We start from the raw sequence: 57,671 nt of genomic DNA, 5'->3' as shown, positions 1-57,671 counted from the left end.
CGCGCCGAGCCGGGTGAGCTGGCGCTGGTAGTCCCACACGCCGGCGTTGGCGACGAGCGTGTCGAGCTTGCCGAACCGCTCCACGGTCTCGGCGACGGCGGCGTGCATCCGGTCGGAGTCGCGCACGTCGGCCGTCACGGTGTGGACGCGGCTGGGGTCGGCGGCGGAGCGTACGACGTCCTCGAGCTGGTCCGCGTCGCGGCCGAGTACGGTGACCGACGCGCCCTCGGCGAGGAAGCGCTCGGCCACCGCGCGGCCGATGCCCGATCCGCCGCCGGTGATCAGCGCGGCGTACCCCTCGAGCCAGCCGCCGCTCACGACTGCTTCACCAGGAAGTTGCCGACGAGCTCCTCGAACTCGGGCTGCCGCTCCAGCTGGACCCAGTGGCCGCACCGGCCGAAGACGTGCAGCTGTACGTCACGGATCTGCTTGAGCATCAGCTGGGCGCCGTCGAGGGTGATCGTGCGGTCGTCGCGGCCCCAGAGCAGCAGCGTGGGCGCCTTGATCTTGTGCAGGTCCCGCCACAGCGGGTCCATGCCGCCGCGCTTGGCGAACGCCGCGTTGTAGCGGTGGTAGAAGGCGATGTGGCTCTCGTCGAGGGACGCCTCGTAGCGGGCCTTGACGACGTCCTCACCGAACTGCTTGTGGTCGAAGACCATGGTGCGGATGAACGCGGCCATCTTCTTCTCGGTCGGGCCGCCGCCGTTGTAGTAGCGGAACATCTCCTTCTGCCCCTCGGTGGGGGTGGGGCCGAACGGCAGCCAGCCGCCGCCGGGGGCCATCAGCACCAGCCGGGTGACGCGCTCCGGGCGCGCCTGCGCCATGGCGATGGCGGCCGCTCCGCCGAGGCTGTTGCCGAGGAGGTGGAAGGTGTCGATGCCCAGGGAGTCGAGCGCCTGGAAGAGGGCGTCCACCGCGATCTCGGTGATGGACCGATCCTGCAGGTCTTCCTCGGTGGGTCGGTAACTGCCGCCGAAACCGGGCTGGTCGGGCAGGACGACCCGGAAGTGCCGGGCGAGGGCGGGGAGGTTCTGGTGGTAGTTGCTGACGCCGGACGCACCCGGTCCGCCGCCGTGCAGCATCACCAGCACGGGCCCTTCGCCGGTTTCGGCCACGGCGATCTCGCCCAGCGAGGTGGGCACGCGGTGGTGCTTGAGTTCGAGGTCGGTCACGACAGTTCCCATCGGAAAGAAAGCTGGAAGCGAGGCGAGGTCAGACGAAGGCGGGACGAGATCAGAAGAACGTCGAGATGTTCTTCGCCTGCAGGATGTTCTGGTCGAGGAGGATGGTCCGCCGGGCGACACGAAGGCCGTCGCCGACGCGGCGCAGGACGTCCGTACGGCTGCCCGCGAACACGTTCTCCTCGCGCTCGAGGCGGTTGCGGTAGACCAGGAACGCGGAGCGCACCTGGAGGTCGGCCTCGGTGAACTCCGGGTGCTCGGCCGGGTCCATGTGCCGGACCATCACGTTCGTCACCAGGTGGCGGGTCCTGGACGGCGGGTCCTCGGCCCAGGCCATGCCCGAGTCGAAGCGGCGGATGCGCCAGGCCAGGCTCTCCTTGGTCTCGTCGTAGAACGCGGCCTCGCCGCGTGCCGCGACGGACAGTGCCTGCTGGCGGCGGAGCCGGTTGGTGCGGGTCGGCATCCAGTAGTCCAGGTCGTCGGCCAGCAGGTCGAGCCAGTCGGCGTAGCGGCCGTCGTCGAGGAGGGCGGCCTCCTCGTAGTAGAACTGCTCGACTTCGAAGTGCGTGTCGCGGTCGGCGCGCGTCCCTGCGCGGCTCGGCTCGGTGGCAGTGCTCACGGTGTCATTCGATCCCTTCTCCGCGGTCATTCGTACTCGGTGTGCCGTAGAGCGGCACGTCACCCGCGCAACAGGCTGCGCAGGTTCACGGAGGGGTCGGCAAGCCTCCCGGCGTCGGCCGCGATGCCCCGGTCGATCATCCGGCGGGCCGCGCGTACGGCGGCGGAGTCGTCGACCGCGGCGGCTGCGACGACCAGCCCGTCGCGCAGACCGAATACGGAGAAGGCCGGGTCGTCGAAGGAGCCGCGCACCACGGTCTGCTCGGCGGCGTCCATGTGCCCGACGGCCTCGACGTGGCGTCCGTGCCGGTCCGTCCAGAACCAGGATGCCGCCGACGCCGGTGCGGAGGTGCCGAGGATCGTCGCGGCCGCGCGGGCCCCGTCGTGCTGGGCGGCCTCCCAGTGCTCGGTACGCGGCAGGAGGACTCCGCCGTCGCGGGTCCGGGCGGGGTCGCCCACCGCGAGTACGGCCGGGTTGGACGTGACCTGGCCGGTGTCGACGACGATGCCGCGGTCCACCTCGAGGCCGGCCAGCGCGGCGAGCTCGGTGTTCGGCACCATGCCGACCCCGAGGACGACGACGTCGAAGGCCTGCGGCCCGGTCGCTCCGGCCAGGCGGACCTCGATGGCGTCGCCGCGATCGGTGAACGACTCCACGGCGGCCTGGGCGGTCGTGACCCCGTTGCGGCTGTGCAGCTCGTGCAGCCAGGTGGCCAGCTCGGGGCCGAGCGCCACCGCGAGGGGCGTGGCCACCGGGTCGACCAGGGTGACCTCGCAGCCGAGGTGAAGGGCCGTGGAGGCGACCTCGGCCCCGATCAGGCCGGCGCCGACGACCAGGACGCGGGCGCCCGGGACGAGTGCCGTGCGCAGCCGGTCGGCGTCGGCGGCGGTGCGCAACACGTGGACGCGGTCGCTGTCGATGCCGGGGATGGGCGGACGTGCCGCGCCTCCTCCGGTGGCGAGGACCACGCGGTCGGCGGGCAGCAGGGTGCCGTCCGCGAGCTCGACCTTGCCGTCCTGTGTGCGGAGCGTGCTGACGGTGGCCTGGTTGACGAGGCGGATGCGCTGGTCGTCGTACCACTGCGGGGACTGCAGGGCGATCTGCTTGATGTCCTTGGTACCGGCCAGGAAGTCCTTCGACAGCGGCGGCCGGTCGTAGGGGAACTCGCCGGCGTCGACGAGGGTGAGGTCGCCGTCGAAACCGCCGGCCCGCAGGGCGCCGGCCGTGCTGACACCGGCGATGCCGCCGCCCACGATCACCACGCGTTCGGTCACGGGGTCACTCCCGGGAAGAGGTAGACGTCGCCGTCGCGGACCTCGACGCGGTGCGGGCAGGCGTTCTTCGTGGCGGGCAGGCCCTGGACCTCGCCGCTCTTCAGGCAGAACTTGCTGGAGTGCAGCGGGCACTCGACGAACCCGTCCTCCACCCAGCCCTCGGCGAGCGAGGCGTCCTCGTGTGTGCAGGTGTCGTCCAGCGCCCACACGGTGTCGTCGGTGTCGCGCAGCAGGGCGATGTCGTCCTCGGTGCCGGTGATCGCCTTGTCGATGGCGATGCCCTCGCCCTGGGGGATGTCGTCCAGGGCCGCGACGCGGATGCCGTCACTCATTTGTTCTCCTCTTGCCCAGCCTCGGGGCAGGCCTCGTGCCGGTTCTCTTGCCGGGCCTCGTGCCAGGCGGGGGTGTTCATCAGTTCGCGCCAGCGCCCGTAGAAGGCCCTGCCTGCTGCGTCGCTGTACAGCTCGCTGGTCTTGCCGGGGTGGCGGCCGTCCTCACGTTCGGTGCCCATGCCCATCTGGTAGTTGAGGGCGACGCCGTTGGTGATGAAGCCGTTCGAGATCGCCTGGACCTCGCTCCAGTTCTCGCCGTCGTCCTGCTCGAAGATGCCGCTGGGTCCGAAGGTCCGCAGGTTGTACAGGCGCTGCGCCTCGCGGACCTCCTCGGGCATCGACTTGTCGACGATGGTCCAGGCCCACACCTCCATCTTGTCCGGGCCCTTGGGGTGCCAGATGCGGATGGAGCCGTTGACCGGCAGATAGGAGAAGTTGGGGAAGACCGTGGCGTGCCCGTTCGTGAGGGGTCCCTCGACGCGGGCCTCGCCGAGCCGTGCACGGAGGGCGTCGTAGTCCATCCACTTGTGCACGGTCTGGGCGTCGAAGCGGTTCTTCGGGTGGACGGGGAAGCCCGCGCCGTTGCCGTTCGTGTCGGAGTACTGGCGGCCGGTGCGGTGCACGACCTCGTCCTTCGGCTTCTTGCCGGACGGCGAGAGGACCATGAGCGCCGAGGCGTGGCTCATGTTCACGTGGTACCAGTCGGTGGCGAACTGCTCGGCCGCCAGCTTCCAGTTGCCCTCCAGGACCCACTTGTGGACGCCGCCGACGACGACGGTGCCTTCCTCGTCGTGGTCCAGCATGGCGTCCATGTACCAGGCCATGTCGCCGAGCGACTCGCGCAGCGGCACCGGCTCCGGGTTCCAGGTGCCGAAGATCAGCCCGTGGTAGGTCTCCACGTGCGGCACCTCGACCAGGCCCCACTGCCCCGCCTCGAAGGAGTCCGGGTAGCCGTCCTTGTTGGGCACGCTCACCAGCGAGCCGTCCAGGTTGTAGGACCAGCCGTGGTAGGTGCAGGTGAAGTTGCGCGTGGTGCCGAAGTCGGCACGGCAGACGCGGGCGCCCCGGTGCCTGCACGAGTTCAGGTAGGCGCGGATCCGCCGGTCGCGGTCGAGGGTGACGATGACCGGGTCCTCACCCATGTACGTGGTGAAGAAGTCGCCGGGCTTGTGGAACTGGTCGGTGTGCGCGAGGAAGAGCCAGCTCGGCGCGAACACACGACGGAGTTCCTGCCGGTAGAGGTCCTCGTCGGTGAAGATGACGCGATCCAGCAGCCCGCCCTCGGTGTCGACGAGCCCAGAGACGTCGATGTTCCGTGCCAAGTCTGCCGGGCGCCGCAGGGCCCCGCGTGGGGCCGTGGTGGCCACGCCCTGGGGTTCGATCGTCGAGGTCATGGGCTCAGGAAACAGCCGCAGGTCAGGGGGATCCAGCCAGCGTGCCGCACGGCGGCACACGGGCTGTCGGAGGACGGGTTTCGCGGGAGAGCGTGGGCGCATGCTTGCTGCCACCGCCGTCTCCCAGAGCGCTACCGACCCGCTGGCGGGGCTCGTCCTGAGCGACGTGCCCCCGCCCGAGCCCCGGCCCGGATGGTCGCTCGTCCGTGTCGCCTCGTCCTCCCTCAACATGCACGACGTATGGACGCTGCGTGGCGTCGGGCACCCGCCGGAGCGGCTGCCCATCATCCTCGGGTGCGACGCCGCGGGCTACGACGAGGACGGCAACGAGGTTCTCGTCCACCCGGTCATCGCGGATCCGGACGCCGGCATGGGCGACGAGACGCTCGACCCGAACCGCGCCCTGCTCTCGGAGCAGCACAACGGCGCCTTCGCCGAATACCTGTCCGTCCCCACCCGCAACCTCATCCCCAAGCCGTCGTGGCTCTCCTTCGACGAGGCCGCGTGCCTGCCCGTCGCCTGGGGCACCGCGTACCGCATGCTCTTCACGCAGGCGAAGATCCAGGCGGGTGACCGGGTCCTCGTCCAGGGTGCGGGCGGCGGCGTGGCCTCGGCCGCCATCAAGCTGGCCGCGGCCGCGGGAGCGGTCGTCTACGCCACCAGCCGCAGCGAGGAGAAGCGGGCACAGGCCGAGTCCTGGGGAGCGCGCAGGGCCGTGCCGACCGGCGAGCGGCTGCCCGAGCGGGTGGACGTCGTCATCGAGACCGTCGGTGAGGCGACCTGGTCGCACTCGCTGAAGTCGCTCCGCCCCGGCGGCACGGTCGTGATCGCGGGCGCCACCAGCGGTATGAACCCGCCCGCCGACCTGGGCCGGATCTTCTACCGCCAGCAGCGTGTCCTCGGCTCGACCGGCTGCACCCGCAGCGAGCTGGTGTCCCTGCTGAGCCTCATGGACGCCACCGGTGTGCGTCCGGTGATCGACCGCACCCTGCCGCTGGCCGAGATCCACAAGGGCTTCCAGCTCATGATCGACGGGCGGCTCACCGGAAAGCTCGTCATCCATCCGTCCGCCCCGGACGCGCGCGACGAGGTGTCGGACGCGTCCTCCGTTCACCCGACTCACCCATCTCACCCGTCCCACTCGGATCAGTGAGGAGCACCGCCATGACCGCTGCCGCAGTGGGCCTGTCCCACTCCCCCCTCATCGGCAAGAACGACCCGGCCCCCGAGGTCCTCGCGGCTGTCGAGAACGCCGTCGACAAGGCGCGCGCCTTCATCCGCGCCTTCGATCCGGAGCTCGTCGTCCTCTACGCCCCGGACCACTACAACGGCTTCTTCTACAAGGAGATGCCGCCGTTCTGCCTGGCCACGGAAGCGAACGCCGTCGGCGACTTCGGCTCGGCAGCCGGCCCGCTGTCCGTCGACACGAAGGCAGCCCAGGCCATCGCGCGCGGGGTGCTCGACCGTGGCATCGATCTGACCGTGTCGGCGCGGATGACCGTCGACCACGGGTTCGTGCAGCCGCTCGAGGTGCTGTTCGGCGGGATCGACAACGTGCCGGTGGTGCCCGTCTTCGTCAACGGCGTCGCCACGCCGCTCGGACCGATGAGCCGTATCCGCGCTCTCGGGACCGCGATCGGCGAGGCCGCGGCGGAGCTGGACCGGCGGGTGCTGTTCCTGGGCTCCGGCGGCCTGTCCCACGACCCGCCCGTGCCCGTCCTCGACGGTGCTCCTCCGCGCGTCGCCGACGCCCTGATCGAAGGGCATCCGCCCACCCCGGAGCAGCGGGCCAAGGGCGAGGAGCGGGTGGTCCAGGCCGGCCGTGACTATGCGGCGGGCTCGACCAGGATGATCCCCATCAACCCGGTCTGGGACAACCAGGTCCTCGACACGCTGGAAAGCGGCCGTCTGCCGGAGGTGGACGACTGGAGCGTGGAGTGGATGGGCGCAGAGGGCGGCGGCTCGGCGCACGAGGTGCGCACCTGGATCGCCGCGTTCGCGTCGCTCGCGGCGTCCGGCCCCTACCGGATGACGTCTCGCTTCTACGAGGCGATCCCCGAGTGGATCGCGGGCTTCGCGGTGGCAACGGCGGAACGCGAGACGAGCCGCTGAGGCACTGACTCACTCACCTCCCCGCTGTGCGGCGGCAACTTGCCGTCGCACAGCGGGGTTTTTGCTGTGCTGGGCAGAACGAAGTGCCGACCGATACCGCCTCGTGGCCTGGACCCGCGACGCACCCTCGCCGCCCACCCGCTTTGTTGATACGTCATGACAAAGCTGTTGACATCCCCTGTGGGCGGCTCCATAGTACGTGCCACTAGAGCGCGCTAATAAAGCGCTCTAGCGAAGGAAGGCAGGCGGTCCATACCCGTGGCCGCCCCGGACACGGCTCGCCGCACAAGGCATCCAAAGCACCGTTCATCCACGTCGCCGGGCTGGGCGCGCCCACCTCGTCGTGACCGAGGCTCTTCACACCCCGCAGGCTGCGGCCCGGCCGCACCATCCGCAGATCTGCCTCTACTCGCCCTACCTGAAACCCACCACGACCAGCACAGCGAGGTTCAAGGGACATGCACAGACACCACCGAGCCGCCACCCTGACCGTCACCGTCCTCGTCGGCACCCTGCTCGCCGCCGGCTGCTCCAGCAGCTCCGGTGGGAAGAAGTCCGAGGAAAGCGGTGCGGACGCCTCGGCGGGCAAGGCCACCACCCCCCGCATGACCGTCGCCATGGTCACCCACGCGGCCCCCGGCGACACCTTCTGGGACCTCATCCGCAAGGGCGCCCAGGCCGCCGCCGCCAAGGACAACATCAAGCTCGTCTACTCCAGCGACCCGAGCGCCGGCAACCAGGCCAACCTGGTGCAGAACGCCATCGACCAGAAGGTCGACGGCATCGCGCTCACCGCGGCCAAGCCGGACGCGATGACGGAGGTCGTGGCCAAGGCCAAGGCGGCCGGCATCCCGGTCGTCGGCTTCAACTCCGGCCTGGACGACTGGAAGAAGCTCGGCATGCTCGAGTACTTCGGCCAGGACGAGAACATCGCGGGCCAGGCCTTCGGCCAGCGGCTCAACAAGATCGGCGCCAAGCACGCCGTCTGCGTCGTCCAGGAGCAGGGGCAGGTCGCTCTGGAGGCCCGTTGCGCGGGCCTGAAGAAGGGGTTCGACGGCAAGACGGACACCCTCTACGTCAACGGCACGGACATGCCGTCCGTGAAGTCGACGATCACGGCGAAGCTCAAGCAGGACAGTTCCATCGATCAGGTCGTCACTCTCGGCGCACCGTTCGCCCTGACCGCCGTGCAGTCGGTGTCGGACGCCGGCAGCAAGGCCAAGGTCGCGACCTTCGACCTGAACAAGGACCTGGTCAAGGCGGTCCAGGACGGCGACGTCGAGTTCGCGGTCGACCAGCAGCCGTACCTGCAGGGCTACCTCGCCGTCGACTCCCTGTGGCTGTACAAGACGAACGGAAACTTCAGCGGCGGCAGCACGGCTCCAGTGCTCACGGGGCCGGCCTTCGTGACCAAGGACAACGTCGACGACATAGCCAAGTTCGCCGCGAAGGGGACGCGCTGACCGTAAGGGGCGGCATCGGTATCGGTTTCCGTACCGGTACCGGAGCGGCATCGGTGTGATCAATCGGCCGGCATGACGCCCGTCATGCCGGCCGAGCTTTTCCGCGCCACCCGAGGTCTCTTCCGAGGCCTCAGTACGACCCCTCCGGGGCAGGCCCGCTGGTGTCCCGTACCACCAGCTTCGGGTCCAGCACCGCCTCGCGCGGCTCCAGCCCCTCGTTCTCCAGCCGCTCCACGGCGAACCGCACCGCGTGCTCCGCCATCAGGGCCGCGTCCTGGCGGACGGTCGTCAGGCCCATCGGCATCAGGTGCGAGAAGTGGCTGTCGTCGTATCCGATGACGGACATGTCGCGCGGAACGTCGACGCCCGCCCGCGTCAGGGTCATCAACAGGCCCCACGCACACCGGTCGTTGCCCGCGAGGACCGCCGTCGGCAGGGGGCGCCCCTGGTCGCGTTCCGCCAGGAGCAGACGGCCCGCCTCGATGCCCGACTCCTCAGTGTGGTCGCCGGGGATCACCCGCAGCTCGGCCTCCAGCCCGTGGCGGCGCATCGCGGCCCGGTAGGCGCGCCGCCGCTCGGCGGAGCCGGGACCCCGGCCGCCGTCGATGTGCACGATCCGGCGGTGCCCCAGTTCGACGAGATACTCCATGGCCTGCCGTACGCCCTTGCCCTCGGCCGAGTGCACGAAGTCGACGTGGGCATGGGGCACCCGGCGGCTGACCGAGACGGTGACCGTGCGGCGTCCGAGCTCGTTCAGGTACCCGGGCTCCGCTTCGGGGCCGAGCAGGATCACCGCCTCGCAGCGATGGCTCAGCAGCGCCTCGACGGCCTTGCTCTCGCTGCGGCCCTGGGCGGCCGCGGAGAGCAGGACGTCGTAGCCCAGCCGTTCGGCCTCGGGGTAGATGCCCGCGACGAGGTCCGTGTGGAAGGTCTGGTGCACGGTGAACATCACGCCCAGCGTGCGGCTGTGACCACGAGCCAGCAGCCGGGCCGCGCCGTCGGGGCGGTAGCCGATCTCGTCCGCGATGCGCAGGACCCGCTCGCGGGTCGCACCACTCGCCCCCGGCTGGCCGCGGAAGATGATCGAGACGAGCGCCCTGGACACGCCCGCCTTCGCGGCGACATCCGCCATCGTGGGCCGCTGCTTGCCCGATGCATCCACCTGTGAACCACCCTTCGACGCCGCCCACCCTACGGGTGGTCTCGAAATCTCCCAGCAACAAGCTATTGACATGACATTTGGACAGGCATCATCGTACTCGCCTAGAGCGCTCCAGTAGAGCGCGACAGACGATTCCCCCGTCCCTGACCTCCCAGATCACGGCGGTGAGTGGTTGAGCTCCCCGCCCTCCCAGGCCCCTCGAAGGGATCCACCGTGACCGTACGCGTAGGTGTCATCGGCACCGGAATGATCGGCCAGGACCACATACGGCGCCTCACCGACGTCATCACGGGGGCACGGGTCACCGCTGTGACGGACATCGACGAAGCACGCGCGTCCGAGGTGGCCGCCCGCGTCGGCGCCGTCACGTATCCGACCGGCGCCGAGCTGATCGACTCGCCCGACGTGGACGCCGTCCTCGTCACCTCCTGGGGCCCCACCCACGCCGAGCACGTGCTGAACGCCGTCGCGGCCGGCAAGCCGGTGTTCTGCGAGAAGCCCCTCGCGACGACCGCCGAGGACTGTCTGGGCATCGTCGAGGCCGAGCGGGCCCACGGCCGCCGCCTGGTCCAGGTCGGCTTCATGCGCCGCTTCGACATCGGCTACCGCCAGATGAAGGAGGTCCTCGCCTCCGGCTCCATCGGCGCCCCGCTGATCGTGCACTGCGCCCACCGCAACCCGACCGTGCCGGAGTCCTACACCTCCGCGATGGCCGCGCAGGACACGGCCGTGCACGAGATCGACGTACTGCGCTGGCTGCTCGACGACGAGATCGTCTCGGCCCAGGTGATCACCCCCCGCGCCACGAGCAAGCGGTTCGAGCACCTCAAGGACCCGCAGATCATGCTCTTCGAGACCGCGAACGGGGTGCGCATCGACCTGGAGGTCTTCGTCAACTGCCAGTACGGCTACGACATCCAGTGCGAGGCCGTGGCCGAGGAGGGCCTCGTACGACTGCCCGACCCGGCCGCCGTCGGCGTCCGTACCGCAGGACAGCACCACACCACCGTCCTGCAGGACTGGAAGGGCCGTTTCGTGGACGCCTTCGACACCGAGTTCCGCGAGTGGGTCGACGCGGTCGACGCGGGCAGTGAGCCCACCGGCCCGACCGCCTGGGACGGCTACGCCGCCACCGTCATCACCGACGCCGCCGTCCGCTCCCTGGAGTCCGACGGCTCCGTCGTCACCGTCGACATGAAGCCCCGCCCTGCGTTCTACGGAGGCACCGCGTGAAGATCGCCCTCGACCCGTACATGTTCCGCGCACTGCCCATCGACGAGATGGTGCGCACCGTAGCCGAGCTCGGCTACGAGTACATCGAGTTGTCACCGCGGGACGACTTCATGCCGTTCTTCCTGCACCCCCGGGCGGACGACGAGCGGATCACCGCTCTGAAGAACTCCCTGCGCACACACGGCGTCCAGCTCTCCTCCGTCCTGCCCCTGTACAAGTGGTCGTCCCCCGACGAGAGCGAGCGGCAGGCCGCCGTCCGCTACTGGAAGCGGATGATCGAGATCACCGCCGACCTCGAATGCCCGCTGATGAACTCCGAGTTCAACGGCCGCCCCGAGCGCGCCGCCGAGAGCGAGGCAGCCTTCTGGCGCTCCCTGGAGGAACTGCTGCCGATCTTCGAACGCGAAGGCATCGCCCTCAACCTCGAGGCCCACCCGGACGACTTCTGCGAGGAGAACACCCCCGCCGTCGACCTCGTCCGCGCGATCAACAAGCCCTGGGTGAACTACCTCTACTGCGCCCCGCACTCCTTCCACCTCTCCGGCACAGACCCGACAGCCGACATCGCCGCGATGATGCGCTACGCAGGCGACAAGCTCCAGCACGTACACATCGCGGACTCCTTCAACCACAAGGGCTCGTCCGGCCTGCGCTACATCCTCAACCCGCCCGGCACCCCCGCCCGCATCCACCAGCACCTCGACATCGGCCAGGGCGAAGTCGACTGGAACGCCTTCTTCACCACCCTGCGCGAACTGAACTTCGACGGCATCGCCACCGCCTGCGTCTTCGCCTGGGAGGAACGCGCACACGAGTCCTCGGCATACATGCTGGACCGCATCACCAAGGAACTCGCCGCGTAGAGCGGCGGGCACGGTCCGGTGAGCGCGGCGCCGTGCCGGCCTGCAGATCGTCCTCGTCGGCAGGACTCCCAGACGTCCTCTCAGATGTCCACGCGCAGGTGCCGGGGGCCCCGGAGTGTGGCGCTGATCCGGTACGGGGGCGGGTCCTCGGCCAGCCGAGGGCTGCCGAGGCGGCGGATCAGCGCTCCCAGGGCGATCTGCGCCTCCACCCGGGCGAGCGCGGCGCCGTAGCAGATGTGGACGCCGCCGCCGAAACCCAGGTGCGCGTTGTCCGGCCGGGCGGGATCGAACCGGTCGGGGTCGCGGAAGCGTCTGGGGTCGCGGTTGCCGGAGGCCAGGGCCAGCACCAGACGTACGCCCTTGGGGATGGTGGTGCCCGCGATGTCCACGTCGACGAGCGGGGTGCGGATCGGCACAAGGTGCACCGGGGGCTCGTAGCGGAGGAGTTCCTCCACCACCCTCGGCATCAGGGCGGGGTCGTGGCGCAGCCGTTCCAGCTGGTCCGGGTGGCGCAGGAGGGTGAGCACGCCGTTGGTGATCAGATTGACGGTGGTCTCGTGCCCCGCGAGGAGCAGGATCGCCGCGTTGACGGCCAGCTCTTCACGGGTGAGGCGCTGGGCCGGATCCGGCTCGTTGACGAACGAGGACAGCATGTCGTCGGCCGGCTTGCCGTCGCGCTGCCCGGCGAGGTCTGCCAGGTACTCGCCCATCGCCTCGCGGGCCTCCTTGGACGCCCGCACGCGTGCGGTGCGGTCCTCGCCGGGCACCACGTCGGCGCCCTCGATCATCTTGGTGGACCATTCGCGGAAGAGCGGCTCGTCCTCGCGCGGCACGCCCAGCAGCCGGCAGATGACGGTGACGGGGAGCGGATAGGCGAAGTCGTCGACCACGTCGATCTGTTTGCGGTCTCCGAACGCGTCGATCAGCTCCTCGCTGATCTTGGCGATCTCACTCCGCATGGCGTCGACCCGGCCCGGGCTGTGCGGGGGGCCGAACGGCCGCGTCAGGATGGACCGCAGCCGGTGGTGCTCGGGGTCGTCGAGGACGATGAAGGCGGGTGGATGACTCTCCTCCTCGGCCACGCGGTAGCGCTCGCTGAGGTTGCGCTGGTCGGAGCTGATGCGCGGGTCGTGGAGCAGCGCGTCGATCTCGTGGAACGTGCCGACCAGGAAGCTGCCGTCCGTCTGCCGCGCCACGCCCCCCGCCTCGTGGAGCTCCGTGTACAGCGGATACGGGTCGGGGCGGTTGGCGTAGTCGTTGATGCGTTGCAGCAGGGTGTCCGCGCTCATACGGGGCTCCTCGTCGGCGGGAGGGACGGTTGGTCAGCCGGCGACCCTGATCAGCCTGCGGTCCGGCAGGTGACCGGTGAGGGCGACGGTGGGCCCGTGGGAGAGCACGCTCGGGTCCGGCACGTCGGAGGGCACCGGCACGGCGGCCGCGGCCGGCCGGTCGGCGGCGCCGGGCTCGGGCGGGAACGGGGCGGCCGTCTCGATCAGGTGCTCGTAGTGCTGCAGCCACTTCGCCATGTCGACCGTGACCGCCGCGGTGACACGGCCCCGGTAGCCGTACACCGCCACCAGCCGACCCGACTCGAGCGAGCCCTGCGCGATGACCACCTGGTCGGAGAAGGTGGGCACGCCGACGGACTTGATGTTCAGCCCGAACTGGCTCGACCAGAAGGACGGGACCGCCAGATGCGGGCGCCGGCGCGGCCCCGGGTTGACCATGTTGTGGGCCGCCACCTCGGCCTGCGCGACCGCGTTGCCCCAGTGCTCCAGGGAGAGCATCTGGTACTCGAAGAGCGGATGCGGGAAGCGGGCCACGTCGCCTGCCACGAAGACATCGTCGGTGACGATCCCGTACATGTCGAAGGCGCGGCACCCCGCGTCGCAGGCGACCCCGCGCGGTCCCGCGGCAAGGCCGGAGTCCGCCAGCCACTCGGTGTTGCGGACCGCCCCGAGGGCGACGACGCAGATGTCGGCCTCGACGTGGCTGCCGTCGGACAGGTCGGCGCCGGTGAACCGGCCCTCCCCGTTTCCGCGCAGCGCGGTGACCGTCACGCCGCAGCGCAGGTCCACGCCGTGGGCGCGCTGCAGCGCCGCCGCGAGCTTGCCGAACGTCCCGCCCAGCGCACCCACGAGCGGTGCCGGGCCCCGTTCGGCGACCGTCACCTCGATGCCCCGCTCCCGGCAGGCGGAGGCGATTTCCGAGCCGGTGAATCCGGCTCCGATCACCAGGACGCGGCGAGGTCCGGCGGCGAGGCGTTCGGCAAGACGCCCGGCGTCGTCGCTCGTGCGCACCATGAACACCCCGTCGAGCGCCGCCTCCTCCGGATCCGGCCAGGGCCGGGCCCGGGTCCCGGTGGCGATCAGCAGCCGGTCGTACGGCAGCGACTCGCCGTCGGCCAGCAGCAGCCGCTTCTCGAGCGGTTCGAGCCCAGTGGCGGCTACCCCGAGCCGCCACTCCGCATCCGGGTCACGGCGCATCGGCAGCCCGGTGGCGGTCGCCGCCGCCTTGCCGAGCAGGACCTGCTTGGACAGCGGTGGCCTGTCGTACGGGGGATGGGGCTCGTCACCGACCACGGTCAGCGAGCCGGTGAAGCCCTCCTCGCGCAGCGTCTCGGCGGCGCGCAGCCCGGCGAGCGACGCCCCGACGACAATGATCCGGCCGTCACGAACGTCACGAACGATCCGGCCGTCACGCGGCTCAGCGGACAACGGCACTCGCCCCCTCACCGACCAGGATGGCCTGCACCGGACAGGCCGCCGCGGCCTGCTGGACACGCTCGAGCCGGTCCTCGGAGACCTCCGGGTCGTAGAGCAACGCTTCCTCGCCATGCAGCTCGAACACGTCCGGAGCGAGGAAGACGCACTGCGCATAGCCCTGACAGCGATTGAGATCCACGACGATCCGCATGTCGAGCCACTCCTCACATCGCGCAGCCGTCCGCAGACGATTCTGCGTTCGGTCGGCGAGCGGCGGCAGCCGGATTAGCCCGTCCGGGGCTTCACGCGGAGTGACGCCGGGCCGCTGTGCGGCGGACGCCGGGATCGCAGATGTACACCAGCGCTCTCACACGACTGGGTTGTCGCTACACACACTTTGGGGGGGCGCCATGAGAGTCGTCTGGATCGTATTCGCTGTCCTGCTCGTCTGCCTCACCATCGGCGCCCTCATCAGCGTGGCCAAGGACACCGACGTGCAATCCGTCATCAGCGACCTGGCAGCCGGCGTATTCCTCGGCTGGGGCGCGGTCGCCTGCTGGCAACGCGCCCGAGCCTGAGACCGTCGGCGTTCAGAGATCAGATCGGCGGCGGCGACGTAAGCGTCCTGGGCCGCTGGACGACACCGGCCGGGGCCGGCGGCGGGATTCGAACCCGCGTTGCTCTCTTGACAGGAGAAGTAGCCGCAACCTGCGCACCTGAACAGGCTTCACCGTAACGGCGAACGGCCGCCGGAGCACTCCATTATCCGGCTCGCTCCTGTGCCCGCATCCACAGGACCAGGTGCCAGTCCTGGTCGTTGGCGAGTGGGTCGGCGGTGTGCGCGGCCCTGCCGTCGACGGTCGAGGGCATGACGAACGCGCAGGTGGCGGAGCCGTCCTCACGGTAGTTGGCCATGTTGGCGCGCAGGATCACGTCGGCGATGCGGTCGGTGTGTGCGGTGCGCAGCGTGGCCGGCAGGCCCAGGAGGGTCGCGGCGGTCAGGGTGCTCCAGTAGTGGGGGAAGACGTCCCCCCACAGCCGGTCGGCGCCGAACCAGAAGCCGTCCCAGTGCCGGATGGCGACGCCGTGCAGCCGGGCGTGCGGCTGCGGGCCGCCGAAGGCCAGCAGCCAGGGCAGCCGTTCGGCGATCGCGTCGCGGAAGACGGGGTCGCCGGTCAGGGTGTGGGCGTCGCTGAGGAGGTCCAGCAGAGGCGCGACGATGGACTGCTCATAGTTGACCTCGTGTGGCGGCAACTGCTTGCCCATCCGTACGAACTTCCGGGCGCTGTCGACCAGTTGGCCCCGCAGAGCTTGAGCGCGGTCGGTCTGTCCGGTGGCGTCCAGGCTGCCACTGATGGCCAGCGTCACCGGGGAGAGGTTGATGGACAGGTGCATGGCGCCGCCGAGTTCGAAGCTGCGCTCGATGATGCCGGCGGCGCGGTCGAGGTCCTCTTCGTGGCCGTGGGCGCGGTACCGGTCGTGGAAGAACTGCGCCAGCCACGGGGTGTCGTACAGCCGGACCTGGTGTTCCTGGGAGCCGCGTCGCGGGGCGTTGCTCTCGTCGAGCAGATAGCGGCAGGCGAACCGGGACCAGCCGTCGAGCAGGGGGTCGATCTCGCCCGGGTCCGCCCAGCCGCGTGCAGCGGCGGCCTGGAGCAGCAGCGGTATGGCAATCCGCTCGGATCCGTCCGTCCAGTCCTGCCAGCCGTTGGTCGACTGGGTCAGGCCGGTCCGGGTGTCCACCGGCACGAAGGCGTGGGCGAGCAGACCAGGACGCTCCCGGGCCCGCTGGTGCCGCGTGATGTAGGCGACCCGGCGCCGGACGACCTCCTCCAGCGGCAGGTGGAACAGGACCTCGGTACGGGCGCCGTCCCCGATGTCCAGCGTGAAACTGCCATGGCGGGAAGCCTGCACGCGGTACCGGCCGTCCGCCTCACGTTCCACCTTCACACCGGCATCCGGGCTGCTCACCGATGACGCCTCGATGACGATCGGCTCGCCGAGTTCGGCGGCATAGGCGGAGAACACGGCAGGCGGCCTGGTCGCGGCGGTGAAGTCCTCGACCGACGCGTACCAGGCCAGCTCCCACTCCACGGTCGTGGACTCCCCCGGCCCCAGGTGCAGCACCGGCTGGCCGCCGAACGCCTGCGGGTTGCGTGCCTGGTCGGTGACCAACAGGACGAGGTGCCCGCGGACATGGGAGTTCGACCTCTGGTTGCGCGACTCCACCGAGTACGCCCGCAGGGCCCCCTCCCGCACGATCAGCCCCAGACACCGGCCTTCCCCGGACATCGGCTGCGCGAGCGCCCAGGCCCACGTGCCTCCGGTGAACAGGTGGGCATGCACCGCCCGGTCGAGGGATGCCTCGGCCGTGTCGTACAGGTCGGCGAACGGTGTCTGAATGCCCAGCCCCGTGATCGTGAGCGGCTCCTGTGCGCTGTTCACGACCGTGTACCGCTCGCGCAGCACGTCCTCGTGCACCGAGCGCCGCACCTCCACGCGGACCCCCGGGAGCACCGGGTGCACCGCCTCTGTGCCCCCGTCCGCGACGCGCAGTTCGGCGGGCGTGTGCCAGCGGGCGCCGCCCCGGTCCGTGACGAGGTGCCCCGAACCCCACTGGTGCTCCACCGAGTGCCACGCGGTGACATCGGTGTCGAGCAGGAACCGGCGGGCTCGGTCCTGCTCGTCCACGAACTGCACCGGGGCACCCGTGCCCGGGTCGAGCACCGCCCGGCCGGACCCGAAGAAGAGGGCATCCGGAACTTGAACACCAGCGGGTTGCAATGGAGTTGACCTTTCTATGGGTGGGACGGGTCCCTGGGAGATCAGTGTTCGCTGTGGGGGTCGTCACGCAGGACCGCGGCGCCGAACGGTGGCAGGCGCAAGTGGCCGGTGGCGGCTGCGGAGGTGTCGGGGTCCAGGAGGTCGACAGGCCTCGACGGAGTGGGGCCGAGGTCGACGGTTACCGCGTCGGTGGTGTGGTTGAGCAGGAAGAGGTGTTCGGTGCCGTCGGCGGCACGGCGGCGGACGGCTTCGACACCTTCCGGGGTGTCCATGACGGGTGTGACTCCGGCACCGGTGACGCAGTCCAGGACGAGGCGGCGCATGGTCTCCTGGTCCGGTGAGGTGCCGAGGTAGGTGGCGGTGCCGGTGCCGAAGTGGTGACGGGTGGCGGCGGGTTGCCCCTTCAGTTCGCCGTCGGTGTAGGTGACCAGTGGCTCGGCGCCGGCCGGTTCGATGACGTCCTGCCAGTCGGTGGCGGTGCCGGTGTGTCCGGCGTGCTGCAGCCCGTGGGTGGCGCCGGGCTGGAGGGGGTTGAACTCGTCGATGTCGATGCCGAGCAGGTCGCGGAAGGCGCCGGGATGGCCACCGGGCCGTACCCGGTCGTACTCGTCGACGATGCCCGAGAAGTACGACATCAGCAGGTGCCCGCCGGCGCGCACGTAGCCGGTGATGTTGTCGGCGGCCGTGTCGTCCACCAGGTAGAGGTTGGGCACGATCACCAGGCGGTAGGCGCTGAGATCGGCGTGCGGGTGGACGAAGTCGACGGGGACGTTGGCGCCCCACAGCGGCCGGTAGTGGTCGAGGACCCGGGCGGTGAAGTGCATGTCGCTGGACGGGTGGTCGGGTCCCTCCAGCGCCCACCAGTTGTCGTAGTCCCACACCATGGCCACCTCGGCCCGGTCGCAGGCCCCGCCCGTCAACTCCGCGAGCCGCGACACGTCCCGACCCAGGGCGACGACCTCGCGCCAGGTTCGGGTACGGGTGCCGCCGTGCGGGACCATGGCCGAGTGGAACCGCTCGGCGCCGGCCCGCGAGGCGCGCCACTGGAAGAACATCACCGAGTCCGCGCCCCGGGCCACCGCCTGCAGGGAGCGCACCCGCAACTGCCCGGCCGGGCGGGGGGAGTTGCGTCCGCCGGTGAGGTTGTTGCCGGTGGCCGACTCCAGCATCAGCCATGGCTTTCCGCCGCGCAGTGACCGCATGAGGTCGAAGTTGTACGCGGCCAGCAACTGCCCTTCCGGGTCCCAGGGCTTGGCGTAGATGTCGATGGAGGCGATGTCTTCCTCGGCGGCCCACTGCCAGTAGTCCAGGTTCTTGAAGGACCCCATGAAGTTGGTGGTGATGGGCAGGTCGGGGGTGTGACGGCGGACGATGTCGCGTTCGGCGGTGAAGCACTCCAGCGCGGCGGCGTCGGAGAACCGGTGGAAGTCCAGTAGCTGGCCGGGGTTGGGGCCCGATATCAGCCGCGAGCGGGGGGCGGGGGTGCCGACGTGGTCGAAGGAGTCGTAGCGCTGGCCCCAGAAGGCCGTGCCCCAGGCGTCGTTGAGGGCGTCGATGGTGCCGTAGCGGTCGGCGAGCCAGCGGCGGAAGTGCGCCACGGAGACCGGGCAGTGGCAGCCGTAGCCGATGTACTCGTTGCCGATGTGCCACATGGCCAGTGCGGGGTGGGTGGCGTAGCGCCCGGCGAGCCGTTCGGTGATGCGGGCCGCGTAGTGCCGGAAGACCGGGGAGGACTGGCAGTAGTGGCAGCGGGCGCCGAAGGCGACCCTGCGGCCCTCGCCGTCCACGGGCAGCGTCTCGGGATGCTCGTGGGCCAGCCACGACGGGGGCGCGGCGGTGGGCGTGGCCAGGTCGGCACTCACGCCCGCCTCGGCCAGGAGGTCCATGACCTCGTCCAGCCAGCCGAACTCGAACACACCGGGCCGAGGCTCCAGAAGGCCCCACGAGAACACGCCCACGGTGACCAAGTTGACCCCGGCCGCACGCATCAGCCGGACGTCCTCGCGCCAGGTGGCGGCCGGCCACTGCTCGGGGTTGTAGTCACCGCCGTACGCCAGACCTTGCAGGCGTTGCCGCAGGCCGGCCAGGCGCTCGTCGGCGGAATCGGGACGGGACACGGGTACTCCTTCAGGTCTTCCGGGTTGGTTCGTATGTCGGGTGCGAGTCACGGCCACGGTGAAGGTGCAGGTTTCAGCGGCGCGATCAGTACGGGGATGGCCGACGCGAGCCCTGCGAGCGTGCGTTGGGGCGGGAGCGCTGAACAGCGTTGCCCTCGCCCCTGGGCTCGTCAATCCCCTGCGCGTATTTTTCTGTGTGAATGTGTGCGACTTCCAGTAAGAAGGGTTTGTATCTGGGGGATTCCGGGGGTCCGCCCAGTGGCGGCCGTGTGGTCTCAGCGCTTCGCAACTTCGGCGAAGCCTCGCTGCAGAGGGCAGGGATAGCAGTTCGACGACCTGCGCGACCCGTCCGTCCCAGATCGATCAGGACTCAAAAGCCTTGTGTGATCGATCACTCGCCTTCTAGAGTCTGATGGCGACACATTCCGAGGAGTTTCAGCTATGCCGTCTCCTTCTAACGCCTGCTGGTGCGTTCGCACTCGGCCAAGGCCGGTGGTATCCCGCCACATAGACTGATCGGCGACCGATCGGGACGGGGCGCGAGACGGGCATGCGAGGGGATGCGCACATGGTGGAGAAGCCGTCGGCGCGCCCGCGCGCCACAGGAAAACCCCCGACGATCTACGAGGTCGCCCGGCTTGCCGGGGTGTCGCACCAGACCGTGTCCCGCTTCCTGCACAAGGACCCGACGATGCGGCCGGACACGGCACGCAGGGTTGCCAAGGCCGTCGCAGAACTGGGCTACCGGCCCAACCTCGCGGCCCGGACGATGCGCACCCGCCGGTCGAACCGGATCGCCGTCATCATCCCCACCTCCGCGGATCGCTTTCCGGTGAGCGTCCTCAGCGGTGCCGCCGCGGCCGCGCACGAGGCCGGTTACCTGCTCGACGTGGTCGGCCTCGAAGGCGACGCCGCCGCCCGCGCCGCCCGGCTGGAGGCGCTCCTGCAGCCGGAGAGCACCGACGGCATCCTGTCCTTCACGACGCTGGGAGAGCGCGCCGACGGTCTGGCACTCGCGGACTTCCCTGTGCCGATCGTCGTCGACGGCGTGTACGACGACCACCTGCGCTCGTTCGGTGCGTACGCCGACGCGTCGATGGCCGCCGACCTCCTGCGCCATCTGGCCGACCGCGGCCACCGCCGCTTCGTTCACGTCGCCGGCCACCCCGAGTGGGCCTCGGCACAGGCCCGGCAGGCGGTGTACGAGGCGACGATCGCGGACCTCGGGCTCGAGTCGTGTGGGGTGGTCGGGGGCGACTGGACCCCGCAGTCAGGCTGGAAGGCGGCGACGGAGGTCATCGCGGGCTCCGGGGCGACGGCCGTCTTCGCGGCCTCCGACCAGGTGGCGTTCGGCGTCATCCTGGGTCTGCAGAGTCTGGGCGTCAAAGTGCCGCGCGACGTCAGCGTGTTCGGCTGGGACGACGATCAGCTGGGCCGCTGCTTCCGGCCGACCCTCACCACCGTCGCCGTGGACCGCGAACGCCAGGGGCGGGAGGCCGTGCGCCGGCTGCTGGCTCTGCTGCACGGCGAGCCCCCTGTCAGACCGCTGGCGGCGGCCGAACTCAACCGCATCATCCTGCGCGACTCCACGGGGCCGGCTCCCAGACGCATCATCTGAGCAGCGTCTGTCGAATCGTGACCGGCATGGTGTCGTGGCGGCGTCAGGCGCACGGCCGCTCGCGGCCCGCACCTGACTCCACCGCCGGGGCCTGCCCGGACGGGCGACCTCGCCCTGTCCGGGAAGACCGGCTCTCCTCGGAAGAACCCGACGCCGCGGCCCCAGCTGCCCGGTGACGACCCGGCTGCGGCGGGCGGCGCCCGTCACGCGACGGCGGGAACCGGGCCGACGTCAGAAACGTCCGTTCCGGCTCTCCGTGCCGTCGTCACCGGGGGCCGTGGCCACCACGGCGTACAGGTCATGGACCGTGTCGCGGGTGCCCTGGTCGTGGTTGTACCCGAACTGGAAGACGTAGTTTCCGGGGTCGATCGTGACGCCCTCATTGAGCGTCACGACGTAGTCCGCTCCTCCGTCCGACGCCCTCCCGGTGTGTACCGTGACCTTGTTGCCGAGCGAAGTCCAGACGCCGGTGTTCGCCACGCCGCCGGTCTGGGCTATGTGCACGACGACTTTGAGCGCGGTGAGCTTCTTGATGGTCGTGACGGAGACCTGGCTCTGGCTCCAGTACTGGTTCGGGGACTTCACAGAGGTCTGGACGGAGAGATAACTGCTCTGCGCGGCCACCGAGGACTTGACGGTCGCCCGCTGGGGTGAGGTCTGGGCCGCGTTCGCTCCCCCGGCTGCGTGATCGCTGCCGGCCTGGCCGGCCGCCGCGCCCACGGAATGCCCGGTCACGGCCTTCTTGCCGGGGTGTGCCGGGGCGTGGCTCGACGGGGTCTTCGTCGGGGTCGGCGTTGCACTCGGGGTGCCCGCCACGCCGATGCCCTTGTCGGGACCCAGGATCGGCTCCGGATCCTCCTTGGCCGTCGCTGCGGACGGATGTGAGCCGAGCCCCTCGGCCGCCCCTACGGCCGCGAGCAGACCGCCGACCGCGACAGCTACGCCGAGAAGCCACTTCGAGACGGCGTGACCGCCGGCGGCACCAGTCCGCAAGGGAGCCGGCGTCGCATGCGCACCGCGCCGCTGCTCGGCGACAGCCGCCTGCCACACTTCGGCGTCGGACTCCTCACGGTCAGCCTCCGCGTGGCCCTCCACGTCGTCTGCGCCCTCATCGCTGACGGCGGCCGCCCGCACGGTCGGGCTTGCCGGGTCCTCGGAAGGCTCGGCCTGCGCAGACTCGGGCTGCCCGCTGCTCTCGTTCTGACCGTCGTCCTGCGGCTTCTGACCGTCGCCATGCGACGTGGCCCACGGCAGGGGTTGATCCCACACGGCGCCGGCCTGCTGTCCGGACTCGGCTCCGGCATCGGCGTCCGGCACGGATTGCACCGGCGCCGCGGGCGCGGCAGGCGCAGCCTGCGCTTGGGACTGTCCGGCAGAGCCGTCCGTCCCGCTGGACTGCCCGGGGGCGTCGTCTCCTGGTCTCATTTTGAGCGTTGTTCCCTTCGTCGTTCCGCGTCGGTATCGCTGCCGGTTCCGGCAGTGCGTTGGTCACGGCTGATCAGCGCGAGGAACCGTTCGACACTGGCCTCGGTGGTCTCCGCTCCGGCCCGCTGGTCATCGGTCTCCTCAAGCACCGGTACTTCGGACACCGAGCCCTCCGAACCATCCCCGGTGGGCTCCAGTTCCTCGATGGCACCGCTGAGGTGAGTGGTCGTGGCGAACCCGTCGGCGGGCGGCTCCTGCTCCTGCTCCGCCGTGACCGTCTGCGGCTCGGTTCCCCCGGCCTCTGCGGCGACCGGTTCGGCTGTCTCCTCGGGGGTCTCGGCAAGGACGTCCAGCAGGGCGGGCGAGTCCGCGAGGGCGATGGGCAGCATGAAGTACAGGCCGCCGGGAGCCTGGACGAGCAGCTTCCCGTGCGGGCCGGAGAGGACGACCTCGACGTCGGCCTTGTAGTAGCGGAACGGCCGGACGGTGACCATGTTGCGCTCCATGATCTCCTCGGACTCCGCGGCCCGTTCTCCGGACGTCTGGCCCTCGAAACGGAGAGGCAGCGATTCCCGCAGCGTCGTTCCGTCGGCCTCCTCGCCGACGACGGGGCCGATCGCGGCGAACCACGCGCTGGTTGCGCCGCTGAGGTGCTCCTGCGTCTCGCGCCCCTGGTTGAAGTGGCGCGACAGGATCTCCACGTCGGACTCCGGCAACGCGGTGACGCGGGTGATCCGCATGCCTGCGGTCACCTGCTCGCCGCCGACCAGCACCTGGTACTCGTGCCGCAGCAGCCGCTCCATGCTGAGCCGCATCTGCACCTCGTTGGTGAGGTGGTCGTACAGCATGCCGAAGAGCGTGGTGCCGTCCGGCCGCCAGGACTCCGGCGCCGCCGGCTGGGGACGCGAGGTGGTCGGCGCCGCGGGCAGGACGGCCCAGCGGTTGATCTCGGTTGCGGCAGGCAGCGCCCAGGGATGCCCGTGCTCGGACATCAGGTCCACCAGCGCGTCGTTCAACGGCTGTTCCTCGGTCTCCCACACCGGCGGGTCGGCTTCCTGGGCAGGGTCGGCGATCTGCTGTGGCGCCTGGCCCGGCCGGACGAGGTGCGCGGGAATGACGACCCGTACCCAGCCGTCGACGACGCCGTCCTCGGGCAGCCGCGGGAACCGGGCGAGGAACGACGGGTGCTGCCTGAGGCGGGCCGCCGCGCGACGCCGACGGCCCATCAGGCTCGAGACGGCGAGCGTCACGCCGTGGAAGGCACGGACGGGTGCGGCGAGCACCTCGGGCTGCTGCTGGGTGATGGCCATCTCGATCTTGAGCCGCTGCCGCAGCTGGAACTCGACCGAGGGGTTGCGGGTCTGCCCCCAGTAGACGTCCAGGCTCTCTTCGTGCACCTCGTGTTCTGTGCTCGCCTCCCTGGACCAGCCGGCCACTGCCTGGAGTCCGCCGACCGTCGAGGTGCCGGCCCGGCCGTGCAGTTCGCCATGGGCCTCGGCCTCGGTCGAGCGGGACGTGCTGGCCGTCTTCTCGGTGATCGCCTTGCCCCGCAGCATCATGGTCATCTCGGGCCGGTCGTGCTGCGACATCGGCTCCAGGGTCTCGGCGGTGACCTTGGTCCACAGGTTGGCACCGAAGGCCGACCCGATCGGCAGCCACCGCGTGACCCCGGTGGTGTTCAGCAGGGTGAACTGGTCGAGCAGGGCCGCGGGCGAGTAGGAAGCCTCGATGGCGCTCAGCAGCAGGCTCGACTGGTGGCCGGAACCGTCGGAGCCGGCCACCAGCAGGCCCCGCTCGGTCAGCCACTGCTTCATCTTCTCCAGCACGCCGTCGGCCTTCAGCACCTCCGGGTGGGTCCCTCCGGCCAGCAGTGCCGGGTCGAAGTGACCGGTCGGCGGCTGCGGTTCGACGCGGTTCACGCCGTCCGGTACCGGCAGGTCCAGGTCGAAGATGCGCCGCTCGGGGACCACGAACTCCAGGCCGTGCTTGACCTCCAGCATCAGATCGTCGCTGGTCGTGCCGGATGCGCTGCGGGTCAGCGGGTCGGTCAGGTGGGGCTTGCGCCACCGGTCGAGGGTGATCTGGAACACCGCGTGGGCTCGGTAGGTGTGCTTGGGTCCGCCGTACGTGCCGCGCGTGATGCCGACCGGCCCGACGGCGGTGCCGTCGCCGGTCTCCCACCCCCATTCGAACCCGCCGCCGAGCGTGCCGCCGATCTGGACGGTCAGCTCGTGGTGCTGTGCGGCCGAGGACTGCTGCTCACCGGTCGAGAGCCGCTCCACGCCGGTCGCGGCCGAATCGTCGCCCTCCTCCCCGTCGTGGCCGAGGTGCAGAACCGGACCCAATCGGCCCGCCACGCCAAGGGCACGGGTGCGCTCGCCGGTGCGCTCGTAGTTGGCGGTCCCGCTGGTGTTCTGCCACAGCTGGAAGCCGGCGCCGCTGTGTGCCCGCACGTGGTGCGGGTCGACGGCGACGATCCGCAGCCGCAGGGCCTGGTGCCACCCGTCGGGCCCGTCGGGCAGGTCCGCCAGCCGTCCCTGGTCACTGGTCAGCGACGGGAAGTGCGCCACGAGTTCGTTGGGTGAGAACAGCTTCTTGATCTCCGCGGGCCAGTTCGCCGGGTCCGCCAGCCATGTGTCCGGATGGCCGTTGGCCTTCCGGTACATCTCCGCCGCCGCACGCACCACCTCGGGCGGGGCGACGATCGACCGGTACACGGCGGCGGTGCCATGGCCGGCGAAGTCCACCTGCCGGTCCTGGGCCGGCAGCGACTCCAGCGGCTCCATCTGGTAGGCCTCGCGCAGCACGTCCTCCGGGATCTTCTCCGTCGGCACGTGCAGGTGCGGCACGGCCACCCGGGCCACGACCTCGTCCGGCTTGTCGATCCACCACTGCTGCTCCGGGTGACCGTCCGTGCGTACGGACAGCTCGTAGACGACGTCGTAGACGTGCTCGTCGGCCTTGCCGCCCATGTCGGCACGCTGGGTGGACTTCGCCGCACCGGAGAACTGGTGCCCGGTACCGCTTCCGATGCCGCCGGTCAGACCCGCCTGCCCGAGTTGGAGCCGCACGGCCTTGGTCAGCTTGACCCGGCCGCGTGCACCCAGGAAGCCCCGCAGGCTCCAGCTGTTCTTCCGCTCTCCGGAGATGGTGGCACCCTGCCCGGAGCGGACGTTGAGCGACATGGGCCGCGCCTCGTCGCCGGTGACGCCGCCGACGCGCTCCCGCAGCCGGGCGGTCACCGACACGTGGTACGTCCGGCCGCCCAGCCGCACGGAGTGCTCGACGCCCGACATCAGCTGCGCCAGGTCGGTCTCCAGGGACGGCCGCCCGAAAGAGGTCAGCAGCTCCTTGTCCGCACCCGCCCAGTTCACCCGGGGGCGGCCCATCTTGAGGAAGGGCAGGCGGCGGGTGAACTTGAGCCGACGGCCGGTCAGCTGCTGGTGCGTCAGGCCGATGACGGTCCGGATCTGGTCGTGGACCAGTTCGGCGCCGGGCAGCCCGAGCAGGGTGCCGAAGCCAACGCCCCTGCGCGCTGCCAGGGCCAGCGGCTCGCGCTCGTGCGGATCCGGCAACTGCGCGTCCAGCCGCTCCGGGCGCTGGTACGCCGTGTCCGACAGGCCGACGCCCAGCTCGGCCGCCTCGGCGAGCAGCGACCGCACGTACGGCCGTGCCTCCACCGGGCCGTCCGGCTCCCGCGGCTGCCGCAGCAGCGGGGCGTCCTGACCGAGCACGCGGCGCTCGAAGTCGGCGGCCTCATGGCTGGGGACGCCGAGTTCGGCCGGCACGATACGGGTGACCGGCTCGATCCGGTGTGTGGTGGAGCGCACCTCGATGGTGACGTTCAGCCAGCTGCGGTACCGCGCATGGTCGTCGGTGGTCAGGACAATGGTGTGGGTGGCGGTCGACACGGCCAGGCCGTGACCGGTGCCGCGCTTGACCTCGCCGGTGAGCGCGAAGAACTCCGCCGGTCCCACCGTGATCCGCCCGCCCAGCGAGAAGCCGTTGCGCGCGCCCTGCTTCCGGTGCACGACCTGCGTGCTGGCGGAGTCCTCTCGGACAGGGAATTTGGTGGTGTCGCCCAGGTACTCCAGGCCCTCGATCGTCGCGCTGATCGCCACATGGCCCTGGAAGGACCGGCCGAGGCCCGTGGAGAGGGACACCGGGTCCGTCACCAGTTCGTTGGCCAGCAGGTACCTGCTCCGGTTGATGGCGGACCGCTCGTTCAGCTGGACGAGGGTCCGGTCCATCAGGGCCCGTACGACGTCGGCGGGCAGTCCTGCGGTGTGCAGCCGGCGCTCGAACTCGGTGGCCAGCGGGATCAGGTCGATCGCGTTGACGACGGTCCGCGCCCGGTGACGCCCGGCACCCTGCTGCTCGCCGTCGCGCGGAGGTACGTCGTGGGTGACGTGCCGCAGAGCGCTGGTGGCGGTCAGGGACTTGGGGAGCTGCACGGTGAAGCGGGCGGGCGTGACCAGGTCGTGGGGTCGCTCCTCGCCGTCGACGAAGATCCGAAGCTGCAGGCCCGCGCGGAACGGAGTGCTCTGCTGCATCCAGACCTTCCGGTCGAAGACCACGGTGCGGTTCGTCTGCGTCTCGCCGGTGCGGTGCGCCTCGACGCTCAGCACCGGTGCCGGTGTCACCGACGCCACGGTCCTCGCGCCGGTGGAGACAGCCGCCAGCAGGGTCGTCCCGCCGCCCCAGCCCTGCTCCCACGCCGACTTGTGTGTGGTGGCCAGGCTGCCCCAGTTGAGGGTGTACTGCTCGACCGCGGACGCACCCGGCGGCAACGGCTTGACGTTGCGCAGCACCGGCCGCAGCCACACCACACGACCGCCCGCGGTGAGCAGCAGCCCGCGCTGGAGGGCCGTCTCCCAGAAGTCCAGTCGCCGCTCCCGTTCGGCAGCGGATGTGCCGGCGGTGTGCCCGCCCGCCCGCAGCGCCTCGGGTACCGACCCGTCCCGGAGCAGCGTGCGCAGGCCCTCGCGGATGCCCGTCTCCAGCTCGGCACTGTCGCCGTCACGCCGTACCACGTACGCGATGTTGTTGGCCCACTGCCGGATCAGCGCCTCGTCCCAGGCGTCGACGGCGGTGATGTTCAGCTCGCCGTGCGCGTCCACGCCGTCCTGGCCCATGTACCAGGGGACTTCGGCGTGCGGAGGCTGCGGCTGCGGCTCGGCGGGAGTTGTGGAGGAGTCCGTCCGCTCGCTCACCTGCATGGCGTCGGCGGGAGTCGAGGGGACTTCCGGCTGCTGCTCACCCACCTGCGCGGCGTCGGCGGGCACCTCGGCCTGCTCGATCTCATCGGCCTGGGACGACGAGCCCCGCGGCGCCTCGACGGTCTCGATCAGCGTGCCCTCGGCGCCGAAGAAGTGCGTTGCCCCGGTGCGCAGGTTACTGATGCCGAACTGGCGTCGGGTGCTCGCCCCGGTCTCGTCGCCCGCCCAGGCGACGGCGTGGTGCTCACCGACCTGCGTCGTGTCCGCCCATGCGAAATCGAGTTCCCCGTTCAGCTGGCGGGTGACCTGGATCGGCTGTCCCGCCAGCTCCGGCGGTACCTCGTGCAGGTAGATCTGGTACGAGGCCACTTCACCTCGGCGCCCGAACACGGTCTCCAGGCCCGTGGCCTCGTGCACCACCGGGCGCAGCCCGTCCGGATCGGCGGGCAGCACCGTGAACCCGTTCACGGAGTGCCCCGCCGCGTCCGCGACAGGCCCGGCCTCCTCCAGCGCCCGCCGCGCGTCCGCCCACAACGCCTCGTGGGCCTTGGCCCGCAGTTCGTCGAGCCCCTCGGAATCCACCGACGGGTCCATCTGCATGCGCAGCAGGAAGTCCGTGGCATCGCGCGAGATCAGCGGCACCAGCCACGAAACCGGCTCACCGCCCGTGCGGGTCGGCCGCGCCTTCGGCAGCGACTCGTTGAAGATCCGGGCCAGCTCCGGGTCGAACTCCACACCGACCGTGCCCACGTGGCTCTGCGGCTTCACCCGGGGCGCCCGCTGCGCGGCCAGCCCCTCGTTCAGCCTGCGCAGCCACGCCCGCCACGGCGCCTCAGGGGCCTGCCGCACCGGCACCAGGACCCCGTCCGTACCGAACCGGAGCACATCGTCGGTCACCCGGTCGGTGAGGACGTACGCGTCCGAGGTCGACTCCAGGCTGTGGGACGCGACGACCCACGGGTCGTCGGCGACCAGCTCCGCGACCCAGCCCCTGGGCGCGCTCTCGGAGACCGGGACCCGGCGCTTGCGGATCAGCGCACCCGCGAGGTGATCGGGCAGACCCTCGCCCGACAGCGACACCTCGACGTCCCGGGGCACACCGTTCCCGTCGAAGCGCCACCCCAGGTCGTCGCCGGGCGTGCTGACCCACACCTCGGTCAGTGCGCCCGACGCGTCGCGGACCTCTCCCAGCTCGTACTGGTCCGCCCCCACGACGGACCGCTCGGGACCGTCCTCACCGGCGGCGAACCGCAGGAAGTCCTCCGTCCCCGCCAACCGCACATCCAACGCCTGCGGCAACCGGTCCGCGCCGAACTGCCAGCGCACCTCGTCGTTCGCATCGGACGCGGTGTACCCGCCGTCCGACCGCGAAGCCACCTTCCAGCCCGGAACCTGCCTCAGGTCCGCGTCCACGACCTCCGGGAGAGCCGGCAGACCCAGAAGCTCGTACCGGGCGACCACCTCCGGCGACGGCACCACCAACCGGAACTCGGGAACCGCGGGCAGCCCCTCGGGGACGGGCAGCAGTCCCGGCCGCCACCGCGCCCGCTGCCCGCTGCCGGGCTCCGCCTGCGCCTCGTCCGTGGCGTCCCCGGACGACTCCTGCTCGGCGAGCTGCTCCTGCCGCGACTCCTCCTCCGTGATGTCGCCGGACGCCTCCTGCTCAGCGGGCTGCTCCGCCGGCACATCGGCCGACGGTGCCTCAACAGCACCCATCGGCGCCTTCCCACGTCCCGAGACGCTGCCGGACGACTGGCCGAGCTGCGGCAGCACGTGACGAACCAGAACGCCTCTGATGTCGAAGCGCCACTCCGCCACAGCGCCCTCGTACGGACCCGCCAGCGGGACGGTGACGGTCAGGCCGTCCGGGAACCGGGCCAGCCGCCCGCCCTCGACCGGAACGCCCTCACGGTCCAGGAGCTCCAGCGGACCCTCGATGCCCACCGACTCCCGCAACCGCACCACATGGTCGACGCCCGGCAGCTCCAGCTCCCGGTACTCGAATCGGACACGGGAATCCAGGTACAGAGTGCCCTCGGCTCCCTGGACGACGAACCCGCCGTCCTCACGCGGCAGCACCGTCAGATCCGGCACCACCTCACCCGCGGCATCCACCAACTCCAGCCGCGAGGACGCCGGGGACGTCTCGGTCGCCGCGGTGTCGGTCCGCCGCAGCCGGTACCCGGCAAGCGGCGCGGCGCCGTGCAGCGGCTCCTCCACCACCCGCACCGCCGGGTCGGCGGCGGGTTGCGGCGGCTGCTCCGCGAAATCGCTCTCGTGCTCCTCGTGTTCCTCCTGCTCCGGCTGTTCCTCCTGCTCCTCCTGCACGGTCGGGAGCGCGCGCTGCGACGGAGTCCGCCCGCCGCTGAGGCCGTCCTGCGCGTTCCCGGTGTGCGGGCCGGTGTCGTCACCGGGCGCCTGCAGGCCCAGTCGGGCCAGCCCCTCCTGGTCGACCACCACCAGGATGGGCTCGTCCGGCCCGGTGGTGATCGGCGCCCGCCATTCCGCGGGGACGGGACGACGCCGCGCGGGGAAGAGCTTCTTCTCCCGGTAGGCGGGAGTGACCGTCCACTGCGGCGTCAGCCGCACCAGGTAGCGGGGGCCGGTATCGCCTTCCGCTTCGGCCTGCGAATCCTTGCGGGTCGTGTCCCCTGCCACGGACGTCGGTTCCCCATACGTCAGCCAAGTGCTGTACACGTCCGCAACCAGCACGAAGGGCCGGTTCGCCGAGGTGTGGCTCCCGGCGTGGATCGACGGCTCGCGGAGGTCGGTGAACCACATCGGGCCCGCTTCACCCGCGCTCGTCCAGGTCGTCCCGGCCTTCGAGGTGTCGGCGGCGGTCCTGGTCAGGGAGGAGCCGCGGAGCACCCGGACCACCTCGCGCGCCACCAGGTCGGCCCTGACCGTCACGTGCGCCAGCGCGTCCCCGGCGACCTCGATCACATAGCCCTTCGGCGACATCGCCTCCGGCAGCTTCGACCGCAGCAGCTCGGAACCCGTCTGGGCCTGCAGCTCGAAGCCCGCATGCGGACGCAGCACCGGCCGCCCTTCCCGGCCGCCGAAGGCGATGTCGTTCAGCACCGCGTGGAGCCCCGGCGCGTCGAACGGACGCACCAGCGCCTTCGTGGGCAGGCCCACCGGCAGCCCGGCACTCTGCTGCCACTCCGCCATCGAACCCTGGACCGGCGCCTCGGCCGACGGACCCGCCTCGTCCGCCGGGGGCAGCACCTCCTCCGCGGGCACCGTGGAGCGCGCCGCACCGGGCAGCGTGAACTGCGCGGTCCACGAGCCGCCGAACGAGCGGCCGCCCAACTTGGGCATCCAGTCAGGCAGACGCTTGCTGTAGGTCCCCGGACTTGCGTGCGGGTACACGTCCATCGTCACCATCAGGTCGTGGAGGAACTGCACACCCTCCCCGGAGCCGGAGCTGGTGAGCGACTCGGCGACCTCCTTCGACACCTCCCACTTCGTGGTCCAGGAGTGGACACCGCCGATTCCAGCCATGAGCAACGCGGCCGGACGCTTCGCCACGCCCGGATTGGCGACGGCGTACAGGCCCCACAGAGCGGACCAGCCGGACTCGGTCGTGTCGGCCGCGCGCTCGGTCGTCTCCAGGCCGCCCCGCGTGGTGTGGCGGGAGAGCGTGGCGTGGTAGCGCCCCTCGCCCAGCCGTGCCCGCAGCACCACCAGCTGTTCCACCTTGCCGAAGGCCGTGTCGCCCGCCAGGAACACCGGCCGCCCGCCGTTCAGCATCTCCTCGATCACCGTGCTGAAGCCGGACGCCGGCAGCGTCGGGCCCAGCACGTCGTGCACCAGCCGGTCGTTGATCCGGTCGAACTTCGCCACCCGCGCCGGCTCGGCCTGCGACCGCACCGGCCGCCCCAGCACGCGGTACGCGAGGTCCAGCCAGCTTCGCGACGTCCGCCCGTTCTCCACCGACCATTCGTCCAGTCGGCGTGCGATCTGCTGGACCAGCTCTCCACCGGCCTCCAGCCGGTACAGCTCGACACGTCCGCTGCCCCGGCCCACGTTGGCAGGCGCCCGCACCGCCGGCACATCCTGCACCTCGGCCGACGCCGGCGACTCCTCCACCTGCGTGTCCGCAGTCGGCTCCGGCTCGGTGTCCAGGCCGGCGTCGGCCGCCGCCTCGACGTACCGCTCGGCGTCGTCCGCCACCAGCTTGTCGATGTCCGACTCGGTCAGCTCACCGATCCGGTGGATCTCACTTGCCGGCACCCACAGGGTGACCGCGTCGGGCACCAGCACCCAGGACGACCGCTCCTCCGCCGGCGTCCGGTGGATCAGCGTCGAAAGGTCCTGCCAGGCCTGGCCCTTGGTCGTGCCCGCCTCGTAGGTCGCGTCGAAGCTCACCAGGTAGCCGCGCTCGACCCACTCGTCGGCGGACACGTCCTTCGCGGCACGTACGGCGGACGTGCCCTGTGTCTCGGCATAGGTCAGTGCGCCGCCGGCTTCGGCGCCGACGTAGGTGTGGAGGTCGGTGAGCGGGGTCAGGATGCCGCCGCCGAGCTTGCCCCTGAGGCCCCATCCCTGCTGGACGTCCGACGTCCGCTCGGCCTCGCCGAAGCGCGTGCCGCCGAACTTGTGCTCCTCGTCGACCGCCACGATCCGCGGGTCGCCGAGCCGAGCCGACAGGTCCACGCGCGCGAACAGCTCGCGGCTGCCCGCGAGTCCCGCCCGGTTGTGGCTCTTCAGGCGGACGGTGTCCTTGAAGCCCACCGTCCGCTCGAACCCGGCCATCCGGGCCGCCGGACTGGTGAAATTCTCCAGGACGTCCAGCGAGGCGTTGCGCTCGTTGATCTCGTCCGGCTTCCGCTCCAGCCAGTTCTTGCCCTGGTGCTGGTCGAACGCGGCCGGGGCGCTGCCCATCAGCGGCCGGCGGTACAGCTCCCGCCAGCTCGTCCCGCGCGGTGCGGCCAGCATCCTGGCCACCGTGCTCTGCAGCCCCGGCACCGGCTTCAGCGAGTCCAGCTGGTAACCGGCCGGCAGGTGTCCCTCGCGCTGGTCCGGCGGCGGCGCGTCCCCTTCCTGCCACACCGGGGCGGACGGTTCGGCCTGCACCTGCGACGGCTCCGCCAGGGGCACCACGGCACGCCCGGGCACCGCCACCTCGACCCGGCCGGGAATCGTCGCAGCCGCGTAGCCCGCGGCCCCGTTCGCCTCGCGCCACCGCGCCACCTCGCCCGGCACCGACCAGCGGCCACCCACCCGGACCTCGAAGTCGACCGGGAAGTCGAAGCGATGGATTCCCGTGCCGCCGCCCAGCGACCGCTCGGACCCCAGCCGCTGCATCACCTTGTGGGTGACGACCTGGTTGGACTTGTACGCCAGTCCGGTCCCGAGGTACTCGACGTCCTCGTCCGGGACGATGAAGCCGGCGCCCGCCACGCCGACGGAGTTGTCCTGGCGCTTGGTGACCGCGGTGTTCTGGGCATGGCTCGCGGCGATGGAACCGGTCAGCGTCACCTGCGTGCCGTCGCCCAGGTACCGGCCGTCCGCAGACCTCAGCATGCCGCGGACGAAGACGTCCGGGGCGCCGCTGCGCCACGCGCTGAGCGGGAACCGCACACCGTCCCCGCCGATCGCCAACTCCCGCGCGTGCTCCCGCAGGAAGGCGCGCAACTCCGTCGCCGCGTCCGGCAGCCGAGCGGCGTCGAGCAGTCCCTCCGCGTCGAGACGGTGCAGCACCCGGCCGGCGATCTCCTCCACCGTCTCGTCCGGGAGCCGGTACGCGGCGTCCAGCCGGTCCGCCACGGTGAACCGGCTCACCCCCGCCGGCTCCCGGACGGAAGGCTGCGGCGCGGCGGCCTCCTCCGTCTCGTTGGTGGCATCGGTGGGCACGACGCTCCGGGTGTCACCCGTCGGCGCCGCCGCGTCACGCTCCCGCGTCCACACCGTCGCCACACCGCCGTCCACCCGCTCCGCCTCGCCATCCGGGCCTCCCACACGGACGACGACGGTGAACTCCACCCGGCGCTTGCGGATCGGCCCCTTGTACGTCTCCGCTTCGGCGTGCGCACGCGTGTCGGAGACATCAGTGACGTTCTTGGTCAGTCCGTAGCCCAGGACGACCGGGCCGAGAACGCCGGTCGTGTGGGTGGTGTTGCCCACTCCCAGGGTGAGGCCGCCACCCCAGCGCCGGGTCACGCCCTGCCCCGAGGTGCTCTCCTCGCTGATCTCGTGGGTACGGGTGACGGTGCCCTCCGCCTCCGGTAGGTCCCGCACGACGACGTCCTTGGCGATGGCCACCGCGACCTGGGTCCTGCCCCATCGGCCCTTGAACGGGAAGGACTTGCGGACCACCTGACCGCTGAACAGCCCCGGCGCATGCTCGGGAAGCCGGTCCAGCCAGGCACGCAGTTCCCGCGCCACGGGATCGTTCACCTGGAACGCATTGCCCAGCGCACCCTCCACGGCCTGGAAGACGCCGGAGCCGACGCCGCTGAACTCGGCGTGCAGCACCTCCTCGGTACGCCGCTGCTCGGTGCCCTGCGCGGAGGTGTCCTGAGCGGCAGTGTCCTCGGCCGGCTTGGGCCAGGCGAGCGTCACCGGTACGTGGACGATGTCCTCGCGAGTCCTGGCCTTGCTCCAGGGCCAGCGGCCGGGCTTGCGCACTGAGACGCGGTACGTCACCGTGTGCCCGGCCCTCGTGACCGGCACCCCGGTCTCGACAACCTCCGTCTTCACGCCCCGCTTGGTCTTCGCGGACAGGTTCGTGTCCCGGGCGTTGATCAACCCGGCGATCTTTCCGGCGATCTGCAGGAACGGCAGGGGGATGCGGGCCGCCCGCGGCTCGAGGAACGGTGGCTGGCGCGTGACCGAGGAACTGCGGTCCTCCGCCGCGTGGGTCCGGCTGACCGCGAAGTCGCTGGTGCCGGACGTCACCCCGTGCGGCGTGCCAAGGCCCACGGCCTCCACCACCACCTGCGGCCCGCCGTTGGCACGGGCACTGAAGTCGACGCTGTACCCACCGTCCAGGGTGCGGTGGAAGTTCTCCTGGAGCTGCTCGTCCGAGAAGGCGTTGTCGATCAGGGTGTAGGTAGCGCGGTCGGCGGCGGCCCGCCCGACCATGCGGACGATCGCGGTGCGCACGTCGAAGCCGTCGATCTCGCCGGTCACCTTCGGCCGGTCCGCCCGCGCGCGCCGCACCATGTCCGCGGGGTCGAGTGGGGTGTCGCTCTGGCCGAGCACAGCCTTCAGGTCGGCCTCGGCGAACAGTTCGGTCAGCGCCCGCCGGACGCCTCCGGTGGTGGCCTGGTCCCCGGCCTCCTGACGCTCCGCCGTGGCGAGCTGCTCCGCGACCGCGGTCTCGGTCAGCTGCTCGGGCTCCTGCACGTCATGGGTGGCCGTGGTGTCCTGGGAAACCGGGACGTCCTGTGTCTCGGGTTCCGTCTCCCTCGGCGGTGTCGCGGTGGCGGTCGCCTGGTCCGCGAGGGGTCGCGGCGAGTGGCTGACGGTGATCACCGCCCGTCGGCGCAGGGCGGGGTCGTCCGTGGCGCGGATGCCCTCGGGGACGTCACGGCCACGGGAGACGACGGTGACGGTGAACTCGGATGCGTCCGGGACGGTGGTCCCGTCGGCGGCCGCGCCCCGCAGCTGCTCGCGCAGGCTGTGGGTGAAGGCGGCGGCCACCGCGTCGGCACGTTCCTGGCCGCTGCGGACAGCCGCGCTGGTGCTCGGCCGCCCGAGCCGCGTGCCGTTGCCGTGACCGCTGATGGTCACCTCCGGCAACGCCCTCCCCTCCGCGAGAGCGGCCACGCCGTCCCGGACGGTGTGCGCCGCGAGCGCGTCAATGGCGCGCCGGGCCTCGGCCGACAGCCGGCTCGACCCACCGCCGAAGAGGATGTGCCGCCTGAACAGCCCGCTCGCCGGACGGCTGTCCGCCGGCCGTACGTCGTCGCCGGTGGACGGCGCCTGCACCGAGGGCTGTTCCTGCTGCTCGTGATCCGGGTCGTCCTGGGCCGGCTTCCGGGAATCCGAGGCCGAGTCCGTCGTCCGCCACGCCTCGGCGAGTCGTCCGTACGTCACTCGCTGTCCCGGCGTCTGCAGGGCGGCGACCAGGCTCAGCAGCCGCAGCCGCGCGGCCAGGTCGACCGGGGCGTCCTCCGCGGCCCCGTCCAGGCGACGCACCAGGGCGTCGAGGTTGCCGGCGGAGACCGGCGTGTCGGAACCGAGCTTCAGCACCCGGCGCGCCAGGTCCACGGTGCGGCGCAGGGTCTCGAGCCGCTCGACGGTCAGGTGCTCGGGACCCCCGTACACCTCGCTCGCCGCATCCGCCAGCCGCCAGAGGTTCAGCCCGCCGTTCGCGCCCACCCGCCTGGCGAGCGGCCGGAGATCGGCACGCTTCACCACCGGGCGGGAGGCGGAGAGCCGCTGGAGCACGTTCCGCAACGCGGCAGCCCGATGCTGTGCCGCAGCCGGGTTCTCCGTGTCGAGGAGCGGGAAGTCCGGCAGTACCTCGGTGGCCTCGATGATTTCGTACTTGCCAACGGCGTTCCGCCGGGAGGTGATCTCGAACCGGGAGCCGGGCAGCAGCAGCACCTCCCTCTCGGGCATGGGCGAGAAGGCGGAGATGTCCCGGCCCCAGTGTCCGGCGAGCTTGGCACGGACCAGCACGGGGTGGGTCATCGGCAGGCGGCCCACGATGTTCATGAACCTGAGCGCCCTGACGGCATCCGGCGTGAAGCTGGAGAAGTCGCTGAAGGAGAGGCGGGAGCCGCCGAAGGTCGGTGAGACGAACCGTCCGATCCCCGAGGCGAGGTCGCCGACGGACCGCGTGCCACGGAATACCTCGCCGAGCGCCGGCGGCAACTGCGCGAGGCCCTCCAGGAGCATGGCGGAGTGCGCCGCCATCTCCTTCTCGATGGCGGGCAGCAGCGCGTCCGCGGCGGCGTGGAGCCGATCCCTGGTCCGCGCCAGCTCCTTGGGCGTCAGGTCCCGGGGCGGGGTGCCGAGCAGCGTGCTGATGGCCGGGTGGTCGGCGAGCACGGGCGTCAGGGGCGGCGGCGTGTTCTGGGAGAGGTCGAGGTGCTCGTCGATCAACCGCCTGACCTGGACGCGCAGCACCGTACGAGCGCCACCGGACGGGAATCGGAGCAGCACGTTCATCATCGGGTACGCCAGGCCGGCGTAGACGACGAAGGCGGCGAACTGAGCCGGGCTCAGCCGCTCCAGCACCTGGCGCGCCGTCATGCCGTTGTCCCGCAGCCAGCGCCCGGCCCTCGTCTCGTCGTAGCGCGAGGAGCTCAGCGGCACGTCAACGAGACGCTCGAAGGCCCTGCGGTTCTGCTCGACATACCCCATCGCCTCGGCGCCGGGCTCGCCGAACCCGCCCTGTTCGAGGGGGGTGTTGAGCTTGGACCAGTAGACGGCCTCGTGCGGCAGCATGCCGTCCTCGCCGGCATGCTCGCGCAGTTGCGCCAGCGGCACCCCCGGGATCGACCGGTACATCCGCGCCGCGTCGTCCAGCGGGTCGCCCGTGAGTGACGGCACCACGTCCGCCGCCTGCAGACCCGCCAGAACCTCGTACACGGAATGGTCCTGGGCGGGCAGCAGCCACCCCAGCAACGACAGCGTCAGACCGTCCGCGTCCGCACCGGACATGTTCAGCAGCCTGAAGGCGTTCCCGACCCGCGCGGCGGTCTCCGACACACCGGCGATCAGCGGCATGCCCCGCCGGGTCAGCGCCGCGTCCGACCGCGAGCGCAGACCGTGCCGCAGGAACGTCGCCTGATCGCGCACCGCCTGCGCATCCAGACCCAGCTGCTCCGCGCGGGCGTCGGTGATCCCGCGCAGCAGCGACGTCAGCGTCAGCGGGGAGTCCTTGACGAACGCCGCGTTGGCGAAAGCCCTCATCAGGTCGCGGACGTCGCCGCGCTCCCGCACGTCCCGTAGATCGGACGACCGTGCGTCCTCACCGAGGAAGAGCTTTGCGATCTCGTCCTCGTCGTGGTTCGGGTGCGCCTGCGTGAGCACGTCGAGGAGGCGGGCCACGCTCCGCTCCGCCGCCGCCCGGGCCCCCGGATGACCGGACGCGTACGCGCCCAGCCGCGCCTCGAACGCCTGGGCCTTCGGCAGGTACGCGGCATCCGCGTACAGCGCCCGCAGCGCACGGCCCTGGCCGACGTCCACGGCATCGGGCAGCGTCTGCGAGGCCTCCGGGCCGTCCGGGCTCCCGGCGAGCGCGTCGGCAGCCGCCTGGCCGCTCTCCGCCGCCTCCGCCGCGTTGATCCCGTCGAGGGCCGCCTGGAACGAGTCGACCTCCACGGACTCGGAAGACCCCTGTGCCACCTCGTCCGCCTGGATCCGGTCCAGAGCCGCCTGGAACGAGTCGAAGACCGCCTCACCGGCCACCTCGGCCTCTGCCGGCGGGGCGTGATCGGTGCCCGAGTACTGGGCGCGGTCGTCGAAACGAGCCGCGATGTCTCGTACGACGTCGGTCAACGCGAAGGAGTTGTCCGGCAACTGACGCAACCTAAGCCACTGCGTCCGGTCGGACGGGCCGATCAGCTCCAGCCTCGGCCCGGAGGGGGTGTGGTCCACTCCGATGCTCAGACCGTCGAACGCCGCATGCCCGGTCAGCGGCAGCTCCTGACGGACCAGTCGGCCGCGCGTGTCGAATCGCCAGTGGGCGGCGACGCCCAACCCCTCCTCGTCCATCGGGATGGTGACGGTGAGGCCGTTCGGGAAGCGGGCCAGCCGCGCGCCTTCCGCGGGGAGGCTTTCGCCGTCCAGCAGGCGCAGCGAGCCGTCGATGCCCGTGGGGCTCCCCAGCCGAACGACGTACTCGGAGCCGGGCAGCGCCAGCTCGCGGAACCTGAACCGGACACCGGAGTCCAGGAACAGCCTGCCCTCGCGACCGCTGACGGCGAATCCGCCGTCTTCGCGCGGCAGCACGGTCTGTTCGGGCACCACGTTGCCCTCGGGGTCCACCAGTTCCAGCCGCGAGGACGCCTCGGACGTCTCCGTCGCAAGGATGTCCGTCCGGCGCAGCCGGTACCCGGCGAGCGCGGGAGCGCCGTGCACCGGCTCCTCCAGCACCCGCACCGGGCCGCCGTGGAACTCGTCGCGCAGGGTCCCGTGCGGCACGGGCTCCGCGGAACCCTCCTCGGAGTCGACCGCGGCGGAGCCGTCCGGCACCGCTTCGGACGACGCCGTCTGGAGCTGGGGCGAGTCATCCAGGGCGGCGAGCGGGTCCGACGCCTCGCGCGGTGCCGTCAAGGGCTCCACGCCGGCGAGCTCGGGGGCCGGGGCCGTCCGCTGCCACGCCTCCGCGAGGCGGGCGTACGTCACCCGCCGGCCGGACGTCTTCAGGGCCGTGACCAGGTTCAGCAGCCTCTGCCGCGCGGCCTGCTCAACCGGGGCGTCGGTCCCGACGCCGTCCAGGCGGCGCACCAGGGTGTCCAGGTGCGCGACAGTGACCGGCTGGTCGGAGCCCAGCCGCAGGGTGCGCCGGGCCAGGTCCGCGGTACGGCGCACGGTCGCGAGGCGTTCGACGGTCAGCTGCTCCGGCCCTCCGTGGAGCTCACTTGCCAGAACGGCCGTGTGCCAGACGTGCAGGCCGTTGTCCGCACCGATCCGCGCGGCCAGCGGCTCCAGGTCGGCGCGCCGCACCAGCGGACCCGACCCGGCCAGCGACCGCAGAGCGCTCTTCAGCGCGGCGGCGCGCTGCCGCGCCGCTGCCGGGTTCTCCGCTTCGAGGACGGGGAACTCCGGCAACACCTCGGTCGCCTCGATGAGTTCGTAACGGTCGATCCTCCTCCGGTCCGGGCTCGCGTTCTCGTTCGGGACGTCGACGATCCGGCGCGAGGTGATCTTCATCCGGGCGCGAGGCAGCAGCAGCACCTCCCGCTCGTCCGGGGTCGTCGCGAAGACCGAGATGTCCCGGCCCCAGTTCCCGGTGAGCTCGGTGCGGACCAGCACGGGGTGGGTCATCGGCAGTCGGGCGGGCCGGGGCAGGAACGCCTTCGCCGTGCTCTCGTCCCGGCTGAAGCTGGTGAAGTCGCTGGAGGAGAGCTCCGAGCCTCCGAAGGTGGGCGAGATGAACCGTCCGATGCCCGAGGTGAGGTCCCCCACGGACCGCGTGCCGCGCCAGACCACGCCGTGTGCGGGCGGTATCTGCATGAGGGCGTCCAAGAGCATCGCCGTGTGGTACGCCATCTCCCGCTCGATGGCGGGCAGCAGTGGCTCGGCGGCGGCGTACAGCTTCTTCCGCAGCTGTGTCTGCTCTTCCGGCGCCATGTCAGTGCTTGTGTTCACCAGGTGTTCACGGATGGCCGGGTTGGCCCGCAGCACGTGCGGCACGATGAACAGATCGGCGCCGCCGACCACCTCCTGGAAGATCCGCCGGACCTGGATACGCAGCGCCTGCCGGGTGCCCGCGGACCTGAACCTGAGGAGCACGTTCACCAGCGGGAAGGACGGGCCGGTGTAGGCGATCACGGCGGCGAAGTGGCTCGGGCTCAGCCGCTCCAACACCTGACGCGCCGTCATTCGGTTCTCGCGCAGCCAGCGTTCGGCCGGAAGCTCCGACCTCTCCGAGTCGCTGTCGCCGTTCAGCGGCCGGTCGACCAGGCGCTCGAAAGCCTCCCGGCGTTGCCGGGTGAGCTCCAGGGATCCCTTGCCGGGCTCGCTGAAGCCTCCGTTCTCGACCGTGTTGACGGTCCTGGCCCAGTAGACGGCCTCATGGGGCAGCATGCCGTCCTCGCCGACCCGCTCCCGCAATTCGGCAAGGGACAGTCCCGGAATCGACCGGTACATTCGCGCCGCGTCGTCCAGCGGGTTCACCGCCAGTGACGGCACCACGTCCGCCGTCTTCAGGCCCGCCAGGATCTCGTACAGCGAGTGGTCCTCGGCCGGCAGCATCCACGCCACCAGCGACAGAGCAAGCCCGTCCGCGTCCCCGCCAGGCATGTTCAGCAGTTTGAAGGCGTTGCCCATCTTCGCCGCGTGCGCGGACACACCGGCCACGAGCGGCATGCCACGCTCGTCGTGCATCTCCCGGTACAACGACGAACCCTGCTTCAGCGCCCAGGCCACCCGGCCCGAGACCACCGCCAACGGCAGCTCCGGACCCTCCTCACCATCACGCAGATCACCCGCCCGCGGGTCCTCGACGACCCCGGGCTCTGCCACGATCCGGGTGATCCCGGTGACCGTCCGGCCCTCGGCGCCCTCCGGAGCGCTGTAGTGCACCTCCACACCCAGCACACCGGGAGCCGCACGCAACCCGTCCAGCACCGGCACACCCTGCGCGTCGAAGGCGACCTGCTCCAGCGGCACCTGCTCGGTGCGGAAGCCCAGCACCTGCAGCGCGACCCGGCTCTCGGGTGCGGCCAGGAACGCCGCCTCCCGCTCGCTCAGCGGAACTCCCGCACGCACCAGATCACGCGGAGTCCTGGCAACCTCCGGCGCCAGTCGCTCTCCCTCGGGGCGCCAACGGCGGTTACCACGGAAGTACTTGGCCGCCTCGTCCTTCCAGGAGGCGGACTGCGCCACCACGTTGCCGACAGCGAAGAAGTCCTTCTCGAACGCCTTCACCTTCCCCGGAGCCACCGCATTCAGCACCCCGTTGATCCGGGTACGCAGCCCACCACGCAAGAACGCCGCCTGCTCCCGCAGCGCCTCCTCGTTCAGGCCCAGCCCCTTTGCTTCCGCCCAGGCACGGCGCCCCGCGATGTCCAGCAACAGCGACCTGAGCGTCAACGGAGAGTCGTTGAACCAGGCCGCGTTGTAGAACGCGGTCATCAACTCCCGCACGTTCCCGTGCTCCAGCAGGACCCGCAGATCGGCCGACCTGGCCCGCTCGCCGACCTGCCCCGCCGACGTCACCTCGTCCTTGAAGAAGACCTGCTCGATCTCCTCCCGGCCACGATCCGGATGCGCCTGGGACAGCACATCGAACAGACGCGACACGCTCTCCCGCGCCGCGGCCACCGCCCGCGGATGACTGAAGACGTACGACCCCAGACGCGCCTCGAACTCCTGCGCCCTCTCCGCATACTCCGGATCCGCGTACAACGCCCGCAGAGCCCGGTCCCCACCCGCGGCGACCGGCTCCACCAGATCCACCGCATCACCGTGCACCACGGTGAAACCACCAGGTGCGGCATCGGTGGTCTCCTGCGCACTGTCCTGGACCGGCGCTTCGGGCGACTCGGCCTCGACCTGGGCAGGCTGCTCCAGCGGCGCCTGCGAGGCCCCGTGCCGTGACGGGTCGCCTAGGGAGGCCAGCGGGGCCGGCACCTCGCCCGCACCCATCGAGGGCTCCACGCTGAGCGGCGTCCGCCACGCCTCCGCGAGCTGCGTGTACGTCACCGGGCGGCCCGGTGTCTTCAGCGCTGCGACCAGGCTCAACAGTCGCAGCTGCGCAGCCGGCTCGACATAGGTGTACGCCGGCACACGCTCCAGGCGACGCACGAGGGTGTTGAGGTTGCCGATGGCGACCGGCGAGTCGGAACCGAGCTTCAGGACGCGGCGGGCCAGGTCCACGGTTCGGCGTACGGTCGCGAGCCGCTCGACGGTCAGGTGTTCGGGGCCGCCGTACACCTTGCTCGCCACATCGGCGAGCCGCCAGAGGTTGAGGCCACCGTTCGCGCCCACGCGCCTTGCGAGCGGCCTGAGATCCGCACGCTTCACCACCGGGCGGGAGCCGGAGAGCCGCTGGAGGGCGTTGCGCAGCGCGGCGGCGTGGGTCCGCGCCTCAGCCGGGCTCAGGGTGTCCGAGGTGGGGAACTCCGGCGGCTGCTCCTTGGCCATGATCAGCTCGTACGAGCCCTTCGCCCCGTTTTCGATCGTACGGCGAGTGATCTTCATCCGGGCACCAGGCAGCAGCAGGACCTCCCGCTCCGCCGGCTTCGCCGAGAAGGCGGTGATGTCCCGGCTCCAGGTCCCGGTGAGCTCGGCACCGACCAGTACGGGGTGGGTCATGGGCAGGCGGGCCTGGAAGTCCATGAACACCTGGCCCTGCAGTTGGTTCCGGGCGAAGCTGGAGAACGCCGCGAAGGAGAGCTCCGAACCGGCGAAGGTGGGCGAGACGAAGCGTCCGATTCCCGTGGTGAGGTCGCCCACGGAACGCGTGCCGCGCCAGGCCTGGCCGAGCGCCGGCGGCAGCTGCGACAGAGCGTCCACCAGCATCGCGTTGTGGACCGACAGCTCCTTCTCGATACCGGGCAGCAGCGGCTCGACGGCGGCGTGGAGCTGCTTCTTGAGCCGCTCCAGTTCCTTGGGCGTCATCGTCGTACGGTCGGTGGCCAGCAGCTCGCGAAGGGTCGGGTCGCCTGCGAGCACGCCCGGTACGAACACTCCGTCTTCCGTGAGGTGCCGGTCGATCAGTCGCCGGGCCAGGACGCGCAGGGCCGACCGGGTGCCTCCGGACTTGAACGTGAGCAGCACGTTCATCAGCCGGAAGGCCGGGCCGGTGTAGGTCATCAGGGCGGCGAAGTGGCCCAGGCTGAGCCTCTCCAGCACCTCCCGCGGTGCGGTCTCGTTCTCCCACAGCCAGCGCTGCACGTACGGGTTCTGCGGGGCGCCCGGGTGCGAGCCGACGAGGCGCCGGAAGTCGTTCCGCCGCTGGACTGCCTCCTCCAGCAGCGACCGCCGCCCCTCCTTGTCCATGAACGACATGCCGGGCTCGCGGAAACCGCCCAGCACGTGCGGGGTGTTGAGCTTGGACCAGTAGGTGGCCTCGTGCGGCAGCATGCCGTCCTCGCCGACCCGCTCCCGCAGTTCGGCAAGCCGCAGCCCCGGAATCGACCGGTACATCCGCGCCGCGTCGTCCAGCGGGTTCGCCGTCAATGACGGCACCACGTCCGCCGTCTTCAGGCCCGCCAGGATCCCGTACAGCGAGTGGTCCTCGGCCGGCAGCATCCACCCCATCAGCGACAGAGCGAGCCAGTCCGCATGTACACCGGGCACGTTCAGCAACTTGAACGCGCTGCCCATCTTCGCCGCCTGCGCCGACACACCGGTCACGTGCGGCATGCCACGCTCGTCGCGCATCTCGCGCTGCCACGACGCCGACTGCGGCACGACATCGTCGGCGGCGAACAGGCCCCTCTCGAAGGCCTTCGTCTTCCCCGGGGTCACCGCGTCCAGCACGTCGTTGATCCGGGCGCGCAGCCCGCCGCGCAGGAACGCCGTCTGCTGACGCAGCGCCTCCTCGTCGAGGCCCAGCTGCTTCGCCTGCGCCCAGTCCCGGTCGACGGCGATGTCCAGCAGCAGCGCCCTGAGCGTCAGCGGAGAGTCGTTGAACCAGGCCGCGTTGTGGAACGCGGTCATCAACTCCCGTACGGTCCCGTGCTCCAGCAGAGTCCGCAGACCGCCCGCCGTCACCTCGTCCTTGAAGAAGACCCGCTCGATCTCCTCCGGAGCACGGTTCGGATGTGCCTGGGACAGCACAGTGAGCAGACGCCGTACGCTCTCCCGCGCCGCCACCACCGCACGCGGGTGACCGGACACGTACGAACCCAGACGCGCCTCGAACTCCTGCGCCTTCTCCACATACTCGGGATCCGCGTACAGCGTCCGCAGCGACCCGCCTCCGCCCACGGCGACCGGCTGCACCAGATCCACCGCGTCACCGTCGACCACGGTGAAGCCACCAGGTACAGCCTCGGTGGAAGACTCGACCGGTGCTTCGGAAGGCTCGGCGATGGCATCGGCAGGCACCTCAAGGGGCGCCTGCGAAGGTCCGTGCGGCGACGAGTCGTCGAGAGAGGCCAGCGGGTCCGACACCTCGCCCACGACGTGCGCAGGCTCGTGGGCGGCCGGAGCCGTCGTCTGCCACACCTCGGCGAGCTGGGCGTACGTCACCCGCTGCCCCGGCGTCTTCACCGCCGCGACCAGGCTCAGCAGCCGCAGTCGCGGGGCCGACTCGACCGGGGCATCGTCCGCGGCACCGTCCAGGCGACGCACCAGGGAGTCCAGATGCTCGACGAGCACCGGACGGTCCGAACCGAGGCGCAGCACCCGACGGGCCATGTCCGCCGCCCGGCGTACAGTCGCGAGCCGTTCGACGGTGAGGCGTTCCGGGCCGCCGTGCACCTCGGCCGCCAGCCCTGCGAGGTGCCAGACCGCCAGGGTGTTCCGTGCGCCGATCTGGGTGACGAGCGGCTTGAGATCGGCACGCTTCACCACGGGCCCGGTGCCGGACAGCCGCTGGAGGACGTCCCTCAGCGCCGCTGCCTCGGCCTGCGCGGCCGGGTTCTCCGGAGCCAGGACGGGGAACTCCGGCAGGTTTTCGACGGCCTCGATCAGTTCGTGCGCCACGGCCCCGCTGTTCACGACCTCGCGGGAGCTGATCCTCATCCCGGCCCCGGGCAGCAGCAGCACCTCTCCCTCGTGCGCCGACTCCGCGAAGGCGGAGATGTCCCGGCCCCAGTTCCCGGTGAGCTCGGCACGGATCAGCACGGGGTGGGTCATCGGCAGGCGGGCCGGCACGCCCAGGAACGCCTCCGCCGTGCCGCTGAAGCGGCTGAAGCTGGAGAACACCTTGAAGGAGAGCTCCGAGCCACCGAAGCCGGGCGAGATGAACCGGCCGATCCCCGAGTGCAGGTCGCCCACGGAACGCGTACCGCGCCACACCACGCCCCGCGCGGGGGGCAGCAGCGACAGGACGTCCAGCAGCATCGCGGTGTGGGCCGCCATCTCCTTCTCGATGGCGGGCAGCGACCGCACCACGGCGTCCTTGAACCGCCGCCTGTACTGCGCCAGTTCCTCGGACGTCATGTCCGGCTGCTTGGAGTCGAGCACCTCCTGGATGCCGGGGAAGGAGTCCAGTGCGGGTGGCACGCTCCTCGTGTCCGGTCGGTCGAGGTACCTGTCGACCAGGCGCCTGAGCTGGACGCGCAAGGCCAGTCGGGTGCCCGCGGACTTGAACGTGAGCAGCACGTTCATCAGCGGGTAGGCCATGCCCGTGTAGGCCATCACGGCGGCGAAGTGGGCCGGGCTCAACCGCTCCAGCACCTGCCGTGCCGTCATGCCGTTCTCCGTCACCCACTCGCGGGCCTGCGAGTCGTCCGGCAACTCGCCGGACCAGTCGCCGGCGGAGTCGGCGGACGACTGGCCGGCCAGGGCCTCGAAGGCGCGCCGTCGCTGCTTGGCAAGCCGCTGCCGGTATCCGTCAGGCAGGGCGAAGCCGCCGTTCTCGACCGGGGTGACGAGCTTGGACCAGTAGACGGCCTCGTGGGGCAGCATGCCGCCCTCGCCCAGCCGCTCCCGCAGTTCGGCAAGCCGCAGTCCGGGGACCGACCGGTACATGCCCGTCGCGTCGTCCAGCGGGTTCCGGGCCAGCGACGGCACCACGTCCGCAGTCTTCAGACCGACGAGCACCTCGTACAGCGAGTTGTCCCGCGTCGTCAGCAGCCAGCCGACCAGGGCCAGTGCCAGACCCTCCGCGTCCGCCCCTGGCACGTCGAGCAGCTTGAGCGCGTGCCCGATCCTCGCCGCCGTCACCGAGACACCCGCGCCCAGCGGCATGCCTCGCTCATCGTGGATCTCCCGGAACTGCGCGGAGCCCCGCTCTAGCGCACGCCCCAGACCCGACAGCACACTCTGCGGCAGCTCCGGCCCTTGGTCGCGCAGCGCCGCCACGTCCAGACCCAGCTGCTCCGCCCGAGTCCAGTCACCGTCGGCAGCGATCGTGCGCAGCAGCGGCTTCAGCGCCGTGGCGGAGTCGTGCAGCACCGCGGCGTTGAAGAACGCCGTCATCAACTCCTGGACGCTGCCTCGCTCCAGCAGAAGCCGGAGCCGAGCCATACCTGTGCCGTCCGGGAAGAAGGCCTCGGTAATCTCCGCGAGGGTGCGGTCCGCGTGCGCCCGCGTGAGCACTGTGCGCAGGTGGTTCACGCTCCGCCGCGCGGCGGCCAGCGCCCGTGGATGACTGGAGGCGAACATCCCCAGCCAGGCCTCGAACTCCCGCGCCTTGGGGAAGTACTCCGGATCCTCGTACAGCGCCCGCAGGGCGCCGCGGACGGCCTCCGCTCCCGACACCGGCGGCAGCGGGTCCGTCCCGCGCACGTCGAACCCGGCGTCCACGTCCGCCACGGGATCGGCGTCCGGAACGATCTCCTCCGCCCCTGCCTGCGACACCACCTCGTCCTGGGCGTGCCGGGACCCGACGTCGCTCAGCGTCGCCTGGGATTCGTCGTCCCAGGTCCGCGCCCCGTCCCACTCCGCTTCGGACGCGGTGTCGGAGTCCTCGGTGCCGTCGCTGAGGTGCCGGCCATCCTCGGAGTCGGAGTCCTCGGAGCCGGCGTCCTGGATGTCGTCGGGGAGGTGCCGGCTGTCCTCAGAGTCGGCGTCGTCGGAGGCGGCGTCGGCGTCCTCGGTGAGGTGCCGGCTGTCCTCCTCCACCGGCGCGATGTCGCTGCCGGCCGGCTCGTCCGCGTGCTGGTCGGCCTCGTTCTCCGCTCCGCCGCTCGTCTGCCACGCGGCCGCGAGCTCGGTGTAGGTGATCCGCCGGCCCGGCGTCTTCAGTGCGGTCATCAGGTCGAGCAGCCGCAGCCCCACACCCGGGGCGACCGGGGCATCCTCCGCGGCACCGTCCAGGCGTCGCGCCAGGGCGTTCAGGTGCTCGGCCGTGACCGGCTGGCCGGAGCCGAGCCTCAGCGCTCGCCGGGCTAGATCCGCCGTACGGCGTACGGTCGTCAAACGCTCGACGGTCAGGTGCTCCGCGCCTCCGTACACCTGGCTTGCCAGAGTGGCGACGTACCAGGCCTGCAGGGCGTCGGCCGCGCCGATCCGCCTTGCGAGCGGCCTGAGGTCACCGCGCTGGCGAATCGGCACGCGGGACATCCCCCGCAGGGCGTCCTTCAGCGCCGCGACCTGCGCGTGCGCCTCGGTCGGGTTCTCCAGGTCGGGCAGCGGGAACTCCGGCAACTCCTCGACTGCCTCGATCAGTTCGTACCCAGAAACGTCTGCGTTCGTGCCCGGGTTCGAGCCTTCGACGACCCGCCGAGAGGTGATCTTCATACGGGATCCGGGCAGGAGCAGGACCTCCTGCTCGTCCTTCCCCGAGAAGATCGAGATGTCCCGGCCCCGGTTGCCGGTGAGCCGGGCGTGGATCAACACCGGGTGGGTCACCGGCAGTTGGAGCGCAGGCCCCAGGAACTTCTTGCCTGTCTCCTCCTCCCGGGTGAAGCTGGAGAACGCGCTGGAGGAGAGCTCCGAGCCGCCGAAGCCGGGCGAGACGAACCGGCCGATCCCCGAGTTCAGGTCGCCCACGGAACGCGTACCGCGCCACACCTCGCCGACGGCGGGCGGCAACTGCGCCAGGGCGTCCCGCACCATCGCGGTGTGGAGCGGCATCTCCTTCGCGATACCGGGCAGCAGCGGCTGGGCGGCGGCGTAGAGCCGCTTCTTGAGGTCGTCCTTCTGCTGGGGCGTCGTTGCGTCCCCCCTGGCGGAGAGCAGCGCACGGATGGCCGGGGCCTCCCGCAGTGAGGGCGGCACATCGTCGAGGTCCAGGCCGCCCACCATGTCGTCGAGGATGCTCCTGACCTGGGTGCGCAGCGCTATCCGGGTGCCCGCCGACTTGAACGTGAGCAGCACGTTGATCAGCGGGTAGGCCGGACCGGTGTAGGCGGTGAGGGCGACGAAGTGGGCCGGGCTCAGCCGCTCCAGCACCTGCTGCGCCGTCATGCCGTTGTCGCGCAGCCACTGCTCGACCTCCAGGTCGAGGAGCCTCCCGCCGCGCTGCCGGTCGGCCGCACGCTGGAAGGCCTGGCGGCGACCCTCGGCGTCCCGCACCGCGATTTCGCCGGGTTCCCGCAGGCGTTCGCCCTCGTCCGGGCTGGTCAGCCTGGACCAGTAGACGGACTCGTGCGGCAGCATGCCGTCCGTGCTCACCCGGTCGCGCAGCTCCGCGAGAGCCACCCCGGGGATGGACCGGTACATCGCCGTCGCGTCGTCCAGCGGGTGTCCGGCCAGCGACGGCACCACGTCCGCCGTCCGCAGACCGGCCAGCACCTCGTACAGCGAGTGCTCCTGCAGCGGGAGCAGCCAGCCCAGCAGCGGCAGCGCCAGGCCCTCCGCGTCCGCGACGCCCAGCAGCTTGAAGGCGTTCCCGACCTGCGCCGCCGTCACCGAGACACCCGCGCCCCGCAGGATGCCCCACGAGTCCGCCTCGTGCCGCGCCTGGCCGAAGGCCGCGTCCAGCGGCAGTTCCGGACCCTCCTCACCCGGAGCCAGGTCGCCCGCGCGCGGGTTCTCGATGACCGCGGGCTCCTCGACGATCCTGGTGATGCCGGTGACCGTCCGACCCTCGGTGCCCTCGGGAGCGCTGTAGTGCACCTCGACGCCGATCACACCGGGCGCCGCACGCAGCTCGTCCAGCACCGGCGAGGCCTGCTCGTCGAGGGCGACCTCGTCCTGCGGAATCTGCTCGACGCGGAAGCCCATCACGTGCAGAGCGACCGGATCCGCCGCCAGGATCGCCTCGTGCACGCTCGGGGCGGCACCCGAGCGGGTGTACCGGGCCGCCTCCTGCCGCCACGACGACGACTGCGCCACCACGTTGCCGAGAGCGAAGAAGTCCTTCTCGAACGCGGCCGCCCTCCGCGGCGCCACCCGGCCCAGCACCGCACGCATCCGCGACCGCAGACCGCCCCGCAGGAACGCTGCCTGTTCCCCCAGCGCCTGGACGTTCAGCCCCAGAGCCTCGGCCTGCGCCTCCGCCTCCGCCCAGTCCCGGCGATTCGCCAACCCCAGCAACAGCTGCTTGAACGTCAACGGCGACTCGCTGCGGAACGCCGCGTTGACGAACGCCGTCATCAGCTCCCGCACATTGCCGCGCTCCAGCAGATCCCGCAGCGTGGACAGCCTCGAACCATCCGGAAGGAAGACCCGCTCGATCTCCTCCCGGCTGCGGGCCGGGTGCGCCTGGGACAGCACGTCGAAGAGCCGCCCGACGCTCTGCCGCGCCATCGCCGTCGCACGCGGGTCGTTCAGGGCGAACGACCCCAGGCGCGTCTCGAACTGCCGCGCCCGCTCGGCGTACGACGCGTCCGCGTACAGCACACGCAGGGCACGATCCCCAGTGGGCGTCTCCCTGGCCGCGACGGCGTGCAGCAGGCCCGCCGCGCCGAGAGCAGCGCCTCCCACGAGCGTGTGCAGCACACCGGCATCGACGTCGTCCGCCGCGGTGTGCGCCAACGGGTCGGGCTCGCGCACCTCCGCCGTACGCTCCGCCATCAGCTCGTTGGCCCAGTCCGACTCCGCGTCACTGTCCGCGTACGGGGCCTCCGGCAAGGGCGCTTCCGACTCCGTGTCGCTGTCCGAGTACGGGTCCTCGGCCAACGGCGCTTCATCAGCCGCCGTGACCTCAGTGTCCGAAAGGTCCTGCCCGTCGTCCGCCGCGGTGTGCGCCAACAGGTCGGGCTCGCGCACCTCCGCCGTACGCTCCGCCATCAGCTCGTTGGCCCAGTCCGACTCCGCGTCACTGTCCGCGTACGGGGCCTCCGGCAAGGGCGCTTCCGACTCCGTGTCGCTGTCCGAGTACGGGTCCTCGGCCAAGGGCACTTGATCGGCCGCCGTGACCTCTGTGTCCGGAAGGTCCTGCCCGTCGTCCGTCCCCGCCTCGGACCCGAGGTCCCAGGCCTCCGGCCTCGGACCGGCTCCGGATCCGAGGTCCGAGGACACCGGGCTGTCCGGCTGCGAGGCGAGGTCCTCGGCGGCCGCCTGACTGCCCAGGGACGTCTCCGCGTCGGACTCTGCCGCGTCGGACTCCGCCAGGGGAGTCTCCGTCAGCACGTCGGAACCAAGCGCCTCCAGAACCTGCTCGCCCTCGCTGTGCTCCGGGTCCGCCTCGATCAGCCGCGGCTGCTCGTCGCCGGATTCCGAGCTGGATTCCGAGCCGGATTCCGAGCCGGATCGGGAGCCGGCGTCGTCCGGCTGGACCACGGGCTGCTCGACAGCCTGCTGCTCGGCCGGGTTCTCCGTCGCCTCGGGTGTCCGCCACGCGGTCACGAGCCGGGCGTAGCTGACGGGTTGGCCCGGTGTCTTCAGCTGGGCTATCAGGTCGAGCAGGCGCACCCGCGAGGCCTGGCTGACCCGGGTGTGCTCCTCGGCGCCGTCCAGGCGGCGCACCAGGTCGTCCAGGTGCTCGACCGTGACCGGGCGGCCGGAGCCCGGCTTCAGGACCCGGCGGGCCAGGTCGGCCGCGCGGCGTACGGTCGCCAGGCGCTCGACGGTCAGGTGCTCCGCGCCGCCGTGGACGTCACTGGCCAGGCGGGCCGTACGCCACACGTGCAGGCCGCCGTCCGCGCCGATGCGCCCGGCCAGCGGCCGGAGATCGGCGCGCCGGGTGATCGGGCCGGATCCGGACAGCCGCCGCAGGGCGCTCCTCAGCTCCGCGGCCCGGATCTGGGCGGCGTACGGATCCTCGATGTCGTCGACCGGGAACTCCGGCAGGTGCTCGCGGGCCTCGACCAGCTCGTACTTCGTGATGCCGTCCTCGAGGCCGAACCGCGGCGGCTCTTCGCCCTCCTTCGGCTCCGGAACCTCGATGACCTGACGAGAGGTGATGGTCATCCGGGCCCCGGGGAGCAGCAGCACCTCGGTCTCGTCCGGGTTGTGCACGAAGGCCGAGATGTCCCGGCCGGAGTTCCCGGTGAGTTCGGTACGGATCAGCACGGGGCGGGTCATGGGCAGGCGGCGCTGCCGGCCGAGGAAGAAGTGTCCCATGTAGTCCGCCCGGGCGAAGCTGGTGAAGGCCCGGAAGATGAGCTCGGAGCCGCCGAGTCCGGCGAGCAGCCGGCCCGTCGCCGAGTCGAGGTCGCCCACGAAACGGGTACCGCGCCAGGCCTCGCCGACCGTGGGCGGAATCAGCGCGAGCGCCTCCCGCACCATGGCGGTGTGGATCGCGAGCTCCTTCTCGATGCCCGGCAGCAGCGGCTCCACGGCGGCGTAGAGCTGCTTCTTGAGCGCCGCCTTCTCCCCGGGCGGCATGTCCTCGCGCAGGCTCTCGAGGAGGTCGCGCACGGCCGGGTTGCCGCTGACCACGAACGGCAGCGGGTAGTCCTTGCCTTCAGTGTCGACGTGAGCATCGATACCGCTCCTGGCCTGGACGCGCAGCGCCGTCCGGGTGGCACCGGACTTGAACGTGAGCAGCACGTTCATCAGCGGGTGCACCGGCCCGCTGTAGATCATGAGGGCGGCGAAGTGGGCAGGGCTCAGCCGGTCCAGCACCTGACGTGCCGTCATTCTGTGCGAGAGCAACCAGCGCTCGGCGGGCGACCTCCGCTCCGGGTCGACGTGGAACCCGCGGTCGAGGAGGCGCTCGAAGGCCGCCCGTCGCTTCGCGGCCGTCCTCAGCCTGTCCCGGCCGGGCTCGTGGAAGCCGCCCTGGTCGGCAGGCGTGCCGAACTTGGACACGTAGACGGCCTCGTGCGGGAGCATGCCGTCCTCACCAGCGTGCTCCCGCAGATCCGCGAGCCGGACGCCCGGGACCGACTGGTACATCCGGGTCGCGTCGTCCAGCGGGTGGCCGGCCAGCGACGGCACCACGTCCGCCGTCTGCAGGCCGGACAGGATCTCGTACAGAGAGTGGTCCTGGACCGGCAGCATCCACCCCAGCAGCGACAGCGTGAGGCCGTCCGGATCCCCTCCCGGCGCGTTCAGCAGCTTGAAGGCGTTGCCGATCTTCGCGGCTGTGCCCGAGACGCCCGCGATCAGTGGCATGCCCCGCTCGTCGTGCATGCCGCGGTACAGCGACGAACCGGGAACCATCGCCCAGTAGGCCCGGCCCGACACGACGGGCAGCGGCAGCTCCGGGCCCTGCTCGCCCGGGGCCAGGTCGCCCGCGCGCGGATGCTCGATCATCGTGGGCTGTTGGACGATCCTCGTGATCCCGGTGACCGTCCGGCTCTCGGTGCCCTCGGGAGCGCTGTAGTGCACCTCGACGCCGATCACACCGGGCGCCGCGCGCAGCTCGTCCAGCAGCGGAGCGCCCTGCTCGTCGAACCGCACGCGCTCCAGCGGAACCTGCTCGGTACGGAAACCCATCACTCCGAGAGCGAACGGATTCGCCGCCAGGAAGGCCGCCTCGCGCTCACTGAGCGGAATGCCCAACTGCGCCCACTCGCGCGGGGTTCTGGCGATGTCTCCCGCCAGCCGATCACGCCATGGACGCAGGCGCCGCGACGCGCCCCAGTACTTGGGCAGCTCCCGCTTCCACGACGCCGACTGCGCGGCCACGTTGCCGATCGCGAAGAAGTCCTTGTCGAACGCCGCCTGCTTGCCCGGCGCGACCCGGCTCAGCAGGGCGTGCATCCGGGACCGCAGCGCGCCCCGCAGGAACGACGCCTGTTCCCGCAGCGCCTCCTCGTTCAGGCCCAGCCGCCTCGCCTCCGCCCAGTCACGGTCGTCCGCGATCCGCATCAGCAGCGACTTCAACGTGAGCGGCGAGTCCCTGTAGAACGCGGCGTTGAAGAACGCCGACATCAGCTCCCGGACGTTGCCCCGCTCCAGCAGTTCCTGGAGAGCGGACGACGACGCGCGCTCACCGACCTGACCCGCCGATGTCAGGTCGTCACTGAAGAAGACCGAGGCGATCTCGTCCTGCCCGAGGCCCGTATGCGCCTTCGTCAGCACATCGAGGAGGTGCCTGACGCTCTGCCGCGCCGTCTCCAGCGCACGCGGATGGTTGAACGCGTGCGCGCCGAGCCGCGTCTCGAATGTCTCCGCCCTCGCGAAGTAGGACGGGTCCGTGTACAGCGCTCGCAGGGCACGGTTCCGGCCGAGCGGTTCCATCGGGTCCGGCTCGGCCTGGAACACCGGTGCCGCATCGGCCTCCCACAGCCGTGGATCAACCGGATCTCCGTCAGGTGCCGGCTGCTGTAGCGCGTCCGAAGCCTGCTCATGCTCCTGCTGCGCCTGCGCCTGGTGCCCTTGCTGCTCCTGCTCCTCGTCCGACGCCGGCTGGATCTCGCTCGTCCCCGCGTTGTCCGTCGCCGCTTCCGGAGCCTCCTGCGCCTCGACATGGCCCTGGCCGCCACCGTCCGACAGGACGACGCTGCTGTCGTCGGAGGAGGGAGAGTACGTCGCACTGCCGTGCTCGCCGCTCAGCTCGTCCTCGGAGGCGACGGCTTCGGCCTGCTGCTCCGCCGCGCCGGGCGTCTGCCACGCCTGCGCGAGCTGGTCGTACGTGACGGGCCGGCCCGGCGTCTTGAGCTGGGCGACCAGGTCGAGCAGCCGCTGCCGCTCCTCCGGCGTGACCGGGTCCTCAGCGGCGGCACCGCGCAGACGGCGCACCACGGCGTCCAGATGGTCGCCGGTCACCGGCTGGTCCGCGCCGAGCTTCAGGGCACGGCGGGCCACGTCCGCCGCGCGGCGTACGGTCGCCAGGCCCTCGACGGTCAGGTACGCCAGGCCCCCGAACGCCTGGGCGGCCAGACCGGCCAGGCGCCACACCTGCAGTCCGCTCGGCGCGCCGATGAGCTTGGCCAGCGGCTCCAGGTCGCTGTGGGTCGCGATCGGACCGGCATCGCCCAGCGCCTGTAGGGCGTGGCGCAGCTCGGCGGTCCGGGCCTCGGGCACGGCCGGGTCGCCGAGGGTGGCCGGGGAGAGTTCCGGCTGCTTCTCGACGACGTTGATCTCCTCGTACCGCAGGCCGTCGTTGCCCCAGACCCGCCGGGAGGTGACGTCCAGCCGGGCCCCGGGCAGGAAGAGCACCTCCTGCTCGTGCGGGGTCACCGAGAAGGCGGAGATGTCCCGGCCCCAGTTCCCGCTGAGCTCGACTCGGACGAGCACGGGGTGGGTCAGGGGCAGGCGCGCCGGACGGTGCAGGAAGGTCTGTGCCAGTCCTTCGTCCCGGCTGAAGCTGGCGAACGCGCTGAAGGAGAGCTGGGAACCGCCGAACCCGGGCGAGATGAACCGGCCGATGCCCGAGTCGAGGGTGCCGACGGAGCGCGTGCCACGGTAGGCCCCGCCGGTTGCGGGCGGCAGCTGCACGAGTGCTTCCAGCATCATCGCGGTGTGGGCTGCCATCTCCTTCTCGATGGCGGGCAGAACCCTGTCGGCGGCGGCGCGGATCCGCTTCTTGAGGCGTGCCGCCTCACCGGACGACATGTCCGAGCGATGAGCGCGGAACAGGTCGGCGATGTCCTGGTACCACTGCAGGGTGGGCGGCACGCTCCAGGACGGCGCGCGGAACGCCTTGTCGAGTATCGAATTGACCTGGACGCGCAGTGCCACGCGCGTGGCACCGGACCTGTGCGTGAGGAACACGTTCATCAGCGGGAAGGCCTCGGCCGTGTAGGCGGCGAGGGCGGCGAAGTGCGCCGGGCTCAGCCGCTCCACCACCTCCCGTGCCGACATGCCGTTGTCCCGCACCCAGCGCGTGGCATCCGCCGAGAACATCGAGGCAGGGCCCTGCGGCCGCTCGGCGAGCTCCTGGAATGCCTTGCGGCGTGTCTCCGCATCCAACACGCCCTCGCCGGGCGAGTTGAAGCCGCCGTTCTCGGTCGAGGTGGTGACCCTGACCATGTAGGCCGCCTCGTGCGGCAGCATGCCGCCCTCGCCCACCCGCTCGCGCAGCTCCGCGAGCCGTACGCCCGGGACGGAGCGGTACAGCTGCGCCGCGTCGTCCAGCGGCCGGCCGGCCAGCGACGGTACGAGGTCCGCCTTCTGCAGGCCCGCCAGGACCTCGTACAGCGAGTGCTCCTGCCCCGGCAGCATCCAGCCGACGAGCGCCAGCGCCAGGCCCTCGACGTCCGCACCGGGCAGGTTCAGCAGCCGGAAGGCGTTGCCGAGCCGCGCCGCCGTACCGGACACGCCCGCGACCAGCGGCATGCCCCGCTTGTCGTGCATCTCGCGGTAGAGCGGGGAACGCGGGTCGATCTCGGTCCTGGGTTCGCCGGTGACCAGGCTCGGCCGCAGCTCCGGGCCCTGCTCCCCGAGGAAGAAGTCCCTCGCGGACGCCGCGGCCCTGGCCGGATCCACCCGGCCCATCAGCTCCCGCACCCGGGAGCGCAGTCCGCCCGGCCGCTCCCGCAGGAACGGCGTCTGTGCCCGCAGGGTCCCGGCGTCCAGGCGCAGGTCCTCCGACCGCGTCCAGTCGTCGGAGTCGGCGATGTCCCGCAGCAGCGATCGCAGCGTCAACGGCGAGTCGGCGGCGAAGGCGGCACGGGTGAAGGCCGTCATCAACTCGCTGACAGAGCCCAGTTCCAGGAGGTCCCGCAGACCGGTCGTGGCGGCCTCGCCCGTGAAGACCCGCGCGATCTCCTCCGGAGCGACGCCCGGGTGCGCGTCGAGCAGCACCTCGTACAGGCGGGCCACCGCCTGCCGCGCCGCCACCCGCGCCCGGGGGTGCTCGGCGGCGAACGAACCCAGCCGCGACTCGAACTCCTGAGCCTTCGGGAAGTACCGCGCGTCCCGGTAGAGCGCCCGCATCAACTGGTGCGCACCGGCCACCGGTACGGCCGGCGCCGTCACGGTGTCGCCCACCGGAGAGGTGAGGGCCTCCGACGCCGGGGCGTGGGACTCCGCGACCGCCGCCGGGCTGTGCGCCGACACGGCGGACGAGGTCTTGGCGAACGACGTCAGCTCCGAGACGGCATCCGACTCCTCGTCGGACAGCACCTCGTCGTCGGACCCGGCCTCCTCATCCGCCGACTCGGCATGCGTCGGGGACGTGAAGACCTTCGTCGACCCGAACGGCGAGCTCTTCGGGAACGACATCAGCTCCGAAACGCCATCCAACTCCTCGTCGGACAGCACCTCGTCGTCGGACCCGGCCTCCTCATCCGCCGGCCCGGCCTGCGACGTCTCACCATTGGCCGAAGGGCTCACGGGCGCGAAGACCTTCATCGACCCGATGGGCGAGGTCTTCGGGAACGACATCAGCTCGGAGATGACGTCCGACTCCTCCTCGGACAGCACCTCGTCGTCGGACGCGGCGTCCTCGTCGAGGGTTGCCTGCTCTTCCGCCGGCCGCGCGACCTGCGCGTCGGGAGCCAGTGCGTCCGCGGAGCGCGACACGCCGAGCGCGTCGAAGTGGTGGACAAGGCCGCTGCCCGCGTCCGTCACGGTGAAGCCGGCGTCCAGCCGCTCCACCGACGAGGGCGTGGGCTCCTCCAGCCAGAAGTCGAAGAGGGCGCCGAGGGTGCCGTTCAGCGTGCGCCACGCGACGACCCCGTCCGTACCCGGCAGGAGGTCGGTGCGCACCCGCACCCCGGACAGCCCGCCGATCCCGTCGCCCCGCAGCGGGACCTCCAGCGCGCGCACCTCCGCGTTGGCGTCGAGGTGCCACACCAGCACCGCCCCGTCGGGCCCGTCCGCGGGCATCCGCACCGTGAGGCCGTCGTCGGCACCGGCGGCGATGCGCGCCCCGACCACGTCCGCCAGCGGCGCGCCGTCCGGACCGGCCAGACGGGCCCCGCCGTCCACGCCTGCCGGTGTGTAGAACCGCAGCAGCCGGTCTGTGCCCGGCAGCCGCACCGTGCGGAACTGGAACTCCCTGGTCGCCGAGAAGTGCAGTGTGTCCGTACGGAATCCGGCGATCGTGAAACCGCCGTCCTCACGCTGTGTCACCACTACGCCGGGCAGGGGCGCCCCGTCTCGGTCCACCAGGACGAAGCCCTGGGAGAGCCTCGAATCGATCTTCGCCCCGGCGAGTTCGGGAATCTGGTCGACGCCGGAGAGCCGCGTCCCCTCTGCGGACGGGTCCTCGGAGTCCTCGGAGTCCTCGGCGATCGTGTCCAGCATCGGACGGAACCCACGGCGTGGCGTCCTCGTGACCGGCGCCGGGCTCGGTAGCTGCTCCGCGGTGGCTTCGAGGTCCGCCACCGTCTCCGCTGTCTCCAGCTGCTCCCCGGTGAGCTCCGTGCCCGCCAGTGACCCCGCTGTCTCCAGCTGCTCCCCGGTGACGTCCGTGCCCGACGCCGTCACCGGCGGCTGCTCCGAGCTGTCGCCGGCTTGTTCGGCCACGCCCTGCTCGGCCACGCCCTGCTCGGCGGGAGCGTCGGCGACGGCGCCGGAAGGCTCCTCGGTCTCCGTGACGAACGGCCACGCGTCGTCGCTGCGCCGGGCGACGACCTCCCGGCCCGTCTCCGGGTCGAGGTGGACGTCCTTGTAGCCGGAACGGATCCAGTTCCAGCGCCGCGTGCCGGAAAGCCGCTCGGTGCCGTCGGCACCGAAGCGCGTCCAGGTCCAGA

The 57,671-nt window shown here is 71.3% G+C and carries 21 protein-coding genes and 1 pseudogene (1 of these 22 running past the window's edge); 8 read left to right on the top strand and 14 right to left on the bottom strand.

Features of this window, described 5'->3' with window-relative positions; translation table 11 throughout:
• The 6 genes in view from hcaB to ACWD4J_RS38140 are tightly spaced (at most 59 nt apart) and all read right to left on the bottom strand, a layout consistent with a single transcriptional unit that may run on beyond the window.
• Window positions 1-318, bottom strand: partial view of a 3-(cis-5,6-dihydroxycyclohexa-1,3-dien-1-yl)propanoate dehydrogenase gene (gene hcaB / locus ACWD4J_RS38165; RefSeq protein ID WP_451400135.1) — the 5' end (the start) only. Its footprint begins 519 nt before the window's first position; the window shows 318 of its 837 coding nt (coding positions 1-318); its start codon is at window positions 316-318; its stop codon lies off the left edge, out of view.
• The gene (locus ACWD4J_RS38160; RefSeq protein WP_451400134.1) at window positions 315-1,184 is read right to left on the bottom strand and encodes an alpha/beta fold hydrolase; all 870 of its coding nucleotides are present in this window, start codon (window positions 1,182-1,184) and stop codon (window positions 315-317) included. Before ACWD4J_RS38160 ends, hcaB begins: the two co-directional genes overlap by 4 nt.
• A gap of 49 nt (window positions 1,185-1,233) precedes the next feature.
• Window positions 1,234-1,800, bottom strand: coding sequence for a 3-phenylpropionate/cinnamic acid dioxygenase subunit beta (locus ACWD4J_RS38155; protein WP_451400133.1), 567 nt, complete (start codon window positions 1,798-1,800; stop codon window positions 1,234-1,236).
• A 59-nt stretch (window positions 1,801-1,859) separates the two neighbouring features.
• Window positions 1,860-3,074: an NAD(P)/FAD-dependent oxidoreductase gene (locus ACWD4J_RS38150; protein WP_451400132.1), complete on the bottom strand. Its 1,215-nt coding sequence runs from the start codon at window positions 3,072-3,074 to the stop codon at window positions 1,860-1,862.
• Entirely contained in the window at window positions 3,071-3,406 is a 336-nt protein-coding gene (locus ACWD4J_RS38145) for a non-heme iron oxygenase ferredoxin subunit (protein ID WP_451400131.1), read from the bottom strand. The genes ACWD4J_RS38150 and ACWD4J_RS38145 overlap by 4 nt, the downstream gene beginning before the upstream one ends.
• Window positions 3,403-4,800, bottom strand: coding sequence for an SRPBCC family protein (locus ACWD4J_RS38140; protein WP_451400130.1), 1,398 nt, complete (start codon window positions 4,798-4,800; stop codon window positions 3,403-3,405). The genes ACWD4J_RS38145 and ACWD4J_RS38140 overlap by 4 nt, the downstream gene beginning before the upstream one ends.
• A 100-nt stretch (window positions 4,801-4,900) precedes the next feature.
• Here ACWD4J_RS38140 and ACWD4J_RS38135 point away from each other — a divergent pair, with 100 nt between their 5' ends.
• The 3 genes from ACWD4J_RS38135 to ACWD4J_RS38125 all read left to right on the top strand — a co-directional run bounded on the left by ACWD4J_RS38135 (window position 4,901) and on the right by ACWD4J_RS38125 (window position 8,375).
• Entirely contained in the window at window positions 4,901-5,953 is a 1,053-nt protein-coding gene (locus ACWD4J_RS38135; protein WP_451400129.1) for a zinc-binding dehydrogenase, read from the top strand.
• An 11-nt stretch (window positions 5,954-5,964) separates the two neighbouring features.
• Entirely contained in the window at window positions 5,965-6,912 is a 948-nt protein-coding gene (locus tag ACWD4J_RS38130; protein ID WP_451400128.1) for a 3-carboxyethylcatechol 2,3-dioxygenase, read from the top strand.
• 458 nt (window positions 6,913-7,370) lie between these two features.
• Window positions 7,371-8,375: a sugar ABC transporter substrate-binding protein gene (locus tag ACWD4J_RS38125; RefSeq protein ID WP_451400127.1), complete on the top strand. Its 1,005-nt coding sequence runs from the start codon at window positions 7,371-7,373 to the stop codon at window positions 8,373-8,375.
• A 130-nt stretch (window positions 8,376-8,505) separates the two neighbouring features.
• Here the strand turns inward: ACWD4J_RS38125 and ACWD4J_RS38120 are convergent, their stop codons facing one another.
• Window positions 8,506-9,507, bottom strand: a complete 1,002-nt coding sequence (locus ACWD4J_RS38120) for a LacI family DNA-binding transcriptional regulator (RefSeq protein WP_451400138.1) — start codon at window positions 9,505-9,507, stop codon at window positions 8,506-8,508.
• Between the two features lie 243 nt (window positions 9,508-9,750).
• Between ACWD4J_RS38120 and ACWD4J_RS38115 the strand changes: the two genes are divergently transcribed.
• Together ACWD4J_RS38115 and ACWD4J_RS38110 are read left to right on the top strand one after the other, a co-directional pair.
• Window positions 9,751-10,770, top strand: coding sequence for a Gfo/Idh/MocA family protein (locus tag ACWD4J_RS38115; protein ID WP_451400126.1), 1,020 nt, complete (start codon window positions 9,751-9,753; stop codon window positions 10,768-10,770).
• Complete coding sequence (locus tag ACWD4J_RS38110; protein ID WP_451400125.1) at window positions 10,767-11,633, top strand: sugar phosphate isomerase/epimerase family protein; 867 nt, start codon at window positions 10,767-10,769, stop codon at window positions 11,631-11,633. The genes ACWD4J_RS38115 and ACWD4J_RS38110 overlap by 4 nt, the downstream gene beginning before the upstream one ends.
• A gap of 80 nt (window positions 11,634-11,713) precedes the next feature.
• Here the strand turns inward: ACWD4J_RS38110 and ACWD4J_RS38105 are convergent, their stop codons facing one another.
• Genes ACWD4J_RS38105 through ACWD4J_RS38095 form a run of 3 tightly spaced genes read right to left on the bottom strand, consistent with a single transcriptional unit; the run spans window position 11,714 to window position 14,549 of the window.
• Complete coding sequence (locus ACWD4J_RS38105; RefSeq protein ID WP_451400124.1) at window positions 11,714-12,922, bottom strand: cytochrome P450; 1,209 nt, start codon at window positions 12,920-12,922, stop codon at window positions 11,714-11,716.
• Window positions 12,923-12,955: 33 nt separating this feature from the next.
• Complete coding sequence (locus ACWD4J_RS38100) at window positions 12,956-14,350, bottom strand: NAD(P)/FAD-dependent oxidoreductase (protein ID WP_451400123.1); 1,395 nt, start codon at window positions 14,348-14,350, stop codon at window positions 12,956-12,958.
• The gene (locus ACWD4J_RS38095) at window positions 14,340-14,549 is read right to left on the bottom strand and encodes a ferredoxin (protein ID WP_451400122.1); all 210 of its coding nucleotides are present in this window, start codon (window positions 14,547-14,549) and stop codon (window positions 14,340-14,342) included. Before ACWD4J_RS38095 ends, ACWD4J_RS38100 begins: the two co-directional genes overlap by 11 nt.
• Window positions 14,550-14,748: 199 nt before the next feature.
• Here ACWD4J_RS38095 and ACWD4J_RS38090 point away from each other — a divergent pair, with 199 nt between their 5' ends.
• Window positions 14,749-14,916, top strand: a complete 168-nt coding sequence (locus ACWD4J_RS38090) for a hypothetical protein (RefSeq protein ID WP_451400121.1) — start codon at window positions 14,749-14,751, stop codon at window positions 14,914-14,916.
• A gap of 184 nt (window positions 14,917-15,100) precedes the next feature.
• Here the strand turns inward: ACWD4J_RS38090 and ACWD4J_RS38085 are convergent, their stop codons facing one another.
• Both ACWD4J_RS38085 and ACWD4J_RS38080 read right to left on the bottom strand, forming a co-directional pair.
• Window positions 15,101-17,038, bottom strand: a complete 1,938-nt coding sequence (locus tag ACWD4J_RS38085) for a hypothetical protein (RefSeq protein ID WP_451400120.1) — start codon at window positions 17,036-17,038, stop codon at window positions 15,101-15,103.
• Between the two features lie 125 nt (window positions 17,039-17,163).
• Complete coding sequence (locus ACWD4J_RS38080; RefSeq protein WP_451400119.1) at window positions 17,164-19,239, bottom strand: beta-galactosidase; 2,076 nt, start codon at window positions 19,237-19,239, stop codon at window positions 17,164-17,166.
• 568 nt (window positions 19,240-19,807) lie between these two features.
• Here ACWD4J_RS38080 and ACWD4J_RS38075 point away from each other — a divergent pair.
• Window positions 19,808-20,857 (top strand): LacI family DNA-binding transcriptional regulator, encoded by a 1,050-nt coding sequence (locus ACWD4J_RS38075; protein ID WP_451400118.1) that lies wholly within the window; start codon window positions 19,808-19,810, stop codon window positions 20,855-20,857.
• A gap of 231 nt (window positions 20,858-21,088) precedes the next feature.
• Here ACWD4J_RS38075 and ACWD4J_RS38070 read toward each other — a convergent pair whose 3' ends face one another.
• Window positions 21,089-22,174, bottom strand: a complete 1,086-nt coding sequence (locus tag ACWD4J_RS38070) for a hypothetical protein (protein WP_451400117.1) — start codon at window positions 22,172-22,174, stop codon at window positions 21,089-21,091.
• Window positions 22,175-22,278: 104 nt separating this feature from the next.
• Window positions 22,279-57,444, bottom strand: a complete 35,166-nt coding sequence (locus tag ACWD4J_RS38065) for a hypothetical protein (RefSeq protein WP_451400116.1) — start codon at window positions 57,442-57,444, stop codon at window positions 22,279-22,281.
• On the opposite strand from ACWD4J_RS38065, the pseudogene ACWD4J_RS38060 reads away from it, so the two are divergent.
• Window positions 57,433-57,671, top strand: a pseudogene (locus ACWD4J_RS38060) (hypothetical protein); the annotation flags it as partial. The gene ACWD4J_RS38065 and the pseudogene ACWD4J_RS38060 sit on opposite strands and share 12 nt — an antisense overlap.

The organism is Streptomyces sp. NPDC002577, from assembly GCF_053594815.1.
This window is presented reverse-complemented; position numbering and strand designations above follow the sequence as displayed.

What these genes read in the sequence shown, in the direction of transcription:
- ACWD4J_RS38160 (WP_451400134.1), bottom strand. Translation starts at nt 1,184, where the DNA reads ATGGGAACTGTCGTGACCGACCTCGAACTCAAGCACCACCGCGTGCCC.
- ACWD4J_RS38145 (WP_451400131.1), bottom strand. Translation starts at nt 3,406, where the DNA reads ATGAGTGACGGCATCCGCGTCGCGGCCCTGGACGACATCCCCCAGGGC.
- ACWD4J_RS38140 (WP_451400130.1), bottom strand. Translation starts at nt 4,800, where the DNA reads ATGACCTCGACGATCGAACCCCAGGGCGTGGCCACCACGGCCCCACGC.
- ACWD4J_RS38135 (WP_451400129.1), top strand. Translation starts at nt 4,901, where the DNA reads ATGCTTGCTGCCACCGCCGTCTCCCAGAGCGCTACCGACCCGCTGGCG.
- ACWD4J_RS38130 (WP_451400128.1), top strand. Translation starts at nt 5,965, where the DNA reads ATGACCGCTGCCGCAGTGGGCCTGTCCCACTCCCCCCTCATCGGCAAG.
- ACWD4J_RS38125 (WP_451400127.1), top strand. Translation starts at nt 7,371, where the DNA reads ATGCACAGACACCACCGAGCCGCCACCCTGACCGTCACCGTCCTCGTC.
- ACWD4J_RS38120 (WP_451400138.1), bottom strand. Translation starts at nt 9,507, where the DNA reads ATGGCGGATGTCGCCGCGAAGGCGGGCGTGTCCAGGGCGCTCGTCTCG.
- ACWD4J_RS38105 (WP_451400124.1), bottom strand. Translation starts at nt 12,922, where the DNA reads ATGAGCGCGGACACCCTGCTGCAACGCATCAACGACTACGCCAACCGC.
- ACWD4J_RS38095 (WP_451400122.1), bottom strand. Translation starts at nt 14,549, where the DNA reads ATGCGGATCGTCGTGGATCTCAATCGCTGTCAGGGCTATGCGCAGTGC.
- ACWD4J_RS38090 (WP_451400121.1), top strand. Translation starts at nt 14,749, where the DNA reads ATGAGAGTCGTCTGGATCGTATTCGCTGTCCTGCTCGTCTGCCTCACC.
- ACWD4J_RS38075 (WP_451400118.1), top strand. Translation starts at nt 19,808, where the DNA reads ATGGTGGAGAAGCCGTCGGCGCGCCCGCGCGCCACAGGAAAACCCCCG.